General features: G+C 58.6%; 57 protein-coding genes and 3 pseudogenes (2 of these 60 only partly in view). 33 read left to right on the forward strand and 27 right to left on the reverse strand.

The window, feature by feature from the left end:
• The 6 genes and pseudogenes from GTU76_RS08360 to ppnP form a co-directional block, all read left to right on the forward strand.
• A protein-coding gene (locus GTU76_RS08360; protein ID WP_180698421.1) for an enoyl-CoA hydratase/isomerase family protein crosses the window boundary here: on the forward strand, positions 1–320 show its 3' end. Its footprint begins 478 nt before the window's first position; only the last 320 of its 798 coding nucleotides appear in the window; its start codon lies beyond the left edge, outside the window; its stop codon occupies positions 318–320.
• A 119-nt stretch (positions 321–439) separates the two neighbouring features.
• Positions 440–1,907, forward strand: a pseudogene (locus tag GTU76_RS08365) (acetyl-CoA carboxylase biotin carboxylase subunit); the annotation flags it as partial.
• Positions 1,880–2,089 (forward strand): annotated as a pseudogene (locus GTU76_RS30710) (3-methylcrotonyl-CoA carboxylase); the annotation flags it as partial. The pseudogenes GTU76_RS08365 and GTU76_RS30710, both read left to right, overlap by 28 nt.
• Positions 2,090–2,161: 72 nt before the next feature.
• Positions 2,162–2,401, forward strand: a complete 240-nt coding sequence (locus GTU76_RS30525; RefSeq protein ID WP_484573302.1) for a biotin/lipoyl-containing protein — start codon at positions 2,162–2,164, stop codon at positions 2,399–2,401.
• 70 nt (positions 2,402–2,471) lie between these two features.
• Entirely contained in the window at positions 2,472–3,014 is a 543-nt protein-coding gene (locus GTU76_RS08370; protein ID WP_175553635.1) for a 3'-5' exonuclease, read from the forward strand.
• Between the two features lie 105 nt (positions 3,015–3,119).
• Positions 3,120–3,404, forward strand: coding sequence for a pyrimidine/purine nucleoside phosphorylase (ppnP, locus tag GTU76_RS08375; protein WP_003226701.1), 285 nt, complete (start codon positions 3,120–3,122; stop codon positions 3,402–3,404).
• Between the two features lie 71 nt (positions 3,405–3,475).
• On the opposite strand, the gene GTU76_RS08380 is transcribed toward ppnP, so the two are convergent.
• Positions 3,476–4,282 (reverse strand): MOSC domain-containing protein, encoded by an 807-nt coding sequence (locus tag GTU76_RS08380; protein WP_016985459.1) that lies wholly within the window; start codon positions 4,280–4,282, stop codon positions 3,476–3,478.
• A 101-nt stretch (positions 4,283–4,383) separates the two neighbouring features.
• A complete protein-coding gene (locus GTU76_RS08385; protein WP_007908676.1) occupies positions 4,384–5,319 on the reverse strand; it encodes a chemotaxis protein CheV in 936 nt (311 codons plus the stop codon).
• Between the two features lie 454 nt (positions 5,320–5,773).
• Between GTU76_RS08385 and GTU76_RS08390 the strand changes: the two genes are divergently transcribed.
• From GTU76_RS08390 to GTU76_RS08400, 3 genes are all read left to right on the forward strand, one after another.
• Complete coding sequence (locus tag GTU76_RS08390) at positions 5,774–6,244, forward strand: hypothetical protein (protein ID WP_016985460.1); 471 nt, start codon at positions 5,774–5,776, stop codon at positions 6,242–6,244.
• Between the two features lie 475 nt (positions 6,245–6,719).
• A complete protein-coding gene (locus GTU76_RS08395; RefSeq protein ID WP_016985461.1) occupies positions 6,720–7,613 on the forward strand; it encodes a sensor histidine kinase in 894 nt (297 codons plus the stop codon).
• Positions 7,610–8,269: a response regulator gene (locus tag GTU76_RS08400; protein WP_016985462.1), complete on the forward strand. Its 660-nt coding sequence runs from the start codon at positions 7,610–7,612 to the stop codon at positions 8,267–8,269. The genes GTU76_RS08395 and GTU76_RS08400 overlap by 4 nt, the downstream gene beginning before the upstream one ends.
• On the opposite strand, the gene yegS is transcribed toward GTU76_RS08400, so the two are convergent.
• Complete coding sequence (yegS, locus tag GTU76_RS08405; RefSeq protein ID WP_180698423.1) at positions 8,253–9,170, reverse strand: lipid kinase YegS; 918 nt, start codon at positions 9,168–9,170, stop codon at positions 8,253–8,255. The two genes, GTU76_RS08400 and yegS, sit on opposite strands and share 17 nt — an antisense overlap.
• 315 nt (positions 9,171–9,485) lie before the next feature.
• On the opposite strand from yegS, the gene GTU76_RS08410 reads away from it, so the two are divergent.
• Positions 9,486–9,794, forward strand: a complete 309-nt coding sequence (locus GTU76_RS08410) for a hypothetical protein (protein ID WP_016985464.1) — start codon at positions 9,486–9,488, stop codon at positions 9,792–9,794.
• A 59-nt stretch (positions 9,795–9,853) separates the two neighbouring features.
• Here GTU76_RS08410 and GTU76_RS08415 read toward each other — a convergent pair whose 3' ends face one another.
• Positions 9,854–11,080 (reverse strand): molybdopterin molybdotransferase MoeA, encoded by a 1,227-nt coding sequence (locus GTU76_RS08415; RefSeq protein WP_016985465.1) that lies wholly within the window; start codon positions 11,078–11,080, stop codon positions 9,854–9,856.
• Positions 11,064–11,603 (reverse strand): molybdenum cofactor biosynthesis protein B, encoded by a 540-nt coding sequence (moaB, locus tag GTU76_RS08420; protein ID WP_016985466.1) that lies wholly within the window; start codon positions 11,601–11,603, stop codon positions 11,064–11,066. Before moaB ends, GTU76_RS08415 begins: the two co-directional genes overlap by 17 nt.
• Positions 11,604–11,684: 81 nt before the next feature.
• Between moaB and mobA the strand changes: the two genes are divergently transcribed.
• Both mobA and GTU76_RS08430 read left to right on the forward strand, forming a co-directional pair.
• Complete coding sequence (gene mobA, locus GTU76_RS08425; RefSeq protein ID WP_180698424.1) at positions 11,685–12,287, forward strand: molybdenum cofactor guanylyltransferase MobA; 603 nt, start codon at positions 11,685–11,687, stop codon at positions 12,285–12,287.
• A gap of 78 nt (positions 12,288–12,365) precedes the next feature.
• Positions 12,366–12,587, forward strand: coding sequence for a YgdI/YgdR family lipoprotein (locus tag GTU76_RS08430; protein ID WP_007908660.1), 222 nt, complete (start codon positions 12,366–12,368; stop codon positions 12,585–12,587).
• 80 nt (positions 12,588–12,667) lie between these two features.
• Here GTU76_RS08430 and GTU76_RS08435 read toward each other — a convergent pair whose 3' ends face one another.
• From GTU76_RS08435 to GTU76_RS08445, 3 genes are all read right to left on the reverse strand, one after another.
• Positions 12,668–13,558 carry a pseudouridine synthase gene (locus tag GTU76_RS08435; protein WP_180698425.1) on the reverse strand — a complete coding sequence of 297 codons (891 nt, stop codon included), beginning with the start codon at positions 13,556–13,558 and terminating at the stop codon, positions 12,668–12,670.
• 70 nt (positions 13,559–13,628) lie between these two features.
• Positions 13,629–13,946: a transcriptional regulator gene (locus GTU76_RS08440; protein ID WP_016985469.1), complete on the reverse strand. Its 318-nt coding sequence runs from the start codon at positions 13,944–13,946 to the stop codon at positions 13,629–13,631.
• 112 nt (positions 13,947–14,058) lie between these two features.
• On the reverse strand, positions 14,059–14,295 hold the full coding sequence (locus tag GTU76_RS08445) for a glutaredoxin family protein (RefSeq protein ID WP_016985470.1): 237 nt from the start codon (positions 14,293–14,295) through the stop codon (positions 14,059–14,061).
• 208 nt (positions 14,296–14,503) lie between these two features.
• On the opposite strand from GTU76_RS08445, the gene GTU76_RS08450 reads away from it, so the two are divergent.
• A complete protein-coding gene (locus tag GTU76_RS08450; protein ID WP_180698426.1) occupies positions 14,504–16,216 on the forward strand; it encodes a monovalent cation:proton antiporter-2 (CPA2) family protein in 1,713 nt (570 codons plus the stop codon).
• On the opposite strand, the gene GTU76_RS08455 is transcribed toward GTU76_RS08450, so the two are convergent.
• A complete protein-coding gene (locus GTU76_RS08455) occupies positions 16,213–17,421 on the reverse strand; it encodes an ammonium transporter (protein ID WP_180698427.1) in 1,209 nt (402 codons plus the stop codon). The genes GTU76_RS08450 and GTU76_RS08455 overlap by 4 nt on opposite strands.
• A gap of 341 nt (positions 17,422–17,762) precedes the next feature.
• Here GTU76_RS08455 and GTU76_RS08460 point away from each other — a divergent pair, with 341 nt between their 5' ends.
• The 8 genes from GTU76_RS08460 (at position 17,763) to GTU76_RS08495 (ending at position 29,200) form a co-directional block, all read left to right on the forward strand.
• On the forward strand, positions 17,763–18,077 hold the full coding sequence (locus tag GTU76_RS08460) for an ElaB/YgaM/YqjD family protein (protein WP_016985473.1): 315 nt from the start codon (positions 17,763–17,765) through the stop codon (positions 18,075–18,077).
• 2 nt (positions 18,078–18,079) lie between these two features.
• Positions 18,080–18,466: a phage holin family protein gene (locus GTU76_RS08465; protein ID WP_016985474.1), complete on the forward strand. Its 387-nt coding sequence runs from the start codon at positions 18,080–18,082 to the stop codon at positions 18,464–18,466.
• Entirely contained in the window at positions 18,463–18,801 is a 339-nt protein-coding gene (locus GTU76_RS08470; RefSeq protein ID WP_016985475.1) for a hypothetical protein, read from the forward strand. The genes GTU76_RS08465 and GTU76_RS08470 overlap by 4 nt, the downstream gene beginning before the upstream one ends.
• Before the next feature lie 124 nt (positions 18,802–18,925).
• The gene (locus GTU76_RS08475) at positions 18,926–20,089 is read left to right on the forward strand and encodes an EAL domain-containing protein (protein ID WP_016985476.1); all 1,164 of its coding nucleotides are present in this window, start codon (positions 18,926–18,928) and stop codon (positions 20,087–20,089) included.
• Between the two features lie 116 nt (positions 20,090–20,205).
• Entirely contained in the window at positions 20,206–21,534 is a 1,329-nt protein-coding gene (locus GTU76_RS08480) for a deoxyguanosinetriphosphate triphosphohydrolase (protein ID WP_016985477.1), read from the forward strand.
• Between the two features lie 393 nt (positions 21,535–21,927).
• Positions 21,928–22,554: a response regulator transcription factor gene (locus tag GTU76_RS08485; RefSeq protein ID WP_016985478.1), complete on the forward strand. Its 627-nt coding sequence runs from the start codon at positions 21,928–21,930 to the stop codon at positions 22,552–22,554.
• 8 nt (positions 22,555–22,562) lie between these two features.
• Positions 22,563–26,207, forward strand: a complete 3,645-nt coding sequence (locus GTU76_RS08490; RefSeq protein WP_180698428.1) for a transporter substrate-binding domain-containing protein — start codon at positions 22,563–22,565, stop codon at positions 26,205–26,207.
• A 47-nt stretch (positions 26,208–26,254) separates the two neighbouring features.
• Complete coding sequence (locus GTU76_RS08495) at positions 26,255–29,200, forward strand: HD domain-containing phosphohydrolase (protein WP_180698429.1); 2,946 nt, start codon at positions 26,255–26,257, stop codon at positions 29,198–29,200.
• On the opposite strand, the gene GTU76_RS08500 is transcribed toward GTU76_RS08495, so the two are convergent.
• Both GTU76_RS08500 and GTU76_RS08505 read right to left on the reverse strand, forming a co-directional pair.
• Positions 29,201–29,683, reverse strand: a complete 483-nt coding sequence (locus GTU76_RS08500; RefSeq protein WP_175553575.1) for a GAF domain-containing protein — start codon at positions 29,681–29,683, stop codon at positions 29,201–29,203. It lies immediately after the preceding gene.
• Entirely contained in the window at positions 29,680–30,570 is an 891-nt protein-coding gene (locus tag GTU76_RS08505) for a DUF815 domain-containing protein (RefSeq protein WP_016985482.1), read from the reverse strand. The genes GTU76_RS08500 and GTU76_RS08505 overlap by 4 nt, the downstream gene beginning before the upstream one ends.
• Positions 30,571–30,736: 166 nt before the next feature.
• On the opposite strand from GTU76_RS08505, the gene GTU76_RS08510 reads away from it, so the two are divergent.
• On the forward strand, positions 30,737–33,058 hold the full coding sequence (locus tag GTU76_RS08510) for a hybrid sensor histidine kinase/response regulator (RefSeq protein ID WP_020372665.1): 2,322 nt from the start codon (positions 30,737–30,739) through the stop codon (positions 33,056–33,058).
• Here the strand turns inward: GTU76_RS08510 and GTU76_RS08515 are convergent.
• The 3 genes from GTU76_RS08515 to msrB form a co-directional block, all read right to left on the reverse strand.
• Entirely contained in the window at positions 33,042–33,503 is a 462-nt protein-coding gene (locus tag GTU76_RS08515; RefSeq protein WP_180698430.1) for a MarR family winged helix-turn-helix transcriptional regulator, read from the reverse strand. The genes GTU76_RS08510 and GTU76_RS08515 overlap by 17 nt on opposite strands.
• Complete coding sequence (locus tag GTU76_RS08520; RefSeq protein ID WP_016985485.1) at positions 33,500–33,985, reverse strand: glutathione peroxidase; 486 nt, start codon at positions 33,983–33,985, stop codon at positions 33,500–33,502. Before GTU76_RS08520 ends, GTU76_RS08515 begins: the two co-directional genes overlap by 4 nt.
• 109 nt (positions 33,986–34,094) lie before the next feature.
• Complete coding sequence (gene msrB, locus GTU76_RS08525; RefSeq protein ID WP_016985486.1) at positions 34,095–34,490, reverse strand: peptide-methionine (R)-S-oxide reductase MsrB; 396 nt, start codon at positions 34,488–34,490, stop codon at positions 34,095–34,097.
• 224 nt (positions 34,491–34,714) lie between these two features.
• Between msrB and GTU76_RS08530 the strand changes: the two genes are divergently transcribed.
• Entirely contained in the window at positions 34,715–35,926 is a 1,212-nt protein-coding gene (locus GTU76_RS08530) for a pyridoxal phosphate-dependent aminotransferase (protein ID WP_007908620.1), read from the forward strand.
• Between the two features lie 303 nt (positions 35,927–36,229).
• Complete coding sequence (gene htpX / locus GTU76_RS08535; RefSeq protein WP_007908619.1) at positions 36,230–37,117, forward strand: protease HtpX; 888 nt, start codon at positions 36,230–36,232, stop codon at positions 37,115–37,117.
• Between the two features lie 198 nt (positions 37,118–37,315).
• Here htpX and GTU76_RS08540 read toward each other — a convergent pair whose 3' ends face one another.
• Complete coding sequence (locus GTU76_RS08540) at positions 37,316–37,963, reverse strand: thiopurine S-methyltransferase (RefSeq protein ID WP_180698431.1); 648 nt, start codon at positions 37,961–37,963, stop codon at positions 37,316–37,318.
• A gap of 102 nt (positions 37,964–38,065) precedes the next feature.
• On the opposite strand from GTU76_RS08540, the gene GTU76_RS08545 reads away from it, so the two are divergent.
• Complete coding sequence (locus GTU76_RS08545) at positions 38,066–38,833, forward strand: DODA-type extradiol aromatic ring-opening family dioxygenase (protein WP_180698432.1); 768 nt, start codon at positions 38,066–38,068, stop codon at positions 38,831–38,833.
• A 159-nt stretch (positions 38,834–38,992) separates the two neighbouring features.
• Here the strand turns inward: GTU76_RS08545 and GTU76_RS08550 are convergent, their stop codons facing one another.
• A complete protein-coding gene (locus GTU76_RS08550) occupies positions 38,993–40,666 on the reverse strand; it encodes a DEAD/DEAH box helicase (RefSeq protein ID WP_008088238.1) in 1,674 nt (557 codons plus the stop codon).
• A 423-nt stretch (positions 40,667–41,089) separates the two neighbouring features.
• Here GTU76_RS08550 and GTU76_RS08555 point away from each other — a divergent pair, with 423 nt between their 5' ends.
• Positions 41,090–41,881 carry a crotonase/enoyl-CoA hydratase family protein gene (locus GTU76_RS08555; protein ID WP_016985489.1) on the forward strand — a complete coding sequence of 264 codons (792 nt, stop codon included), beginning with the start codon at positions 41,090–41,092 and terminating at the stop codon, positions 41,879–41,881.
• Positions 41,882–41,992: 111 nt separating this feature from the next.
• Here the strand turns inward: GTU76_RS08555 and GTU76_RS08560 are convergent, their stop codons facing one another.
• A complete protein-coding gene (locus GTU76_RS08560) occupies positions 41,993–42,748 on the reverse strand; it encodes a spermidine synthase (RefSeq protein WP_180698433.1) in 756 nt (251 codons plus the stop codon).
• Positions 42,749–42,901: 153 nt separating this feature from the next.
• On the opposite strand from GTU76_RS08560, the gene GTU76_RS08565 reads away from it, so the two are divergent.
• Positions 42,902–44,248 (forward strand): class II 3-deoxy-7-phosphoheptulonate synthase, encoded by a 1,347-nt coding sequence (locus GTU76_RS08565; protein WP_180698434.1) that lies wholly within the window; start codon positions 42,902–42,904, stop codon positions 44,246–44,248.
• A 98-nt stretch (positions 44,249–44,346) separates the two neighbouring features.
• Here the strand turns inward: GTU76_RS08565 and GTU76_RS08570 are convergent, their stop codons facing one another.
• Positions 44,347–45,573: a winged helix-turn-helix domain-containing protein gene (locus GTU76_RS08570; RefSeq protein WP_180698435.1), complete on the reverse strand. Its 1,227-nt coding sequence runs from the start codon at positions 45,571–45,573 to the stop codon at positions 44,347–44,349.
• A gap of 80 nt (positions 45,574–45,653) precedes the next feature.
• Positions 45,654–45,875 (reverse strand): DUF1127 domain-containing protein, encoded by a 222-nt coding sequence (locus tag GTU76_RS08575; RefSeq protein ID WP_016985493.1) that lies wholly within the window; start codon positions 45,873–45,875, stop codon positions 45,654–45,656.
• Positions 45,876–45,971: 96 nt separating this feature from the next.
• Between GTU76_RS08575 and GTU76_RS08580 the strand changes: the two genes are divergently transcribed.
• A complete protein-coding gene (locus GTU76_RS08580) occupies positions 45,972–46,826 on the forward strand; it encodes a LysR substrate-binding domain-containing protein (RefSeq protein ID WP_026000633.1) in 855 nt (284 codons plus the stop codon).
• Here GTU76_RS08580 and GTU76_RS08585 read toward each other — a convergent pair.
• Positions 46,816–47,565 carry a sulfite exporter TauE/SafE family protein gene (locus GTU76_RS08585; RefSeq protein WP_175559623.1) on the reverse strand — a complete coding sequence of 250 codons (750 nt, stop codon included), beginning with the start codon at positions 47,563–47,565 and terminating at the stop codon, positions 46,816–46,818. The two genes, GTU76_RS08580 and GTU76_RS08585, sit on opposite strands and share 11 nt — an antisense overlap.
• A gap of 110 nt (positions 47,566–47,675) precedes the next feature.
• Here GTU76_RS08585 and GTU76_RS08590 point away from each other — a divergent pair, with 110 nt between their 5' ends.
• The 3 genes from GTU76_RS08590 (at position 47,676) to GTU76_RS08600 (ending at position 49,908) form a co-directional block, all read left to right on the forward strand.
• Positions 47,676–48,632, forward strand: a complete 957-nt coding sequence (locus tag GTU76_RS08590; RefSeq protein WP_026000634.1) for a LysR family transcriptional regulator — start codon at positions 47,676–47,678, stop codon at positions 48,630–48,632.
• Between the two features lie 73 nt (positions 48,633–48,705).
• Positions 48,706–49,161 (forward strand): MarR family winged helix-turn-helix transcriptional regulator, encoded by a 456-nt coding sequence (locus GTU76_RS08595; RefSeq protein ID WP_180698436.1) that lies wholly within the window; start codon positions 48,706–48,708, stop codon positions 49,159–49,161.
• Between the two features lie 327 nt (positions 49,162–49,488).
• Positions 49,489–49,908, forward strand: a complete 420-nt coding sequence (locus GTU76_RS08600; RefSeq protein WP_016985496.1) for an organic hydroperoxide resistance protein — start codon at positions 49,489–49,491, stop codon at positions 49,906–49,908.
• Positions 49,909–50,010: 102 nt separating this feature from the next.
• Here the strand turns inward: GTU76_RS08600 and GTU76_RS08605 are convergent, their stop codons facing one another.
• Both GTU76_RS08605 and earP read right to left on the reverse strand, forming a co-directional pair.
• Entirely contained in the window at positions 50,011–50,580 is a 570-nt protein-coding gene (locus GTU76_RS08605) for an elongation factor P (RefSeq protein WP_007908599.1), read from the reverse strand.
• Between the two features lie 48 nt (positions 50,581–50,628).
• Complete coding sequence (gene earP / locus GTU76_RS08610) at positions 50,629–51,771, reverse strand: elongation factor P maturation arginine rhamnosyltransferase EarP (RefSeq protein ID WP_180698437.1); 1,143 nt, start codon at positions 51,769–51,771, stop codon at positions 50,629–50,631.
• A 124-nt stretch (positions 51,772–51,895) separates the two neighbouring features.
• Between earP and GTU76_RS08615 the strand changes: the two genes are divergently transcribed.
• The gene (locus GTU76_RS08615) at positions 51,896–52,306 is read left to right on the forward strand and encodes a hypothetical protein (RefSeq protein ID WP_175553563.1); all 411 of its coding nucleotides are present in this window, start codon (positions 51,896–51,898) and stop codon (positions 52,304–52,306) included.
• A 2-nt stretch (positions 52,307–52,308) separates the two neighbouring features.
• Positions 52,309–52,791, forward strand: a complete 483-nt coding sequence (locus GTU76_RS08620; RefSeq protein ID WP_034155245.1) for a GreA/GreB family elongation factor — start codon at positions 52,309–52,311, stop codon at positions 52,789–52,791.
• Positions 52,792–52,800: 9 nt separating this feature from the next.
• Here the strand turns inward: GTU76_RS08620 and cysB are convergent, their stop codons facing one another.
• From cysB to GTU76_RS08645, 5 genes and pseudogenes are all read right to left on the reverse strand, one after another.
• Complete coding sequence (gene cysB, locus GTU76_RS08625; protein ID WP_007908591.1) at positions 52,801–53,775, reverse strand: HTH-type transcriptional regulator CysB; 975 nt, start codon at positions 53,773–53,775, stop codon at positions 52,801–52,803.
• Positions 53,776–53,888: 113 nt separating this feature from the next.
• Positions 53,889–54,392, reverse strand: a complete 504-nt coding sequence (locus GTU76_RS08630) for a universal stress protein (protein WP_016985500.1) — start codon at positions 54,390–54,392, stop codon at positions 53,889–53,891.
• Between the two features lie 98 nt (positions 54,393–54,490).
• Positions 54,491–54,712 (reverse strand): annotated as a pseudogene (locus tag GTU76_RS08635) (5'-nucleotidase); the annotation flags it as partial.
• 89 nt (positions 54,713–54,801) lie between these two features.
• Positions 54,802–55,572 (reverse strand): FAD-dependent thymidylate synthase, encoded by a 771-nt coding sequence (gene thyX / locus GTU76_RS08640; protein WP_180698438.1) that lies wholly within the window; start codon positions 55,570–55,572, stop codon positions 54,802–54,804.
• On the reverse strand, positions 55,569–55,747 hold the final stretch of the coding sequence (locus GTU76_RS08645; protein ID WP_180698439.1) for a dCTP deaminase. 700 nt of this gene lie beyond the right edge of the window; 179 of the gene's 879 nt are visible here — the last part of the coding sequence; its start codon lies off the right edge, out of view; it ends in the stop codon at positions 55,569–55,571. Before GTU76_RS08645 ends, thyX begins: the two co-directional genes overlap by 4 nt.

The following is a 55,747-nucleotide window of genomic DNA, read 5'->3' on the forward strand; positions in this document are numbered from 1 at the left end:
TCACCGAAACCCGTCGGTTGGCACTGACCGCCGCACGTTTCGATGGGCACCAGGCGCGCCGTCTGGGGCTGGTGCATTTTGTCGAGCAGGATGCGCAGGCGCTCGCCGAGCGGCTGGATGAGGTGCTGCAACATGTGCTGTGTTGCGCGCCGGAGGCGAATGCCATGACCAAGAAATTGCTGTTGGCCAGTGCCGGGCAGCCTTCGAGTGAATTGCTTGATGACGCGGCGCAGTGGTTTAGCGAAGCGGTGACAGGCGACGAAGGTGTGGAGGGAACCATGGCATTCATGCAGAAACGCAAACCTCGGTGGGCCTCTTAAAAGCTTCGCGAGCAAGCTCGCTCCCACATTGGATTTGTATCGTTCATAAATCCCCTGTGGGAGCGAGCTTGCTCGCGAAGAGGCCAGCACCTGCGACGCAACTTCTGAGGAAATAGCCCATGCCCGCCATCCACAAAATCCTGATCGCCAACCGCGGTGAAATCGCCTGCCGCATCCAGCGCACCGCCCAAGCCTTGGGCTATCGCACCGTCGCCGTCTTCAGCGATGCCGACGCCGATGCCCTGCACGTAAAAATGGCCGATCAAGCCGTTCACATCGGCCCGTCCCCTGTGCAGCAGTCGTACCTGAACATTCCGGCGATCCTCGACGCCGCCCATCGCAGCGGCGCCGACGCCATTCACCCCGGCTACGGCTTTCTCTCGGAAAACGCCGATTTCGCCCGCGCCTGCGAACAGGCTGGTTTGACGTTCATCGGTCCCAGCGCCGAAGCCATCGAATTGATGGGCAGCAAACGTCTGTCGAAAATCGCCATGCTCGAAGCCGGCGTGCCCTGCATCGCCGGTTATCAAGGTGCCGAACAGGATGACGCCACCCTGCTGCGTGAAGCCGAGCGCATCGGCTATCCACTGATGATCAAGGCCAGTGCCGGCGGAGGTGGACGCGGCATGCGTCTGCTGCACAACGCCGCTGATTTGCCCGCGCAACTGCGCACCGCGCGTTCCGAAGCATTGAACGGTTTCGGCAGCGACGAATTGATCCTCGAACAGGCATTGATCGAACCGCGGCATGTCGAAGTGCAATTGTTCGGCGATCAGCACGGCAACCTGATCTATCTCGGCGAACGCGACTGTTCGATCCAGCGTCGCCACCAGAAAGTCATCGAAGAGGCGCCTTGCCCGGTGATGACCGCCGAACTGCGCCAGGCCATGGGTGAAGCCGCGCTGAAAGCCGGGCGTGCGGTGAATTACGTCGGTGCCGGCACCGTGGAGTTTCTGCTCGACGCACGTGGGCAGTTCTACTTTCTGGAGATGAACACGCGCCTGCAGGTCGAACACCCGGTGACCGAACTGATCACTGGTCTGGATCTGGTGGCGTGGCAAATATTGGTTGCCGAAGGTCAGCCATTGCCGCTGACTCAGGATCAGGTCCAACTCAACGGGCATGCAATGGAGGTGCGCCTCTACGCCGAAGATCCAGCAGAGGATTTCCTCCCGCAAACAGGCCGGGTCGAGGCGTGGGCACCAGCGCAACAGCACGGCGCGCGAATCGATCATGGCTTGCTGGAAGGACAATCGATCAGCCCGTTCTACGACCCGATGCTCGGCAAACTGATCGCTTTCGGCGCCACTCGCGAAGAGGCTCGGCGCAAATTGTTGCGCGCGGTACAGGACACGGTGTTATTGGGCGTGCAAAGCAATCAGCGCTTGCTGGCCAGCCTGTTGCAACATCCGCAGTTCATCAGTGGCGAATTCAGTACCGCGTTCATTACGCAGCACTTCAGCGATCACCAATGCCTGCATCGCTACGTTCCCGGTGCCGAGGAACTGGCCATTGCAGCGCTGCTTTTCTATCAGGCCAGCGCCCTCTCCCACCGCGCGCCGCTCACCGGCTGGCGCAACAACGCCAGCGTGCCACTGCATTATCGCCTCGGCCTCGACGATCAGAACTGGACAGTGCAACTTCTCGCGCAAGCGCAAGGCCCGTTCAACGTACAGATAGGCGAACGCACGATTGAATTGAAACTCATCGACCGTGACGCGCATTCACTGACACTGGAAATCGACGGTCTACGCCAGCGCCACGCCTACCACCTGAATGGCGAGCATGTCTGGTTGTTCACCCATCCCGGAAGCTTGTGCCTGGAGGATCGAACTCACGCCGTGATCGACAGTCAGACCAGCGTCAGTTCCGGCACCTTGAAAGCACCGATGGACGGCGCCATCGTCGACGTATTGGTCAGTGAAGGCAGCCCGGTCAGCAAAGGTCAGTTGCTGGTGGTACTGGAGGCAATGAAAATGGAGCATCCGCTCAAGGCCGGCATCGACGGCGTGCTCAAGCGGGTGCAGGTCAAGGTCGGCGATCAGGTAAAAAATCGTCAGGTTCTGTTGCAGGTCGAGTAGTCACCCACACACCCATGCGGGTTTTGACTACGCTCTGAGTTATCAGAACGCGGAAATCAGGAACCCTGCGATGCCCCACTGGCTGGTCATAGATCTGGAAGCCACTACCGACGAGGGTGGCTGGCCGGTCACCGAAATGGAAATTATCGAGATCGGCGCCACGTTGGTCGATCGCGCCGGGCGCGAGCAGGATCACTTCCAGCGCTTCGTCAAACCGACACGGCGGCCGTTGCTGACGCCTTTTTGTCGTGAACTGACGCACATCACTCAGGCCAATATCGACTCGGCGCAAGTGCTGACCGAAGTCTGGCCGGCGTTCGAACGCTGGCTCGCCCAGCATCAATCACGTCTCGAGGGCTGGGCCAGTTGGGGTGATTACGACCGCAAGCAATTGTTGCAGGAGTGGCAGCGTCTGCAAATCGACAGTGGCTTGAGCAAAGTGCCGCACATGAACCTCAAACAACGCTTCGCCAAGGCTCGGCGCCTCGAACGGCCGCTGGGCCTTAACGGCGCACTGCAATTGGCCGGCATGCAGTTCAGCGGTCAACAGCATCGGGCGCTGGAGGACGCGCGCAACACCGCGCGACTGTTGCCACTGGTATTGCCACTCTAGGGTCAATTCGAGAACTCACTGGACAGACGCCGGGCAGGTGACGGCGTTGAACGCCTTGTGCATACTGGCCGCCTCCCTTTTTCAGCCCCTTTTGAGGAATCGCCCATGTTTAAAGTCAACGAGTACTTCGACGGCACCGTCAAGTCGATCGCCTTTGGCACCGCTGAAGGTCCGGCGACCATCGGCGTCATGGCCCCGGGCGAATACGAATTCGGCACCGCTCAGCGTGAAATCATGCACGTGGTGTCTGGCGCACTGACCGTCAAACTGCCTGACAGCAGCGACTGGGAAACCTTCGCCGCTGGCAGCCAGTTCAACGTTCCGGCCAACAGCAAGTTCCAGTTGAAGGTGGCGGTCGACACCGCTTACCTGTGCGAATACCGCGGCTAAAGCAGCGGTTTCACTCACCAAAAAAAATGCCCGTGTCCAAGGACGCGGGCATTTTTCGTTGCAGTGACGGCTTATTCGAGAATCTCCACTGGCATCCCGACTTCAAGCCGACCATTGCTGTCATTCACCAGATTCTGGCCGAACATCGCGCCGTCGGCTTGAGCGCGATATTTCTGCAAGGTTGCCAGCGGCTCACGATCAGCACTGCGCTCACCGGTTTGCGGGTCGATAGTGGTGAGAATGCAGCGCGAGCACGGCTTGACCACGCGGAACTCGACATCGCCGATGCGAATCCGCTTCCAGCCGTCCTCGGCGTATGCCTCGCCGCCCTCGATCACCAGGTTCGGCCGGAAGCGCAACATTTCCAGCGGGCGCCCGACTCTGTCCGAGAGATCCTGCAGGGACGCCTCGCCGATCAACAGCAGAGGAAATCCGTCGGCGAACGCGACCTGATCATCTTCGTAGCCATAGCCAGCTTGCGTGGTGCGAGCGCGATCCAGCGGCACCTGCACCAGACGGGTCGGCTTGCCGATGAAATCACTGACCCAGCGCGCTGCTTCTTCACCGGCATCCGGCACGCGCAAAGTGTCACGCCAGATCGTCACACCACGCAGTTCGGCGTCATTGCCCGGCAAGGCGATGTCGATGGGAGAGTGTTCAGGTGCGCTCAAGGTCAGACCACCCTGCGCATTCCACAGCGCCGACAACTGACTCATCTTCGCTTCGGCGCGCTGGGTCAGGAAGCGGCCGCTCGCTTCGTCCACGAGCATCCAGCGTCGGTCGCCATCAAGCCCCAGCTTGTCGAGGTCGACACTTTTTAGCACATCGACTTTGCCGGATTTCAACGGGTAACGATAAAGCGCGCTCAGACGCAGCATGGCCAGCTCCCTGGAGGATAAAAACGCCACCCTATACGAGCTTTATCCGCGAATCAAAGCCAGTGTTTTGTGCAAAGCAAATCCCCTGTGGGGGGTGATGGTCAGGCCGGGACTTCGTCGAGCATCAGGCGCTGGCGCACCACGTCGACCAGTTTGTCCGGCTGAAACTTGGAGAGGAAGTTGTCGCAACCGACCTTCTTCACCATCGAGTCGTTGAAACTGCCGGACAGCGAGGTGTGCAGCACCACGTACAGACCACGCAGACGCGGGTCGTTGCGGATTTCGGTGGTCAGGCGATAGCCGTCCATTTCCGGCATTTCCGCATCAGTAAAGATCATCAGCAGCTTGTCCGTCATGTTCACGCCTGTATCGGCCCAGGCCTTGAGCATGTTCAGCGCCTTCAGGCCATCGCTGGCAATGTGCATTTTCACGCCGAGCTGACCGAGGGTGTCACGCAGTTGCGAGAGTGCCACGTTGGAGTCGTCCACCAACAGCACTTCACGGCCACGGGCGCGTTCCAGTACCGGATCTTCAAGCTTTTCACGCGAGACCTTGGCGTTGTACGGGACGATTTCGGCGAGGACTTTCTCGACGTCGATGATTTCCACCAGTTGATCGTCGACCTTGCTGATCGCGGTCAGATAATGCTGACGCCCGGCGCTGGTCGGCGGCGGCAGAATGGCTTCCCAGTTCATGTTGACGATGCGATCCACGCCACCGACGAGGAAGGCCTGTACCGAGCGGTTGTACTCGGTGACGATGATCGTGCTGTTCGGACCCGGCACCAATGGACGCATGCCGATCGCCTGCGACAGATCGATCACTGGCAAGGTCTGACCGCGCAGATTGACCACGCCGCAGACGAACGGATGACGCTGCGGCATCAAGGTCAGCTTCGGCAGTTGCAGCACTTCCTGAACCTTGAACACGTTGATCGCGAACAACTGACGCCCGGCCAATCGAAACATGAGAATTTCCAGGCGATTCTCACCCACCAGTTGCGTGCGTTGGTCTACCGTGTCGAGAATGCCGGCCATCAATGACTCCTGGGCTTGTTCTGATGAATTCACTATGTGAGGTTATCGGCGGCAAATGGCGATTCTTGATTGCCAAACCAGACCCCGTCAAAAATGCCATGATCGGGCATTGATGTCACATTAACATCATGCTTTACTGGCGCAGTGATTTTCATCTGCTACATTCTCTGCGGCGCGACCTCGGTTTGCACGGTAGGTTCCCGCGCCTAAGGGATTCCCCTAGTAACAATCAGGCCCAACCTGATATTCGCAATATCCAATAGCCATTAATGTGACGCCATTCTCATTGCATGAACGGAGTCAGGCTATTGTGTGCGATCGCAATTCAGCGGAAACAAGCCCTCTGGAACCCCTCAGTCTGTGCACCTGCACGTCTGGGCGCGATCTCCCGACGATCCATGACCGTCGCCACAAATGGCATTCCCCCATCAGACATGACGTTGTGGAGATAAGCATGCCGATCGACCGTAAAGAGTGGGCGCAAAGGTTCCCCGAATTTCTTGTCGAGGCTGAAACGCTCCTGGCCAAGTCTGAAGAATGCCTCAGCCATCTGCAGTTGATCAGCAATGACAAGGACGCCATCGACTGCATGCTCAGCACCCTCCTCAAGCTCGCGAGCAGGGCTGAAGCACTGGCGCTTGAAGCCATTTGCGAATTCTCCCTGCACATCTACAGCTTGCTCAATCTGGCGCAGGACCACGTCGACCTGCACGAACAAGCCCTGGATGCCTTGAAGGATTGCTTTACGTTAATGGCCTGGCAACTTGAATTGGTCGATCAGAGCACCGGGCAGCTGAGCCTTGATGAAAGCGAGCAGATTTCGCTGATTGAAGCGTTCGCCTTCCAAGTCGGCCAGCCTCAATTTCAGCCAGCCCTTTCTCCCAAACGTTTGCCTCTGCCAAGCTACGCGGAACGACAAGCCTGACAGGACGCCTGCCTGTTCAAGGAACTCGTTGCCTTGCACAGCCCATGTCGTTATTGAATAGTTCATACCTGCCAGCGACAAATCGAATTAAATAATCACGCCTGACTCAAGCGGATATTTTTCGCCGGACTCAGGGTTTGCCTGTGTCTGAAGAGCACAACTTCAGGTAACGCCGATATCTTTTAATCGACTTCTCCACTATGGAACTCGCGTCCAACATGGCGTAATTCCTGACCCTTTGGACATATATAGCAAACGCGACCAACGGTATGTTAAGTGGTATTATGCCGCCCACTAGTTGCTTTCAAGTTAATGGCACAGTGACTTCAGAGACAGCCATCCAGCAAAGTTGGCGGCCTGATACATTTACTGAACCGCGTTGAAATCAATAACATAATTGACAGCATTTTCAGACAGAGATCCGCCAGCCACCGGCCGGTCTGCCCGCAGCGAACATCCATTGGCTCCATCCGTTATGTACGCCAGCCTCAAGTCAATCTCCACATGGCCACCCTCCCGGGAAAACGCACGCCGGTTCACGCTCATTCTGTGTGTGGCAGCCACACTCGGGAGCCTGTTGACCTACGGTTTTTCCGCGCAACTTTGCCTGGGGCTGCTATTGCTGAACATCGCAGCCACCGCCTGCGTCTGGGTGCAATATCGGCTGTCACGCAAATCGATAAAATTTCAGCCGCAGGAACTCGCTGATCGCCTCCTGGAAGTCCAGGAAAACGAACGTCACCGCCTCAGCCGAGAGTTGCACGACGATATAGGCCAACTGCTGACCGCCGCCAAACTGCAGAGCGAGTGGCTCAAGCGACGCATGCCGGATGACCTGCAGGAACAATGCACAGCGCTGTGCGACACGCTCGAAGAAACCCTCAACAAGGTGCGCGACGTTTCGGCCATTCTCAATCCACGCCAGTTGACCAGTCTGGGTCTTGAGGCGAGCCTGCGTGCGCATCTGCTCAAGACAATGGCCAATACCAGCGTGCACTGGAGCCTTGATTGCCAGCAACGCCTCAACGGCATTCCGGAAGAAATGGCCGTCGCCGCCTTTCGCATCACCCAGGAGGCAGTGACCAATATCCTGCGACATGCGCAAGCGAAGAATCTGGTGATACGCGTACAGCGCCTGCCGAAAGGCTTGACGCTGATGATCAGCGATGACGGTCTGGGGTTTGCCCCGGCGGCCAATCCTGGTCGTGAAGGACAGCGGGGCATGGCCGGGATGGCCGAACGGATCGAGCAATTGGGTGGCACCCTGAGCGTCGTCAGCGAGCCGGGCAAAGGCACTCGAATCGAAGCACTTTTCCCCTGGGCGCCCCGTGCACTCGAGCGGGCCAGTACGAATAAGGTTATGCGTTGACTTGCAACTTACTTCTGGTGGATGACCACTCGCTGATCAGGGCCGGCGTGCGTGCTCTGGTTATGGATATTCCCGGTTACGCGGTGATTGGCGAAGCCAATGACGGCTCGCAACTGCTCGAAATGGTCGAGCAACTGAGCCCCGATATCGTGCTCCTGGATATATCCATGAAAGAAACCGGCGGCCTTGAAGCCCTGCAACGGCTCAAGCGTGTGCGGCCGCAAAGCAAGGTGCTGATCCTGTCGATGCACACCGACCCGGCGTTGATCATGCAGGCGCTGGAGTCCGGCGCCTATGGCTACCTGCTGAAGGACACCACAGCCACTGAACTCGAACACGCACTGGAGGCCTTGCGCAATAACGAGCGCTATTTGAGCCCTGCCATCGCCCACACCGTGATCAACCAGGCATTGACCCGCAATCAGAAGCAGCAGCCGGAAACCGCCGACTCGCACAACCTGACCGCGCGACAACTGGAGATCCTGCGCCTGATCGTGCGTGGCAAATCCACTCGGGAAATCGCCAACGGACTGGGCCTGAGCATCAAAACCGTCGAGACCCACCGCTCGCAGATCATGAAGCGTCTGCAAATCTACGACGTAGCAGGCCTGGTGCTGTTCGCCGTACGCGAGCAGATCATCAGTCTTGATGACTGATTGACGATTTAATGGTTAATAGCGGCGAGTCCTTTGGCAGATGGATCTGCAGCGCCGCCGGACGCGCCTCGAAACGCATGCTGTCGCCTTCCAGCGGCTCACCGTCAAGATTGATGTAAAGCCCTTCGGACATTTTGATTTCGACCCACGGCAATCGGGTTCGCACGAACATGTTGTCGATGCCGAAACCGTCGCTCAGCAGGTTCTTCAAGGTCCCGACAAGCTCCTGGGGCGCCGGCAGAATGCTGATATCCAGCAGTCCATCGTCGGCCAGCGCTTGTGGGCACAACACATGCCCGCCTCCGGCCTGACGGCCATTGCCAATGCCCAACGCCAGCAGCTCGCCGCTCCAGTGAAAATCAGGGCCTTGCAACTCGCCGTAAGCGGCATGCAGTTCGCTGAATCGGGACAAACCAGTGAACAGATATGCCGCTCCCCCGAGTACTTTTTTCAGATCCTCTGAAGTATTGGCGGTGACCTGACTGCCGAAACCACCGGTGGCCATGTTGAGGAAAATTTGCCCGCCCACCTGACCCAGATCAATATCACGCGGCGCCACCTCCAGAAGCTCAAGGGCCTCCGCCGGATCCAGCGGAATGCCCGCGGCACGGGAAAAGTCGTTGGCGGTTCCCAAAGGCAAAAGTACCAGGCTGGCTTTGTGCGGATGCGCCGCGAGTGCTTCGGCAATGTCGCGCAACGTGCCGTCGCCACCTCCCGCAATAATCTGTGTGTAACCCTCCGCCAGTGCCTGCTCCACCCATCGCTGGGCATCCCCCGCCTCCCAGGTCAGGCGCACAGCCAGTTCCCAGCCTTGTTGGCGCTTGTTCTCGACCGCGCTGCGAACTTCATCGTTGAGTGCCTGCTTGCCATGCAGAATCAACAGTGCCCGGCGTTCACTCATAGCGTCACTCCCTGAATTGAATCGGTTAGGTCATCTTGACCGCTGAAGCACCCAAAAGAGCCGCCTGCGGCCTAATTAATTCAAGCCCGGGAGAGCGGCGTCCTACATAACCGGTATTTTTTCTTACAAAACATGAGGAATCGGCTCAATTGACCACGCATGGCCATTGGTTCACCGTGTGCTGGCGGTATCAATCATCAATCCAACAACACAAGGAAGTGCAGGCAATGAATGGATACGCCCCTAGGGCTCAGGACAATTCGATCCGTATAAACGTCGGCCAGCATGCATTTGAAGCAACCAGTGGATGTTTTTATGCCAAGCCATGAAGCCAGAATTCCAGTGAACCCGGTCGCCCCTCTCGGCGAAAGTCGCGCGAATCAAAAGCCCAATTTCAAAAACAGCGCCAAGACCACCGGAGAAGTTCATATGGAACCTCGTGTGACCGAACTCGAAACCCATTTGAAATACATTCGACGGGACATGGACGAAGTCCGCAGTGACGTCAGAACAATCAAACACCGCCTGGCCTACTCCGCAGGCGCGACCGCGGTAGTGCTGGGTCTGTTGGGTTGGGTGGCGAATAGCCGATTCGACCAGCTTGTCACACTGGTCAGCAGCTGACCGAATTGCACACGCAGGTGTCGGCTGAGTCGTCCGACACCTGCACACGCACAACGGGATCAGCCGAGAAGGTCACTCAGCGGAATAAATGCGACCTGGTCTCCTTCGCTCAGCGTGCGGCCCTCCAGGACCTCTACCAGACCGTCCGCCCAGGCTGCGCTGCGTAGCACACCGGAACTCTGATTGCGGTAGACAATCGCTCGCCCTTGCTCGAGACGTCCTCGCAGGTATTCACGGCGATTGCCCGCAACGGGCCAGGCAAAGCCCGCCGGCACCGGGAATTTCAGAGGCTCGACGCCCTGCACACCCTGACGACGCAACAGATAAGGCCGAGCCAGCAGCGCAAAGGTCACCAACGTAGATGCCGGGTTGCCCGGCAAGCCGATGACCGGCACATTGCGAAAATGTCCGAATGTCAGCGGTTTCCCGGGTTTGATGGCCAACTTCCAAAGGGCCAGCTCGCCCTCTTCCCGTAAGGCTATGCCGAGAAAATCAGCTTCACCCACCGATACACCACCCGTGGAAAGTATCAGGTCAACATCCTGCAGATCCGTCAAACGGGCACGAGTCAAGGACAGATCGTCCGGGAGAATTCCGGCATCGATCACTTCACAGCCCAAACGTTGTAACCAGCTGCACAGAACCACGCGATTGCTGTTGTATATCTGCCCAGGTCCCAGCGGCTGACCCGGCTCGACCAATTCGTCGCCGGTGGAAATCACCGCCACTCGAACCTTGCGTACCACCTTCACACCAGCGCAACCCAATGACGCGCAGAGGCCTTGCTCGATAGGACCGAGCCGGGTGCCAGCCGTCAGGATCAACTCGCCTGCGGTTGTTTCCTGGCCTTGCGGGCGAATGTTCTGCCCGACTGTCATCCGTTCAACGAAGCGCACGCAGCCATCGGCCTGAACCTCAGCGTTTTCCTGCATTTCTACACAATCGGCACCCGCTGGAACCGGTGCACCGGTGAAGATCCGCACACAAGTTCCAGGCTGCAAGGGTTCAGGAAATTGTCCGGCAAATACCTTTTGACTGACCGGCAGTGGGGTGCCCGTCCAGTCCGCCAGATTCAGGGCATAACCATCCATGGCACTATTGGGCCAGGGCGGTAGATCCAGGGTTGAAACCAGATCTTCGGCCAGCACTCGACCCTCGACCCGAGCCAGCGGCAAAAACTCATGCTCGACGATGGGCGAGGCCTCGGCCATTTCCAGCAGGCGCGCCAGCGCTACCTCGACCGGCATCAACGAGCCCGTTTTGCCCGTTTTACCCGCGCGATTCACAAGGTGCCGCCTGTTTCAAATGAGGTACGAAATTGCATGGTCGATGGCGGGCGTCCAGTTGCTCACCAAGAATGCCATCCCATCCTGTACGCACAGCATTGGTCGAACCTGGCAGGCAGCAAACCAGCGTGCCATTGGCCAGACCGGCCAGCGCTCGGGATTGCACGGTCGAGGTACCGATATCAGCCACAGATATCTGCCGGAACAACTCGCCGAAACCATCCACTTGCTTGTCGAGCAGGCACGCCACGGCTTCCGGCGTGCTGTCGCGACCAGTAAAACCGGTGCCACCGGTGATCAGCACAACTTGCACAACATCGTCGGCGATCCAGCTGGCAACTTGCGCGCGAATTTTATAGAGGTCATCTTTAAGCAGAACCCGCTCCGCCAGATAGTGACCGGCGGCTGCCAAGCGGTCGACGAAGACTTGGCCTGAGGTGTCGGTTTCCAGGGTTCGGGTATCACTGACAGTCAGCACCGCAATATTAAGCGGCACGAAAGGTACATCAGCCTTGGCTTTCATAGGCTCGTCCAGTTGTAGGAGAAACAGCCCGGTGTTATATCACAGCGCCCCATTTCTTTGCCGCCCCTCTGGAGAGCTGCCATGACTGTGAATTCGCAACTGCCGCCCTGCTCCATTCTGCTTCTGGCGGGCGGGCGCGGCCAACGTATGGGCGGTCAGGACAAGGGGCTGGTGCAGTGGCAGGGTGAACCGTTGATCGCGCACTTGCAGCGCCAGACTCGTCCGCTGACCGATGACTTGATCATCTCCTGCAATCGGAATCGCGAGCGTTATGCACCGTTTGCAGATCAACTGGTGGGGGATGACGAAGAAGATTTTCCGGGCCCCTTGGCTGGTATCCGCGCAGGCCTGAAAGCCGCGCGTCACTCCCACTTGCTGGTACTGCCCTGCGATGTCCCGAGGATCGATGCCACGTTGCTGCAGGACATGCGCGAAACCGCCAATCTGAATCCTGAAAAACCTTTAATGTTGCGCCATGACGGGCATTGGGAACCTCTGCTCTGCGTGATTCCGGTAGCCCTGTTGCCGGCCTTTGAGGCAGCGTGGATTGCTGGGGAGCGCAGCCCCGGGCGGGTAATGCGCAGTCTCGGCGCCACCGCGTTGCAATGTCCCGATAATGACCCGCGACTGGCCAACCTCAACACCCCCGAACTGTTAAATGCGCACAACACTGTGTCAGACTGACACCATTCAAGGAACTCTCACGCCTTGTATACGTCTCAAGCTCAGTAACCAAAAGAATTCCCATTCGGAGACACACCCATGACTCAACGGACCCTCGCCACTTTCATGCTCGCACTGGGCCTTGCCACCCTCGCCGGTTGCTCGTCGCCTACAGTGATCACCTTGAATGACGGTCGCGAAATCCAGGCCGTCGACACCCCGAAATACGATGACGATTCGGGCTTCTACGAGTTCAAACAGCTGGACGGCAAAGAAACTCGCATCAACAAGGATCAGGTTCGTACCGTTAAAGAGCTGTAAGCTCTGGGTCGATACCGGATACAGAAAAGCCCGCATTGATTGCGGGCTTTTTCATGGGCGCTCGAAAAACGGCTTCGACGTCACCATTGCAACGTGATCCGGCTCTCGAACTCGCGCTCTGCGCCGGTAACCGGATCAATGAACCGCAACCCCTGCGCCAGCAGTTTCAGCGGATTGGCGTAGTCGTCCTCGACATCCTTCAACACATCCGGATAAAACGGATCGTTGCAGATGCTCGCGCCCAACGCCGTCATGTGGACACGTAGTTGATGTTTTTTTCCCGTCACCGGAAACAAGCCGTAGCGCCACAGATCGCCATGTTTTTCCCGAACCTCCACCGCCGTTTCGGTATTGCTGGCACCGGCACCTTCCTGCATGCGGAAAAACGGTTCGCCATCCACCAGGCGGCTCTTGTGCACCAAAGGGAACTTCAGATCTGGCAGCGCCGGGGCGATGGCTTCATAGCGCTTGTCGATCTGCCGCGTGGGAAACAACGACTGATAGGCTGATCGGGTTTGCGGATTGGCTGAGAAAATCACCAGTCCCGCCGTATGCCGGTCGATGCGGTGCAGAGGCACCAGGTGCGGATTGTCCAGGCGACGAATCAGCCTGCGCAACAAGGTTTGCTCAACGTATTCGCCGGCAGGCGTGACCGGCAGAAAATGCGGTTTGTCAGCCACTACCAGATGTTCGTCGGCATACAGGATCGACTCGACCACCGGGATCGGCTTCTCGTCCGGCACTTCACGAAAATAGTGAATCCGCAGACCTTCCTTGTAAGGCAAGTCCACCGGGATCGGCTGGCCATGGCCGTCCAGTACGCGTCCCCGAGCGATCCGGTCCAGCCATTGTTCGCGGTCAATGGCGCTGAAATGCTCGCACAGGCAATCGAGTACGGTCCGCCATTTACCGGGCGGCAGATAAAGTGTGCTCGCCTGATTCTGAGCAGCAGAGAATGTAGATGTGGACATACGGAAATCGAACCCTCAATGCAGGCCGGCATTATCCAGCAGTGAGGGAAACGAACCTAGCGCAGAATGTTCAGGCCGGGATTGTTTTCAGCGCTGCGGCATCGGTGAATTCCTTGAGCCAGCGCAACACATCAACTGCATCCCAGCGTCCCGGATCGTACAAGGCGTAAAGCAAACCCTGATAACCGACCACATCCAGCTGCTTGTGGTAACCGGCACGCTGAAACAAGGCCTCGATCTCGGCAAAGCAGGTGTTGAAGTGCAGTTTGTTGAAGGGCGTCTTGCCTTCCGTGACCAGCCCGTCCAGGCGCAATTCGAGAACGGCCTCGCGCACCACGTCAACCGACATCCGGTTCACGCTGTTCTTCAACTGTTCGACATTGACCACGGTTCATCCCTCTGACGCATTTACTGTATGAACATACAGTAACCGAACAAGGCGCAAAATGCCAAGAAATGGATGGCAGCGGCGACCGGCGGAATGAACGAGAAAATGCGGATCAACGCAGAAATGCAACGACTTCATCAGCGCTGAATGGCCAGCCCAGCTCAGCCCCGGTGTCGACACGACGCAGCACCGGAATTCTCAGGCTGTAAGCCGCATACCAAGCCTCATCCTCAGCAATATCGACCAATTCAACCAGCAGGCCATGCTCGACAAGAGGCATCAGTTCGGCCTCGGCGACTTCACACAAATGGCATCCAAGGGTGCCGAACAGCTGACATTCAGGAGGCATGATTGCTCAACCAAAAAATGAGTGGGCCTATTCTAGGCCGCACCTGAAAACCCGTCGAGCCACCGCCGCCCAAAGGCTCCAGCGTCCCGACAAAGGTTCACAGGCAAAACCCTGACGCAAATCAGTCCGCAGAAAAACCAATTACGCGATCCTCCCGGACTTTTTGCCTCTACGCTTGAAAAGCCTGAATCTGACATCGGAGTGTCCAGTGTTCGCCAATCTGTTGATCATCCTCGCCTCGTCCCTTGTGGTGATTGCCCTGTTCCGTCGCCTGCGGTTGCCACCGGTTCTGGGTTATCTGTGCGTAGGATTGCTGGTCGGACCGAGTGCGTTCGACTGGGTCAACGAGAGCGAACACTTGCCCGACGTCGCGGAGTTGGGGGTGGTGTTTCTGTTGTTTTCACTGGGTCTGGAGTTCTCCCTGTCGAAGATGATCGCGCTGCGCCAGGTCGTGTTCCGTCTAGGCAGTCAGCAAGTGCTGGTCAGCACCGCGCTGCTCGGGCTGCTATTGATGCTGTTGGGCATGCCGATCACACCGGCGCTGTTGCTCGGCGCCGGGCTTTCGCTGTCATCAACGGCGATTGTGACCAAAGAGTTGGGCAGTCTTGGCGAGGTGTTCAGCAGCCACGGCCAGAATGCCGTTGGTGTTTTACTGTTTCAGGACGTTGTCGCGGTATTGCTGCTGACATTGGTGCCCGTGTTCGCCGGCAGCAGCGAGCAAGCCTGGTACTGGGCGCTACCGCTGACGCTGGTGAAAACCGTTGTGCTGTTTGTCGGGCTGCTACTGGCCAGTCGCTGGATACTGCCGAGGTTGTTCCATGAAGTGGCGGCGTCACGCTCGGCAGAATTGTTCGTGCTGCTGGCACTGGTGATTGTGTTGTTGACCGCCTGGCTGACTCACCTGCTGGGCCTGTCCCCCGCCCTCGGTGCATTTCTGGCGGGGATGTTGCTCGGTGAAAGCCACTATCGTCACCAGATCGAGGCTGACATCCGGCCATTTCGCGACATCCTTCTAGGTGTGTTTTTCGTCAGCATCGGCATGCTGATCGACCTGCAACTGTTCGTCAGTCACAGCCTGCTGATTATCGGGCTTACCGTCGGTTTGATGGTGATCAAGGGCATCGTCGTCGCCTTGTTGGTGAAGTGGCGCGGCAGTGACAGCGAAACAGCGTGGCGCAGTGGTCTGGCGTTGGCCCAGGGAGGCGAGTTCTGCTTTGCACTGATGGCACAGATGCAACAAAACAGCATCATGCCCGAAGGGCTTGGCAACCTTCTGCTCGCGGCGACGTTCTGCTCGATGCTGCTGACGCCATTGTTGTTGCGCGCAGCACCACGCATCGCTGCAGTGCTGCACCGCAAACCCAATCAAGAGGCACAGATCGAAGAAATCAGCGCGCTCAACGCCGACCTCAACCAGCACGTGGTGATTTGCGGCTACGGCCGGGTCGGCCAATCCATCGGTCGTTTCATGCGCAATGCCAAACAGCCTTATATCGCGCTGGACAATGACCCGGTCCGGGTACAGGAAGCCGCCAGTGGGGAAAGTGACGTGCATTACGGCGACTCGTCGCGCGGCGATCTGCTGACCGCCGTTGGCCTGCTGCGCGCACGACTCTGTGTGATTGCCGTGGATCAAACCGACGTCGCCCTGCGCATCCTCAGGGAAGCACGCCGTCTCAATGATCAGGTACCGATTCTGGTGCGCACCCGCGACGACAGCCAACTGGCGGAGCTCAAAGCCGCAGGCGCCACCGAAGTGGTGCCAGAGCTATTGGAATCCAGCCTGATGCTTGGCTCTCACGCCTTGATCATGCTCGGGTTGCCGGCGCGTCAGGTTCAGGAAAAAGTCGATCAGGTGCGAAGTGACCGTTATCGCCTGCTCCACGGTTTCTACCGCGGAGCCGACGATGAGGAGACCTAATCCTGGCTCACTGCGCCGATCTTGTGCAGCGACAGGTCCGCGCCGTAATACTCTTGTTCCTGACTCAGGCGCAGCCCATGCAGCGCCTTGATCACACCATATACGACGAAGCCACCGATCAGCGCCACAGCGACGCCGAGCGCGGTGCCGATCAACTGGCTGATCAAGCTGACGCCGCCAATACCGCCAAGCGCAGTCTGGCCGAAGATCCCGCAGGCAATCCCGCCCCAAACACCGCACAGGCCGTGCAGCGGCCAAACACCCAATACGTCATCAATGCGCCATTTAACCTGCGCGGCGGTAAAGCACCAGACAAACAGCGCGCCAGCGATCGCGCCGGTCACCAGCGCACCGACCGGATGCATCAGATCGGATCCGGCACAGACCGCCACCAGACCGGCCAACGGGCCGTTGTGCAGAAAGCCCGGGTCATTGCGCCCGACGAGCAGCGCCGCCATGGTGCCTCCGACCATCGCCATCAACGAATTGACCGCTACCAGACCACTGACACCTTGCAGCGTCTGCGCGCTCATCACGTTGAAGCCGAACCAGCCGACAATCAAAATCCACGAGCCGAGCGCCAGAAAGGGAATGCTCGACGGTGCGAACGCCACCAGGCGGCCGTCGCGATAACGACCATTGCGCGGCCCCAGCAGCAACACCGCTGCCAGCGCCAGCCAACCGCCCATGGCGTGCACCACCACGGAACCGGCGAAATCATGGAAAGCTGCACCGAACTGCGCCGTCAGCCACGCTTGCAGACCGTAGTTGCCGTTCCAGATCATGCCTTCGAAGAACGGATAGATGAATGCGACGATCAACGCCGTGGCGCACAACTGCGGCACAAAACGCGCGCGCTCGGCGATACCGCCGGAAATGATCGCCGGGATCGCGGCGGCAAAGGTCAGCAGGAAGAAAAACTTCACCAGTCCATAACCGTGATCGGCACTCAGCACCGCCGCTGGCTGCATGAAGGTCACACCATAGGAGATCCAATAGCCTATAAAGAAATAGGCCAGGGTCGAGACGGCGAAATCACTGAGAATCTTCGACAGCGCATTGACCTGGTTTTTCTGGCGGACGGTACCGACCTCCAGAAAGGCGAAACCGGCGTGCATCGCCAGTACCATCACTGCACCGATCAGAATGAACAGGGTATTGGAGCTGTGAACCAGCGTGTCCACAGCGCTTTGCAGATTTTCCATAAGCAGGCAGACCTAAAGGCGAAAAAGGCACCAAAGCGGTTCATGCGCACATTTCATGCACCAAGTTGCGCCCGCGCAGTCAGGGAACCGGATGTCCGGCGAACTGCTTTGGCGCACAAGGTCGATGTCCTGACACGAACCGGCATTGTTTGGGATAAGGTTTCTCAAGGCGCACGCCCGGCAACAGCGCACAACCGCAGGACGACGCACCACGACACAGCAAAAGTTGTACCAGTCATTTGTACTGAACCTTCGCGCAAGGCTCATACTCGAACGAGTACTGAACCTTCGCGCAAGGCTCATACTCGAACGCTTCAGACGTCACTTACGGAGATCCACCCATGGCCAGCATCAAGGCAAAGACTGCTCAAGAAATCCTGATGAACGACTTCCAGACTTTGGTCGCCGACACCGAACGGTTGCTCGAGCACACCGCCACCCTGGCCGGCGATCAGGCTGATGAGCTGCGCGAGCAGATTCACGACAGTCTGCTGCGCGCCCGCGAAACCCTGAAACTGACCGAAGACACCCTGCGTGAACGTGGTCAGGCAGCGGTGACCGCCACTGAAGATTACGTCTCGGCCAACCCTTGGCAGGCCGTCGGCATTGCTGCTGGTGTCGGCTTCCTGATCGGCCTGCTGGCTACTCGGCGCTGATTATGTCGATCGGTGAATCCGGCCCGACTGCGGGCACCGCCTCTTCCACGCGACGCCTGGGCGCCGCCGTTCTGGGTCTGCTGCACAGCCATGTCGAGTTGTTCGGCATCGAATTGCAGGAGCAGAAATCCCGGACCGTCAGCCTGTTGCTGTTTGCAGGTCTGGCCTTGGTCTTTGCCCTGTTGCTGCTGGTGGGTTTATCGACCTTGGTCATGATCGTGTTCTGGGACACTTATCGCCTGGCCGCAATCATCGGCCTGTGCGTTTTCTATACCTTGGCCTCGATCTTCTGCGGACTGCGCCTCAAGGCTGCAATCTTCGATGAGTCCTCGCCTTTCCACGGCACGCTCGAAGAGCTGGCCAACGACCGGGAGCGCCTGCTGCCATGAGCCTGCCTGAACTGCCACACAACAGCTCTCGCCGGGAAATGCGCAAGGCGCTGATCCGCCTGCGCATGGAAATGCATCGACAGGAAATTCGCCATGAAGCCGGGCAAGTCCTGCAACCACTGCAACGCATGCGCGGCATGACGCAAAACTTGCAGGGCGGTCTGGGGATCAAGCACGCGCCGTTATGGGGTGTGGCGGCTGTGACGCTGCTGGGTTTCATCACCGGCAAAGGCGCCAAAAGCGGCGGCGTTGGTGGTTTGACCCGATTGGTTCGTCTTGGCACCAGTCTCGGGCCGCTGATCAAAATGGTCATGCAAAACTCCGGCAAACGCTGAATTACGGCATCTGGCTACATTCTTGCAACCTTCTCGGGATGGACCTCTTTGACCAAGAGGTTCAATCCTGAACGCCTATCCGGTCGACAGGTTCAACCAGAACAAGAACGACTAAGGAGGCTCCGTGATCGACGGGCAACCGCTCGCCTGCTTTCAACCCTTCATCGATACCGCCACCGGCCGGATTGCCGGCGTCGAAGCACTGGGCCGGCTGCGCCAGGCCGATGGACAACTGGTGTCGGTCGGGCCGCTGTTCGCCGACCCGCGCACTCCGGCCATCGCCTTGCGCCGTCTCGACCGACAGATCCGCGACAATGCTTTGAGCCGCCTGCATGAAGCGCCCTCGGACTGGTTTCTCAGCCTCAACATGTCGCCGCGCTGGATCAGCCGCTTGCGCCCCGAACAAGCGCTGCCAAGTCTCAAGCAAATCGCGCGACACCTTGTCGATCCGCAGCGCATCGTATTCGAGATCACTGAACTGGGCGGCAACGGCCAACGTCTGGCCGAAGTGGTCGCGCGTTATCGCGAGGCAGGGGCACGAATCGCCATTGATGATTTTGGTGCGGGCTATTCACAACTGGATCGGGTGCTGGCGCTGCAACCGGACATTCTCAAACTCGACATGCGCCTGTTTCAGGCCGCCGCACTCGGTGGGCCGAGCAGTGATGTGGTCAAGGCGTTGGCGCAGATGGCCGAAAAGACCGGTTGCTGGATTATCGCTGAAGGCGTCGAGACCGAGGCACAGTTGAATTTCGCTCTGGAGTGCGGATCGCGTTACGTGCAGGGTTTTCTCTTCGCTCGGGCGCAGGAAGCTTTTTACCCCACAGACGCTTTTGTGCAACGCTTCGCCGAACTGCGTCAACGCTATGTCCGGCAAAAACTGGCAGAACGGGCCCGCTTGATGCAAATGCGTCAGCAACTGGGCGAATTGATGACCATTCTGCAGAACTGGGCGCAAGCCCACGCACCGCTGAGCGCATTGCCCCAGCTGGACGCCTTTCCATGGCTGCTGCGGTTCTATCAATGCGACCGTCACGGCACGCAACTGACACCTAATCTGGAATGGCGGCACAGTGGCTGGATCGCCGACAATCGCTATCTGGGGCACAACTGGTCATGGCGTCCGTACTTCTATCATTTACTCGCTGAAGGCTGGGAGGAGCGGCGCCTGACGCTGTCCAACACCTACCGCGATGCAACCAGCAACCAGTATTGCCTGACGGCCGGGCAGTTCTTCGACAATGGCGAACGTCTGCTGCTGATCGACATTGATGCTGCAGGGCTGTAGTTGCGCTTGCAGGCTCAGAGCCGAACCGGGAAGCTAGGGCTAGCGTTGCCATTAAGTTTCCACACCACAGCGGGGAAACTTTTTGGCCCCCAGTCACCTGTCGGAGAGAATCAGCCTTGGATTGGCAAACCCTGCTCAACCGCGAACGTCTCGGAAAGCCCCTGCACAGCCCGCAAGAACTTGGCCGCAGTCCTTTTCACAAAGACCATGACCGCATCATCTTCTCCGGCGCCTTTCGGCGTCTGGGTCGAAAAACCCAAGTGCACCCGGTCACCAGTAACGACCACATTCACACACGCCTGACCCACTCGCTGGAGGTCAGTTGTGTCGGCCGTTCGCTGGGTATGCGCGTCGGCGAAACACTGCGCAGTGCCCTGCCACAATGGTGCGACCCCAGCGATCTGGGCATGGTGGTGCAATCGGCATGTCTGGCCCACGACATCGGCAACCCGCCGTTCGGTCACTCCGGCGAAGATGCCATTCGCCACTGGTTCCAACAGGCGGCCGGACGAGGCTGGCTGGACGGCATGAGCGAAGCCGAGCGCGGCGACTTCCTCAATTTCGAAGGCAACGCACAAGGCTTTCGCGTGCTCACTCAGCTTGAGTACCATCAGTTCGACGGCGGCACCCGCCTGACCTACGCCACCCTCGGCACCTATCTGAAATACCCGTGGACAGCCCGTCACGCCGACTCCCTGGGTTACAAGAAACACAAGTTCGGCTGTTATCAGAGCGAACTGCCGCTGCTGGAGCAAATCGCTCAAAAGCTGGGCCTGCCACAACTGGAAGAGCAACGCTGGGCGCGCCATCCGCTGGTCTACCTGATGGAGGCGGCGGATGACATCTGCTACGCCTTGATCGACCTGGAAGACGGTCTTGAGATGGAGCTGCTGGAGTACGCTGAGGTCGAATCGCTGTTACTCGGATTGGTGGGCGATGATCTGCCGGAAACCTATCGTCAGCTCGGCCCGCAGGATTCACGACGACGCAAGCTCGCAATCCTGCGTGGCAAGGCCATCGAACATTTGACCAACGCGGCGGCGCGGGCGTTTGTCGAGCAACAGGACGCACTGCTCGCCGGCACGCTGCACGGCGATCTGGTCGAGCACATGCATGGCCCGGCCAAGCGCTGTGTGCTGAACGCCAAGGACATTGCCCGCAAGAAAATCTTTCAGGACAAACGCAAGACCCTGCACGAAATCGGTGCCTACACGACGCTGGAGATTCTCCTCAACTCGTTCTGCGGCGCCGCGCTGGAGCAACACAACGGTCGCACGCCATCGTTCAAGAGTCGGCGCATCCTCGACTTGCTCGGCAATAACGCACCGGATCCGCAGGGTTCTTTGCATACGTCGTTTTTGCGCATGATCGATTTCATCGCCGGCATGACCGACAGCTACGCAAGCGACATGGCGCTGGAGATGACCGGTCGTTCCAGTCACTGATCCGAACGCATTCAACCCGTCGATAGCGTCGGCCGGTTGAATGCACAGTGATCACTTCCTTGACCGGGGAAGCCGCATTGACACTCGTCTATTTCGAATAATTTTGTAGCGGGATGCAGCGGCGAAAAGTACAAACAACAAGCAACTGTCCTTAGCATTTAAACATTGAACAAAAATCCATTTACAGCCAGTACTTGCAAAACATTCACGACGAACTATAAGCCGATGCAAACCCTGCCCTTCCTTACGTCACACCTAGTTTGATCGTAGTCCCTTTCCTCATTAACTGTAGGAACAATCCGATAACACGACTGGAGCCAGGTCAGCTCATACGTGCGCTCATTCAACTGAGCTAAGGTGCGCGCTTTATTCGTGCTTGTATGGGATTTGATTATGAACTCCGTTTTTATTGTCGACGATCACCCGGTCATCCGTCTCGCCGTTCGAATGCTGCTGGAACATGAAGGCTACAAGGTCGTCGGCGAAACCGACAACGGGGTCGATGCCATGCAAATGGTGCGCGAGTGCATGCCGGACCTGATCATTCTCGACATCAGCATTCCCAAACTCGATGGCCTGGAGGTTCTTGCCCGTTTCAACGCCATGAGTTCGCCGCTCAAAACCCTCGTGCTGACTGCCCAATGTCCGACGTTATTCGGTATTCGTTGCATGCAGTCCGGTGCTTCCGGGTATGTCTGTAAACAGGAAGACTTGAGCGAACTGGTCAGTGCGATAAAAGCGGTGCTGTCCGGTTACAACTATTTCCCCAGCCAGGCGTTGAATCCGGTTCGCAGCGACGATATCCGTTATGCGGAACTGGAACTTTTCAAATCCGTCAATGATCGCGAATTAATGGTTTTGCAGTTATTTGCCCAAGGCCGTACCAACAAGGAAATAGCCAAGGGCATGTTTCTCAGCAATAAAACGGTCAGTACCTATAAAAAACGCCTGATGCAAAAACTCAAAGCCAAATCCCTTGTAGAACTTATCGAGATGGCCAAACGCAACGCACTCGTGTGAGACCCCGCATGCCCAGTCGTTTAAAAGACTATTTAATTGCATTGAGCACAGGCCTGTACCTGAGTGCCAATGTGTTTGCCATGCCCGTTGATTCACCGGACTATGCCTTGCTCAGCCGATCGGCAGGCGAGCCGGTGCCGGTTGTATTGGAACAGTCTCAACGACAGTGGCTGCAAACACGCGACGAATTGATACTCGGAACCTCCGCTCCTGACTATCCACCCTTCGACATGACCGTCAGCGGTCGTGATTATGAAGGCCTTACCGCCGACTATGTCGGGCTTGTCGCTCAAGCCACCGGTTTGCCGATCAGGGTCAAACGTTTTGCCTCCCGGGAGGCTGCCATTCGCGCTTTGGTCGATGGTCAGATTGACCTGCTCGGGACAGCCAACGGCTATGAAGCCGCCAATGCCAACCTTGCGCTGTCCGAACCGTATGCCAACGATCAACCTGTGCTCGTTACCCGCGAAGGTGAAACCCGCAGCCTGAGTAAAGGCCTGGCGGGATTGCGCCTGAGCATGGTCTATCACTATCTGCCTCTGCACGAGGTCAAGGCGCTGTATCCCAAAGCGCTCATCACCTGCTATCCCTCCTACCAGAATGCCATTAACGCCGTGGCGTTCGACCAGGCCGATGTGTTTCTCGGCGACACGATTTCCACCCACTACATGATCAACAAGGGCTACCTCAATAACGTGCGCATGGCCAATTTCGGCAAACAGGAAGCCCAGGGATTCAGCTTCGCCGTGCGTCAAAACAATCCGCAGTTATTGAATATCGTCGACGCCGTGCTTAAAGCGGTGCCGCGGAGCGAACGCGAGAACATCGCCAAACGCTGGAGCGCCGGCAGCGACCTGCTGCTCACCGACCAGAAACTGCAACTGACCGAACGCGAAGAAACATGGCTGCAGCAGCATCCGGTAGTGAGCGTGGTGGTGAATGAGGCTTATGCGCCGCTGACGTTCTTCGATGACGCTGGCAATTTTCGCGGGATCAGCGCCGATCTTCTCGAACTGATTCGCCTGCGCACCGGCCTGCGCTTCGAGGTCCATCGCAGCCGCAACGACGCCGAGATGATCAAACAGATCAATGACCACCAAGCCGATCTCATCGCGGCCTTGTTGCCGACCGCCGAGCGAGAAAAAACCCTGAGTTTCAGTCGGCCCTATCTGGAAAACTCCTATGTGCTACTGACGCGCAAGAGTGCCGACAGCCCGACTAACCTGGGTCAGCTCAAAGGCAAGCAGCTGGCGATCGCCCAGGGCAATCCCCTGGTCGAGTACCTGCGACGCGAATTTCCACGGATCCAGTTGATCGAAACCGCAGATACCTTCAGCGCCGTCTCGCTGCTCGCCAAAGGCCATGTCGACGGGGCGGTGAATTCACTGGTGATCGCCAACTACTTCATTTCGTCGCAAATCTTCGAGCGGGCGCTGCAGATCACCACCACCATCGGCACCGGTCAGGCCGAGTTTTCTCTGGCAACCGCACGTGACAACACGGAACTGGGCTCGATCATCAACAAAGCGCTTCTGAGCATTTCACCGGAAGAACTCGGCGTCATCAACGGGCGCTGGCGTGGGTACTCCAGCGCCTCGCAAAACATCTGGCGCAATTACCAGCGCCTGTTCTATCAGGTGATCATTGGCGCCTGCCTGCTGCTGTTGCTCTTGCTTGCCTGGAACGCCTACATGCGACACCAGATCAAACAACGCCAGGCGGCTGAGCGGGCCTTGAACGATCAGTTCGAATTCATGCGCTCGCTGGTCAACGGTACGCCGCATCCGATCTACGTACGCGATCGCCAGGGTCTGCTGCAGAGTTGCAATGACAGTTATCTCGAAGTGTTCAATGCCAAGCGTGAAGACGTCATAGGCAAAAGCGTCATGCAGGGCACCCTGAGCAACGCTTTCGAGGCTCAGGCCTTTCATGCCGACTATCAGCGAGTGGTCACCGAAGGCACTGCGCTGGTGCTCGACCGGCCTTTACACATCGGCAAACGACGCCTGACGATCTATCACTGGATACTGCCGTATCGAGACTCCAGTGGCGACGTGAAAGGCATCATCGGTGGCTGGATCGACATCAGCGAACGCCGACAGCTGTTTGAGGAACTGCGTGCGGCCAAGGAACAGGCAGATGACGCCAACCGGGCGAAAAGTACATTCCTGGCCACCATGAGCCATGAAATCCGTACGCCCATGAATGCGGTGATCGGCATGCTTGAACTGACGCTCAAACGCATCGATCAACACCATCCGGATCGCTCTTCGATCGACACTGCCTACCATTCGGCCAAGGATCTGCTGGGTTTGATCGGCGACATCCTCGACATCGCACGGATCGAATCCGGACGCCTGAGCCTGTGCCCGGAACGGGTCAACCTGGTGGACACAGTAGCGTCTGTCGCAAGAATCTTCGACGGCCTGGCCCGGCAGAAGAATCTCGCTTTGCAAGTCATCTTCAATCCGCCGGATCTAGCGGTCGATGTATACCTGGACCCACTGCGTTTCAAGCAAGTGCTATCCAATCTGATCAGCAACGCCATCAAATTCACTGAGCAAGGACACATCAGAATCAGCGTCGACCTCATGACCACGGATGTGCCAGGGCGGGTTCTGATGCAATTGACCGTACAAGACAGCGGTGTGGGTATCTGTGCAGAGGATCAGCAACAATTGTTCGAGCCCTTTGCCCAGGCGGAAAATAGCCCTCAGCAAGCCCGAAGTGGCGCAGGTCTGGGGTTGGTGATCAGTCGCAACCTGTGTGAAATGATGGGCGGCCAGTTGCAATTGAGCAGCCAGCCCGGCATCGGAACGCAGGTCTGCGTTTCCCTGCCCCTGGACAGCTTGCCGGCACAGGCGAGCGCAGCCAGGGATGAGCCAGCGATCAAGACCTCGCAGACACCGCTACACGTTCTGGTGGTGGATGATCACCCGGCCAATCGTTTGTTGATGTGTCAGCAACTGGAGTTTCTCGGCCATCACTTCAGCATCGCCGAGAATGGCTGTAGCGGACTCGAGCGGTGGAAAGAAGGCGCCTTCGATCTGGTGATTGTCGATTGCAACATGCCTTTGATGAACGGTTATGAACTGACGCGCGCCATTCGCCAGCATGAGCTGCAGAACCGCCTCCCACCTTGCTCGGTGTTGGGTTTCACGGCGAATGCGCAACCTGAGGAAATCCAGCGTTGCAAACAGGCAGGCATGAACGACTGCCTGTTCAAGCCCCTGAGCCTGAGTCTGCTCAGCCAATGGATCGACGGCATCGCAGCGACGTCGTCCACACCGCCATTCAACCTGCGAAGTCTGAACATGTTGACGGGCGGCAACCCCGCCCAGGCCCGGCGTTTGCTGGTTGAACTGCTCAAGAGCAGCCGCCTCGACCGACAGGAACTGCTCGCGCTGTCGCCGCAGGATGATCGCGGAGCCTTGGCGGTAGTCGCTCACAAGATCAAGGGGGCTGCACGCATCGCTCAGGCATCACGGGTGATTGAATGCTGCGATGCCCTGGAGCTCGCCTGCACGCAAGACTTGGCGACAAATGAGATCGCTCGTCGTTGCGAGGCGATCAACCGGGCGATACTCGAACTGGAGCAAGCCTTGCAGCAGCAATTGGCATTGTCCGATCAAGGCACGATGAGCGTGCCTTAACTATGCTTGGCGCTGAGCAGTGAGTTAAACATCATGGAGAACCTGAAATGCCCAGCCCACTGCGCCCGGAACAGCGCCGGTTCCCGCTGCACGTGCACATCAGTGTCATGTTCACGTTTCTGCTGCTGCTCACCGGCGTGGTGCTGGGGTTGTTCAATTATCGCCAGACCACGCAGATCATCCTGTCGAGCAGCGACAAGTTGTTCAGCCGGATCGAACAGGACGTCCGTCTCGACCTGTCCGCCACCTATCAGCCGATCCGCCATTTGTTGAGCCTGTTGGCGGTCAATCCCGCTACACAGGCTTTGGCCCTGGAACAACGATTGCCGCTGCTCAGGCCGTTCAGCCAGTCGCTCAGTGATAACCCGAACCTGGCCTCGCTGTATCTGGGTTATGCCAACGGTGATTTCTTCATGGTGCGCCCGCTTCGCACCTCGGCGATGAAAGCCCTGCTCAAGGCTCCGGAAGCAGCGCTGTATCAGGTCTGGAGCATCGAGCATGACCCGCAAGGGAAAGTGCGCTCGCAATCGCTGTTCTTCGATCAGGCCCTGACCCCGATCGGCCATCAGGAAAATACCGGCGACCCTTATGATCCGCGCAACCGCGCCTGGTTCATCAATGCCCGCCAGCAAACCGAACAGATCACCACCGAACCCTACGTGTTTTTTTCAACCCACAATGTCGGCACCACACTGGCCCGGCGCAGTGGTGAAAACGCAGTGATCGGTGCCGACCTGACGCTGGCTGCACTTTCTGCGACCCTGAGCAAACATGTCGTCACGCCCTCCACCGACATTGCCCTGTTCGATGCCGACGGTAACGCCGTGGCATACCCCGACAGCAGCCGTCTGATCGTCGACGACAGCTCCACGCATCTGGCCAAAGCGACGGACCTGAGCCCGAGCCTGCACGCGTTGCTGTCCGCAGAGCACACAGGCAAGCGACTGGAAGTCGACGGCCGACAATGGATAGTCGCTCGCAGCAGCATTGAGGAAGGTGGCCCCAAAGGCTTGCAGCTGGCACTCCTGGTGCCGGAAGACGAATTGCTGGTCGATGCCTATCGCATGCGCTGGCAAGGCGCGTTGATTACCTTGGCCACCTTGCTGTTGTGCCTGCCACTGGGTTGGGTAATCTCGCGGATTCTGGTCAAACCGCTGCATGCGCTGGTCAAGGAAGCCGACGCGATCCGCAGCTTCGATTTCAACTTTCCGCTGGCTCGACGCTCGCCGGTACTGGAAGTCGACCAGTTGAGCGTGTCGATGGCGCGCATGAAAGACACGCTGGCGAGTTTCTTCCGCATCACCGACACTTTGGGCGCCGAAACCCGATTCGCCCCATTGCTGCAACGGGTACTGTTCGAAACGGTACAGATCGCCCAGGCGCAGGCAGGGTTGATCTATCTGCGTGAAAGCGACAGCAGCCGTATGGAGCCATACGGATTAGTGATCAATGGCACGCCTCAGGCACTGGAAGCGTTCGACATTCAGGGCCACGACCTGCAACAAAGCAGAGGCCCGGTGTGGTTCGAACAATTGGTCAGCGCCAACAATGTCGTGAGCAATTTCGGCGTCGATCAGGCCGCCGATCTGCAAAAAGTCCTGTTGGTGATGCAATCGCCACGGGTTCATCTGATCGGCATCCGCCTGCACAATCGCCACGACGAAACCATCGGTCTGTTGATCCTGCTGGTGAACGACAGCGGCACGGCAGCCGACCTGGAAAAACTGCGCCCTGACCGTATCGCTTTCTTGCAGGCGGTGTCAGGCGCTGCCGCAGTGAGCATCGAAAGCCAGCGCCTGCAAGCCCGCCAGAAGCAGTTGCTCGACGCCTTTATTCAATTACTTGCCGGCGCCATCGACGCCAAGAGTCCTTATACCGGCGGCCATTGTCAGCGCGTGCCAGAGCTGACGCTGATGCTCGCCCAGGCAGCGGCCGCCAGTCAGGCACCAGCATTCAGTGCCTATCAGCCGAGCGAGGATGAATGGGAAGCCTTGCACATTGCCGCTTGGCTGCACGATTGCGGCAAGGTAACGACGCCGGAATACGTGGTCGACAAGGCGACCAAACTGGAAACCATCAGCGACCGCATTCATGAGATCCGCACCCGTTTCGAAGTGCTCAAGCGCGACGCCTGGATCGGCTATTGGCAGGCTCGGACCTTGGGCGGTGATGAAACCGCATTGGCTGCGCTGCGCGACGCCACACTGACGGCGCTGGACGACGACTTTGCGTTTGTCGCGCGTTGTAATCTGGGCAGTGAAGCCATGGCCGAAGCGGATCTGCAACGCCTTGACCGTTTGGCCGGGCGCACCTGGATGCGCACCCTCGATGACCGTCTGGGCGTGTCCTGGGAAGAGAACCGGCGTCAGGCGCGCACGCCCCCACCGATCTTGCCGATCAGTGAAAAGCTTCTGGCGGACAAGCCCGAGCACTTGCTCGAACGGGACCCGAACGAGTTGATTCCCGAAGACAATCCGTGGGGCTTCAAGCTGGATGTGCCGCGCTACAAATACAATCGTGGCGAGCTATACAACCTGAGCATCAGCCGCGGTACCCTGACCCGCGAGGAGCGTTACGTGATCAATCATCACATGGTGCAGACGATCATGATGCTCAGCCACCTGCCCTTCCCCGGCCACCTCGACAGCATTGCCGAAATCGCCGGTGGTCATCATGAAAAAATGGACGGCAGCGGTTACCCGAAACGCCTGAAGCGTGAAGACATGAGCCTGCCGGCGCGGATGATGGCGATTGCCGATATCTTCGAGGCGCTGACCGCAGCCGATCGCCCATACAAGAAAGCGAAAACCTTGAGTGAGGCGTTGGCGATCATGGCCACCATGTGCCGTGAGGCGCACATCGATGCCGAGCTGTTTGGATTGTTCATCAACGAAGGCGTTTACATGCAATACGCCGTGCGTTTTCTCGATGCCGCGCAGATCGACAAGGTCGATCCAGCCAGCCTGTTGCACAAGGCTGGCCTCACCGCGTGATCAGCAATCGGTCAGACGCAGGAAAATCGCTGCCAGTTGCTCGATGCCGGCCTGATCCTGCTCAGCAAAACGCGCCAGCTTCGGGCTGTCGAGATCCAGTACACCGATCAGGCGCCCTTCCTTGACCAACGGCACGACCAGTTCACTGTTCGAAGCGCTGTCACAGGCGATATGGCCGGGGAATGCATGCACGTCTTCGACGCGCTGGGTTTGCCGACTGGCCGCCGCCGCACCGCACACACCACGACCGAACGGAATGCGCACGCAGGCGATCTGGCCCTGGAACGGGCCGAGCACCAGCTCCTCGTTGCGATTGAGATAAAAACCCGCCCAGTTCAGGTCATCGAGCTGGTTGAACAGGAACGCCGAAAACTGCGCGGCGTTGGCGATGAAATCGCGCTCGTCCGCCAGCAGCGATTCCAGTTGTGCGGCCAACATGCCATAGCCTTCGAGGCCTTGGCCGCTTTGTTGCAAATCAATCATGCCTTGTGCTCCAACAATTTCAGTCCCACCCAGTAACGGGCGAATTGGTACGCGCAACGTCCGTTGCGATTACCGCGGCCAGTGGCCCAACGCACGGCGAGGATGTCCAGTTCGTCATCGCGCTGCCAGCTCAGGCCGGCCTTGGCCGCCAATTGGCCGATCCAGTGTTCGACGACGTTAAGGAAATGTTCTTGGGTAAACGGGTAGAACGACAGCCACAGACCGAAACGGTCCGACAGCGCAATCTTGTCTTCAACGGCCTCGCTGGGGTGCAGTTCGCCGTCGACGCGTTTCCAGTTTTCGTTGTCGCTTTCCTTCTCCGGCACCAGGTGGCGACGGTTGGAAGTGGCGTACAGCAAAACGTTGTCCGGCGCCTGTTCAAGCGAGCCGTCGAGCACGCTTTTGAGCACGCGATAATCACCCTCACCGGATTCGAACGACAAGTCATCGCAGAACAATACGAAACGTTGTGGCAATTTGCCGATCTGCTCGACCACACGCGGCAGATCCGCCAGATGATCGCGCTCGATCTCGATCAGGCGCAGGCCGGCGGCGGCGTGTTCTGCCAACAACGCCCGCACCAGCGAGGACTTGCCAGTACCGCGCGAACCCCACAGCAGCGCATGGTTGGCCGGCATGCCATCGAGAAATTGCTGGGTGTTGCGCCCCAATTGTTCAAGCTGACGGTCAACACCGATCAGGTCGGACAGGCGCATGTCGAGGCTGACTTCCAGCGGCAGCAGGTAGCCGCTGCGCCCGTCGCGCTGCCAGCGCGCCGCCAGACAAGTGCCCCAGTCAATCACCGGCCGTGGTGCCGGCAACAACGGTTCGATCCGCGCCAGTACCGACTCGGCGCGTTCAAGAAAAGCATTCAATCGGGAATCCACGTCTTCTCCTCGGGCACGTTCACAGTGATGATGACGATCCAGCGACGACACACAGATAAAAATCACCCTACCAAGCCTTGTTACAAGGCGATTCGGGAACCTCGGTATCCATACATGATCGACTATGCTTGAGCAGCGAAGGGAAACGGAAGTGGTTCAACACCCCATGGATATCAAATTCACCCACCGGCTGTCTTACAAGCAAGCCAGGCTTACCGTGCTGGTCGGGTTCATTCTGGGCACGCTGCTCAGCCTGCTGCAAATCGGCATCGATTATGCCAGTGAAGACGCTTCCATCAACCGGGAAATCCTGTCTTTGCTGGAAATCAGCCATAACCCGGCATCACGTATCGCCTACAACATCGATGCCGAACTCGCTCAGGAACTCGCCTTGGGCCTGTTGCGCTCACCAGCGATCATTTCTGCACGACTGACCGATAACAACAATACGGTGCTGGCCAGCGTCAAACGCCCGGAACTGCAAAGCGGCTACCGGGTGATCAGCGACTTTCTGTTCGGTGCCAAACGCCAGTTCGAGGATCGCCTCTATCTCGACCATCTGCCCAGCGAGTCCCTCGGTGTGCTGAGCCTGGAAGTCGACACCTACGCATTCGGCAGCCGCTTCCTGCGCCGGGCCGAAGTCACCCTGCTCAACGGTTTCGCCCGCAGCCTGATCCTCACCGGCCTTTTGCTGGCACTGTTTTACGTGATGCTGACCAAACCGCTGGTGCGGGTCATCCGTGAGCTCAGCGGACGCGATCCGCGCAGTGCCGAACCGACCACACTGGAGTGTCCGGCCGGGCACGCCAATGATGAAATCGGCGTATTGGTCAAAGTCGCCAATCAACAATTCGAGAACATCGCCACCGAGATCCAGCAGCGGCGCAACGCCGAAAACCGTCTGACCGACTACCTCGGACAACTGGAAAACATCGTCTCGGCGCGCACCGCTGAACTCAAGGCGATCAACGCACGGCTGAGCCAGTCCAATCAGGAACTCGAAGTAGCTCGCAGCACCGCGCTGGAAATGGCCGAAGCCCGTTCGGCGTTTCTCGCCAATATGAGCCACGAGATCCGTACACCGCTCAACGGTCTGCTGGGGATGATCGCGCTGTCGCTCGACGGGCCGCTGAACGCCGAGCAGCAGCAACAACTGTCGATCGCCCACGACTCGGGCAAGGTCCTGGTTGAGCTGCTCAACGATATCCTCGACCTGTCCAAGTTCGATGCCGGCCAACTGGAACTCGAACACATTCCGTTCGATCTCGGCTCATTGATCGAAGACACCGCCAACCTCCTGTCGCAGAATGCCGCGCCGAGCGTCGAACTGACCTGCCTGATCGACCCGCACTTCCCGGCACTGGTGCTGGGCGATCCGACCCGCGTGCGGCAGATCGTCAGTAATCTGCTGTCCAACGCGCTGAAATTTACCCGCTTCGGCCGGGTGGATGTGCGCTTGTCGTCCTACAAGGATGGCGTGCGCGTCGAGGTCTGCGACACCGGCATCGGGATCGCCCAGGACGCGCAGCTGAAAATCTTCCAGCCGTTCACTCAAGCGGGCGCCGGCATTACTCGACAATACGGCGGCACCGGGCTGGGTCTGGCGCTGACCTACAACCTCTGCGAAGCCATGCAGGGGCGTCTGACCATCAGTTCCGAAACCGGGTTCGGCAGTCAGTTCTGTGCCGAGCTGCCATTGCCGTGTCATACCCGCGCACTGGTTCCGGCGCCGCTGCACGGAAAAATCCTCGCCATCACCGCTGCCAGCAGTGGACTGGCGGAACTGTTGCAGAGCCTGCTGCCGGTGTGGGGACTTACATATGAGCAGCGCACCATCGATGACTCACTGCTGGGCCTGACACCGGACGTGGTGATCACCGATTGTCCGGAGTGTCTGTTCGGTTTGCGCCCGACGCTTGGGGCGCCGATTTTGCTGGTAACCGCCTACGGCAGTTTCCTGCCCAGCGAAGAAGCCGCCGCACTCGCACCTCTGCAGCAACAGGCCCGACCATTGGCGCGTAATGCGCTGTACCAGAACCTGCGACGTACCCTGCAACCGGATGTGGTCGCCGTTAACGATGCGCAGCTGGAAACGTCTCCCTCGGTGCGGCGCGGGCGGGTGTTGCTGGTCGAGGACAACCCGGTCAATCAACTGGTGGCCAAAGGCATGCTCGGCAAACTGGGCTGCGAGGTCATCGTCGCCGCCCACGGTGCCGAAGCGCTGGATCAGTTGGAGTATCACGAATTCGATCTGGTGCTGATGGACTGCAACATGCCCGTGATGGATGGCTACGAAGCCAGCCGACAGATCCGTCAAAGCGGGCGCTGGCCGAGCCTGCCCATCGTCGCTCTGACCGCCAACGCCATGTCCGAAGAACGCGAACGCTGCCGCGCAGCCGGCATGAGCGACTATCTGGCCAAGCCGTTTCGCCGTGAAGAACTCGCGGCACTGCTCGATCAATGGATCCCGACTACGACAGCGCTTTGATCTGCCCCAGCAAGTGATCGAGGCCGTCACGCAACGCATTGAGACGGTCCAGATCCACCCCGCTGTCGCACAGCAATCGGGCCTTGAGCGGCCCGACCTGCTCGCGCAAGGCTTGGCCTGCCGGCGTCAGACTCAGGTGCACTTCGCGCTCGTCACGCGTTGAACGCTGGCGCTGTACCCATTGCAACTGTTCCAGACGCTTGAGCAATGGCGTCAGCGTGCCCGAGTCCAGCGCCAGACGCTCGCCCAACGCCTTGACCGTCGGTTGCTCCGGCGCAGCCTCCTGCCATTCCCACAACACCAGCATCGCCAGGTATTGCGGGTACGTCAGGCCGAGCTGATCGAGCATCGGTTTGTAGGCACGAATCACCGCCCGAGAGGCGGCGTACAGCTTGAAGCACAACTGGTTGTCGAGCTTCAGCGAATCGACCGGCAAGCTGTTCATTTGAGCAGGGCTTCGATCTCGCCGCTCAGCTCCTGCGGCTTGGTGGTCGGGGCAAAACGCTTGACCAGTTTTCCGTCCTTGCCAATCAGGAACTTGGTGAAGTTCCACTTGATGCCCTGGGAGCCAAGCAGGCCCGGCGCGCGTTTTTTCAGTTGCACGAACAGCGGATGCGCGTCTCCACCGTTAACGTCGATCTTCTTGAACAGCGGGAAGCTGACGCCGAAGTTCAGCTCGCAGAACTCACTGATCGCCCCTTCGTTACCTGGCTCCTGCTTGCCGAACTGATTGCACGGGAAGCCCAAAACCACGAGCCCCTGATCCTTGTAGGTCTGCCACAGTTCTTCGAGGCCTTTGTACTGTGGAGTGAAACCGCATTTGCTTGCGGTGTTGACCACTAAAACCGCTTTACCGGCGAAATCGGCGAGGGTCTTTTGCTCCCCCTTGATGGTGGTGCACGGAATGTTCAACAGGTTGTCGCTCATGGCGTCGGGCTCCGCAGACAGTCAAGAAAGATCAAACATAGCGAGCAATTAAATTGTGTGCAATTCAATTATCGAATAATAAGGCGACCCGAAGGTCGCCTTCATTCGTTTATGCGCGTGGAACCAGATCCAGGCAAACCGAATTGATGCAATAACGCAAACCAGTCGGCGGCGGGCCGTCCGGGAACACATGGCCCAGATGCGCATCGCAGCGCGCGCACTTCACTTCCGTACGGATCATGCCGTGACTGATGTCACGGATTTCAGTCATGGCGCTTTCGCCGATCGGCGCGTAGAAGCTCGGCCAGCCGCAGCCGGAGTCGAATTTGGTCTTGGAGTCGAACAGCGGCTCATTGCAGCAAACGCAGTGGTAGACACCGTCGGTCTTGGTGTCGTTGTATTTGCCGGAGAACGGGCGCTCGGTGGCACTCAGACGGCAAACGTTGTACTGCTCGGGGTCGAGCATTTCACGCCATTCTTCCAGGGTTTTTTCCAACTTTTCCATCATCACACCTCAGCGGCTGAAAAAGCCCGATCTGTACCTTTTCCACGGATCGGGCGGCACGTATGATTGCGCCTCGTCACGCACCAGTCTGGCAGCCAGACCGGGCGCATTCAAACGGATTATGGGAGCCACGGCTCAAGACGTCCGCCTGTGTGAAAACACAGGAATCCCAGCACGGTTGTCCATTCGCCGCCTGGATCGTTCATTTTCGGGATCACATCGCCATGCAGTTCAGCAAATCGAACAAGCTCGCCAACGTCTGCTACGACATTCGCGGCCCGGTGCTCAAGCACGCCAAACGACTGGAAGAGGAAGGCCAGCGCATCCTCAAGCTGAACATCGGCAACCCGGCGCCGTTTGGTTTCGAAGCGCCGGACGAAATTCTTCAGGACGTGATCCGCAACCTGCCGACCGCGCAAGGCTACAGCGACTCCAAAGGCCTGTTCAGCGCGCGCAAAGCGGTGATGCAGTACTACCAGCAAAAGAATGTCGAAGGTGTCGGTATCGAAGACATCTATCTGGGCAACGGCGTGTCCGAACTGATCGTGATGTCGCTGCAGGCGCTGCTCAACAACGGTGACGAAGTGCTGGTGCCGGCCCCGGATTATCCGCTGTGGACCGCCGCCGTCAGCCTCGCCGGTGGCAACGCCGTACATTACCTGTGCGACGAGGGTGCCGACTGGTTCCCGGATCTGGCCGACATCAAGGCCAAGATCACCCCGAACACCAAAGCCATGGTGATCATCAACCCGAACAACCCGACCGGCGCGGTGTATTCGAAGGAAGTATTGCTGGGCATGCTGGAAATCGCCCGTGCGCACAACCTGGTGGTGTTCTCCGACGAAATCTACGACAAGATTCTGTACGACGATGCCGTGCACATCTGCACCGCGTCGCTGGCGCCGGACCTGCTCTGCCTGACCTTCAACGGTCTGTCGAAGTCCTATCGCGTGGCCGGCTTCCGCTCTGGCTGGATCGCCATCTCCGGGCCGAAACACAACGCGCAGAGCTACATCGAAGGCATCGACATGCTGGCCAACATGCGCCTGTGTGCCAACGTGCCGAGCCAGCATGCGATCCAGACCGCATTGGGTGGCTATCAGAGCATCAATGATCTGGTGCTGCCGCAGGGTCGTTTGCTCGAACAGCGCAACCGCACCTGGGAGCTGCTCAATGACATTCCGGGTGTGAGCTGCGTCAAGCCGATGGGCGCGCTGTATGCGTTCCCGAAAATCGATCCGAAAGTCTGCCCGATCCACAACGACGAGAAATTCGTCCTCGACCTGCTGCTCTCCGAGAAGCTGCTGGTGGTGCAAGGCACAGCGTTCAACTGGCCGTGGCCGGATCACTTCCGCGTGGTCACCCTGCCCCGCGTCGACGACCTGGAAATGGCCATCGGCCGCATCGGCAACTTCCTCAAGTCGTACCGCCAGTAACTGGCCAGCAGTGCGCAACGGCCAAACGTTGCGCACTGTCTGATTCAGCAACACTTCTGCGTTCCACCTCCGCGCACGCCTTCTACACTTGCGATTCATACTGGTTACCTGCGTCCGGCGTAATGGCGACGGGTCGCGGCTGGTCGTCATCCCTATCGTTATCCGTTGTGGGAAATGTGCCGAGCACTGAAGAATCCGCTGTAGGACACAGTTTGAAATAGTCACTCAGTTGAATAGCCCGGTTCGGCACCTTATATACCCCGCAGTACGCTACATCTTTAGCTTGAGGAGATTTCTACAACCATGATGCGCATCCTGCTGTTTTTGGCCACTAACCTGGCGGTCGTGCTGATAGCCAGCATCACCCTGAGCCTGTTCGGCTTCAACGGGTTCATGGCGGCCAACGGGGTTGATCTCGACCTTAGTCAGCTGCTGGTTTTCTGTGCAGTCTTTGGTTTCGCCGGCTCGCTGTTCTCGCTGTTCATCTCCAAGTGGATGGCGAAGATGAGCACCGGCACCCAGATCATCAGCCAGCCACGTACCCGGCATGAGCAATGGCTGCTGCAAACCGTCGAGCAACTGTCCCGCGAAGCCGGGATCAAGATGCCCGAAGTCGGTATTTTCCCAGCCTATGAAGCGAACGCGTTCGCCACCGGCTGGAACAAGAACGACGCGCTGGTCGCGGTCAGCCAGGGCTTGCTCGAGCGTTTTTCGCCCGATGAAGTGAAAGCCGTACTGGCCCACGAAATCGGTCACGTGGCCAACGGCGACATGGTCACCCTGGCGCTGATCCAGGGCGTGGTGAACACCTTCGTGATGTTCTTTGCGCGGATCATCGGCAACTTCGTCGACAAAGTGATCTTCAAGAACGAAGAAGGCCAGGGCATCGCCTACTACGTGGCAACCATCTTCGCCGAACTGGTGCTGGGTATTCTGGCCAGTGCGATCGTCATGTGGTTCTCGCGCAAGCGCGAATTCCGTGCCGACGAAGCCGGCGCACGTCTGGCCGGCACCAGCGCAATGATTGGCGCACTGCAACGCCTGCGCGCCGAACAGGGCCTGCCGGTGCACATGCCGGACACCCTGAACGCCTTCGGCATCAATGGTGGCATCAAACAGGGCTTTGCCCGCATGTTCATGAGCCACCCGCCGCTGGAAGAGCGTATTGACGCGCTGCGTCGTCGCGGTTGATCAGCATGGCGTAAAAACAAGAGGCCCGCAGTGATGCGGGCCTTTTTCATATCTTTGGATTATGGGTCGACAGTGCCGGCCTCTTCGCGATCAAGCTCGCTCCCACAGGGTTATGCGGTACTTAGACAATCTGTGACACAGCACAAATCACTGTGGGAGCGAGCTTGCTCGCGAAGGGGCCGGTAAAGGCGACAAAAACTATCGGGGAGAAACCCGGTAGACCCGCTCCTCCAACCGCGTCACGCCCGCCTGCAGGAACTTTCCACTCTCCCCCAGCACATCCTGCTCCTCAAGTACCTGCACCTGCCAGACATCCCCCAGCAAGCGCTGTACCTCATCATCCCCCACCGCAAACGGCGGCCCGGGGATCTGCGCCTGGTCGTAATCCAGCGTGATCAACAACCCGTGCACATCCTGCGGCAGAATCCGCTGAAGATGCGCCGCATACCGCTCACGCATCGGTGCCGGCAAGGCAATCAGCGCGGCACGGTCGTATATCGCCGTGCAATCGGCCACATCACTCGGTGTCAGCGCAAAGAAATCCCCACACCACAATTCGATGGCATCACTGCGATAGACTTTGAATGCGCCGTTCTCGCTGATCTGTGGCTGTATCTGATGCTCACTGAAAAAGTCCTCGATAGCCTTCTCCGACAACTCGATCCCGAGCACCTGATGACCGCGTCCGGCCAGCCACGCCAGATCCAGACTTTTCCCACACAAAGGCACGAGCACTCGCGCCGTTTCCGGTACCGCCCAGTGCCGCTGCAAATACGGATTCACCTCGGGCAGGTGAAAACCGATCTGCCCCGAATCCCACTTCTTGTGCCAAAACTCAGGCTGCATGTCTCACTCCCAATAATTCGATCAAAAAGCGTTAAAACTTATATTAGATTTAGATCAATGAACTGACTGAAGATGAATCATCTTAACGCTCAGGAACCCCCCATGTTTCCCAGCCTGTTTATCTCCCACGGCTCACCCATGCTCGCGCTGGAACCCGGTGCCAGTGGCCCGGCGCTGGCGCGTCTGGCCGCCGAACTGCCGAAACCCAAAGCCATCGTCATCGTCTCCGCGCATTGGGAAAGCCACGAGCTGCTGGTCAGCAGCCATCCGCAACCAGAAACCTGGCACGACTTCGGCGGCTTCCCTCGCGCACTGTTTGAAGTGCAGTACCCGGCGCCGGGGGATCCGCAACTGGCGGCTGAGGTAGCCGATCTGTTGAATGCCAACAACTTGCCTGCCCGTCTCGATCCGCAACGTCCGTTTGATCACGGCGTCTGGGTGCCACTGTCGCTGATGTACCCGCAGGCGGATATTCCAGTGGTGCAGGTTTCGCTACCGAGCCGCGCGGGCCCGGCGCTGCAAACCCGGGTCGGCCGAGCGCTGGCGGGTCTGCGGGATCAGGGGGTTTTGCTGATCGGCTCCGGCAGCATCACCCACAACCTGCGCGAACTGGACTGGCACGCCGGCCCCGAGAGCGTTGAGCCGTGGGCGCGGGATTTCCGTGACTGGGTGATCGAGAAGTTGGCGGCCGACGATGAGGCGGCGCTGCATGATTATCGCCACCAGGCGCCGAATGCAGTGCGTAGCCATCCGAGTGATGAGCATTTGTTGCCGCTGTATTTTGCCCGGGGTGCGGGTGGTGAGTTCAGCGTGGAGCATAAAGGCTTCACGATGGGTGCGTTAGGGATGGACATCTATCGCTTTGGTTAAAAGCAAAAGATCGCAGCCTTCGGCAGCTCCTACATTTGGAATGCGTTCCCTCTGTAGGAGCTGCCGAAGGCTGCGATCTTTTGATCTTTCAGGCAGACAAAAAAAATCCCCGAACCAGTCGGGGATTTTTTATGTTCGATCAATCAGCCCAAGGGCGGATCAATCTTCGCGATAGCGACGCAGTTTCAGCTGCTTACCGGCAACGCGAGTGTCCTTCAGTTTGGTCAGGAGTTTGTCCAGACCATCTTCCGGCAGCTCGACGAGGCTGAAGCTGTCACGCACCTGGATGCGACCGATCGCTTCACGGGCCAGACCGCCTTCGTTGAGGATGGCGCCCAGCAGGTTTTTCGCAGCGATACCGTCACGCGCACCCAGCGCGGTACGGCAACGAGCACGGCCTTCGCCCAAAGGCATTGGCGCGCGACGCTCGCGGTCACCACGATCAGGACGATCACCGGTGCGCTCAGGACGGTCGCCACGCGGTGCGTTGTTCGGCACCAGTGGACGTTCCTTCTCGATGGCAGCCAGGTTCAGCGCTTGACCGTTGGTGGCTTTGCGCAGCAGCGCAGCAGCCAGAGCACGCGGGGTGCAGCCGATGTCTGCAGTCAGACGATCGAGCAGCTCACCATGAGTCGACTCGGCATCAGCAACCAGCGGCGACAGGCTGTTGGTCAGTTTCTTGATGCGCGCATCGAGAACGGCTTGAGCGTCCGGCAGGCGTACTTCAGCAACTTTCTGACCGGTTACACGCTCGATCACTTGCAGCATGCGGCGCTCACGTGGAGTCACCAGCAGCAGTGCACGACCTTCGCGACCGGCACGGCCGGTACGGCCGATACGGTGAACGTAGGATTCCGGATCGTACGGCATGTCGACGTTGAACACGTGAGTGATGCGCGGAACGTCCAGACCACGAGCAGCAACGTCGGTCGCGACAACGATGTCCAGACGGCCATCTTTCAGCGAGTCGATCACGCGCTCACGCTGGTTCTGGGCGATGTCACCGTTCAGCGCCGCGGCTTTGTAGCCTTTGGCGTCGAGGGCGCTGGCCAGATCCAGGGTCGCTTGCTTGGTGCGCACGAACATGATCAGAGCGTCGAAATCTTCCACTTCCAGCAAGCTGAGAACGGCCGAAGTCTTCTGGTCAGCGTGAACCAACAGGTGAGCCTGTTCGATTGCGGTAACGGTCTGGGTCTTGGTCTGGATCTTCACGTGTTGCGGATCGCGCAGGTGGCGTTCGGCAATGGCGCGGATCGACTGCGGCAGGGTAGCCGAGAACAAAACGGTCTGACGGGTCGCTGGCAGAGCCTTGAAGATGACTTCCAGGTCATCCATGAAGCCCAGTTTCAACATTTCGTCAGCTTCGTCGAGAACCAGGTGGTTCACGGTCGACAGCACTTTTTCGTCACGACGCAGGTGGTCGCACAGACGGCCCGGAGTGGCGACAACGATCTGTGCGCCATTACGGATTGCCTTCAGTTGCGGGCCCATCGGCGCGCCGCCGTAAACGGCCACAACAGTAACGCCCGGCATTTGCTTGGCGTAGGTTTCGAAAGCGGTTGCTACTTGCAGCGCCAACTCACGAGTTGGCGCCAGGATCAGGGCTTGCGGTTCGCGCTTGGCAGGATCGATGCGGTGCAGGATAGGCAGTGCGAACGCGGCGGTTTTACCGGTACCGGTTTGCGCCTGGCCAATCATGTCCTGGCCGGCCATGATGATCGGGATCGATTGCTGCTGAATCGCCGAAGGCTCTTCGTAGCCGGTCGCTGCGACGGCTGCAAGAATATTCGGGTTAAGATTAAAAGCGGCGAATCCGCCGGTTTCCTGGGTCATGGGTCTGCCTCTAAGTGCATCCGCAAAGACCCATGCTCCAAAGCTGCGCATGCCGTGTTGAGACTCAAGAGTCGCCCTGGCAGCTTTGTCGGCGGGGATTTGCGAAAACGAATGAATGAAAAAAAGAATCGTCCGGGAAGAGCCCGCAATGCGGACGTGCAGCCGAAGCTGACTTCGGGGAATTGCGCTACCTAAACGCGGCCCGGTTAAAGGCCGGCGCGCACTATACCGGATTTTGCCCAAAAAGGGAGCTTTTTTTATCGTCTGAATGCTGGTGTCACCGCTGTGTAACGGGGTTTTGCGGATAATCGCGCCAAGGTCTATTTTTCAAAGGCCCGGCCCTGCGGGCGATGACGCTTAAACGATTCACCGACCTGCGGCATTCCGTCGCCGCACCCGCCCTTCCCGCCCGAGGATCCAGCCATGAATCAGCCCTGCCCCGGCCGCGTCAGCCGTGAACGCCGTGGCCACGTCCACCTGATCGGTCTTGATCGAGCGGCCAAACGCAACGCTTTCGACGTCGACCTGCTCAATGAGCTGAGCCTGGCCTACGGCGAGTTCGAGGCCGACAGCGAGGCGCGGGTAGCAGTGGTGTTCGGCCATGGCGAACACTTTACCGCTGGTCTGGATCTGGTGAATGCCAGCGGCGCACTCGCTCAAGGCTGGCAGGTTCCGACCGGTGGTTGCGACCCATGGGGCGTTTTCGTCGGGCCACGGGTGAGCAAACCGGTGATTGTCGCCGCGCAGGGCTATTGCCTGACCATTGGCATCGAGCTGATGCTGGCAGCCGATATCAACCTCTGTGCGAGCAATACCCGCTTCGCACAGATGGAAGTGCAACGTGGGATCTTTCCTTTTGGCGGCGCGACTTTACGTTTTCAGCAGATTGCCGGTTGGGGTAATGCCATGCGCTGGTTGCTGACCGGCGATGAGTTTGATGCCCACGATGCGTTGCATCTGGGGTTGGTGCAGGAAGTCATGGCCAGTGAAGATCTGTTGCCACGGGCGATTGAACTGGCCGAGCGGATTGCCCGGCAGGCGCCGTTGGGCGTGCAGGCGACATTGATGTCGGCGCGGCAGGCTCGGTATGAAGGCGAGACAGCGGCGGCGCAGGGTTTGCCGGCGCTGGTGAAGAAGTTGCTGGCCAGTGAAGATGCCAAGGAAGGAGTGCGCTCGTTGGTGGAGCGGCGACCTGGAGTCTTCAAGGGGATCTGAAAAATTTGGCGCCTGCCATGACGCCATCGCGAGCAGGCTCACTCCTACAAGGGAACGCATTTCAATGTAGGAGTGAGCCTGCTCGCGATAGGGCCAGCAAGGCCAGATGCCTCAGGTCGCCGGGCGAATACTGTTGATCAACGACTGCAACGAATACCCCAACCGCGGCGCCAGCGCTTCGGCCCGGGCCGTCAGCGCCTGCATGTCCAGCACCTGATCGAGATCCGCCGGGACAATCAGAATCACATTGCCCTCCTTCACCGGCAACTCCCAATAATGCCGGTGATACAGCCCGCGCAACAACGCCGCACCCAACGGCTTGCCGTCATCGGTGGCCCACTGATTGATCACCAGCCAGCCGCCGGGATTCAGTCGCTTCTGGCAGTCGCCGAGAAAACTCCAGGCCAGATGCCCGACGCCCGGCCCGACATCGGTGTACAGGTCGACGAAAATCAGGTCCGCCGGCTCAGCAGTCGGCAGCAGTTCCAGCGCATCGCCGACGCGAATGTACAGCCGTGGATCATCATCCAGCCCAAGGTATTCGATCGCCAGACGCGGCACATCCGGGCGCAATTCAATCGCCTCGACATCTTCCAGCGGCAAAAACTTGAGGCAGGCCTGAGTCAGCGTCCCGGCACCGAGCCCGAGAAACAGCGCACTCTCCGGCCGTTCATGGCACAACGCACCGATCAGCATCGCCCGGGTGTAGTCGTACTCCAGCCAGCTCGGATCAGCGGTGAACACGCAGCTCTGCTCGATCGCATCGCCGAACTCGAGAAAGCGGTAATCGGCCACTTCCAGCACGCGAATCACGCCGAACTCATCCTGTACTTCGGCGAGCAGATGCTCGACGCGCTCCTCAGTCATTTCGTCTCCTGATGGTCACCGGGCGCGGTGACGCGATGGCACCGCTGTGGCGCCGTGGCAAAGCGGCGATTGTCGGTGATGGGGTGGGAGCAGGTCACGCACTAATTGCTGCTACCATGGGCTTCCCGTGCGTAGAACCAATTAGAGACCGTGATGAGCCAACCGTGGAGCCCTGACAGCTGGCGCGCCCTGCCGATCCAGCAACAACCCCAATATCCTGACGCTGCGCATCTGCACCAGGTCGAGCAGACGCTGGCCAGCTATCCGCCACTGGTGTTTGCCGGCGAAGCGCGCGAGCTGCGTCGTCAGTTTGCCGAGGTCACGCATGGCCGGGCATTCCTGCTGCAGGGCGGCGATTGCGCGGAAAGCTTCGCCGAGTTCTCCGCGGCGAAGATTCGCGACACCTTTAAAGTGTTGCTGCAAATGGCGATCGTCATGACCTTCGCCGCCGGTTGCCCGGTGGTCAAGGTCGGGCGCATGGCCGGTCAGTTCGCCAAACCGCGTTCGGCCAACGACGAGACCATCGACGGCGTGACCCTGCCGGCCTACCGTGGCGACATCGTCAACGGCATCGGCTTCGACGAAAAAAGCCGCGTGCCGGATCCGGAACGTCTGCTGCAGTCCTACCACCAGTCCACCGCGACCCTGAACCTGCTGCGTGCCTTTGCTCAGGGCGGTTTTGCCGACCTGCATCAGGTGCACAAGTGGAACCTCGACTTCATCGCCAACTCGGCGCTGGCCGAGAAGTACAGCCACCTCGCCGACCGCATTGATGAAACCCTGGCGTTCATGCGCGCCTGTGGCATGGACAGCTCGCCGCAACTGCGCGAAACCAGTTTCTTCACCGCCCACGAAGCGCTGCTGCTGAACTACGAAGAAGCCTTCGTGCGCCGCGACAGCCTGACCAACGATTACTACGATTGCTCGGCACACATGCTGTGGATCGGCGACCGCACCCGTCAGCTCGACGGCGCGCATGTCGAATTCCTGCGTGGTGTAAACAATCCGATCGGCGTGAAAGTCGGCCCGAGCATGAACCCGGAGGATCTGATCCGCCTGATCGACGTGCTCAACCCGGACAACGATCCGGGGCGCCTCAATCTGATCGCGCGGATGGGTGCGAACAAGGTCGGCGATCACTTGCCGGCGCTGATTCGCGCGGTGCAGCGTGAAGGCAAACAGGTGCTGTGGAGTTCCGACCCGATGCACGGCAACACCATCAAGGCCAGCAGCGGTTACAAGACCCGCGACTTTGCGCAGATCCTCGGTGAGGTTAAACAGTTCTTCCAGGTGCACGAAGCCGAAGGCAGTTACGCGGGCGGCATTCACATCGAGATGACCGGGCAGAATGTCACCGAGTGCATTGGTGGCGCGCGGCCGATTACTGAAGATGGCTTGTCGGATCGCTATCACACCCATTGTGATCCACGGATGAATGCTGATCAGTCGCTGGAATTGGCGTTCTTGATTGCCGAAACCCTCAAGCAGGTTCGCCGCTAGACTGCGTCGCCTCTTTCGCGAGCAAGCTCGCTCCCACACTGGACCAGTGTCGTACACACGACCCATGTGGGAGCGAGCTTGCTCGCGAAAAGGCCGGCTCAGACACCGCCAATCTCTGCCAATGCCACCCGCAACCGCGCCGCACTCTCTCGCGGACAATTCAACTGCACCCGCGCCAGCCCCAACCAATCCGCCATCTGCCGCAAGTTCAGCGCCAGCGCCAACATCCCCTCCTCATCCAGCCCCGGCTCTTCCTCGTGCACCGCATGCACCGCCAACTGTCCCGCCGCCCGCTCGGAGCGAAGATCAACCCGCGCGGCAATCCGCTCGTTGTGCAGAAACGGCAACACGTAATAGCCGTAGACCCGCTTGTCCTGCGGCGTATAAATCTCCAGCCGATAGCGAAAATCGAACAAGCGCTCAGTCCGGCTGCGCTCCCAGATCAACGAATCAAACGGCGACAACAACGCACTGGCCACGACCTTGCGCGGGACTTTCGGCTCCGGCAGGCAATAGGCGATTTGCCGCCAACCGGCGACCTCGCACCTCTGCAACTGCCCCGCCTCGACCAGTTCCGCCAGACGTGGGCGCGCATCCGCCGGGTTCAGGCGAAAGTAATCACGCAGGTCTTTTTCAGTGCCAACGCCCAGCGCCTGTACCGCATGCAACAACAGCCCGCGCTGCGCTTCGTCTTCATCAGGCAACGCCTGTTGCAGGATCGAAGATGGAATCACCCGCTCCGGCAAATCATACAAACGCTCAAAACCACGACGCCCCGCCACCGTGACTTCACCGGCGGCGAACAACCACTCCAGCGCATGCTTTTCCGCGCTCCAGTCCCACCATGGCCCGGCCTTGTCTTCGCGGGTCGACAGACTGCCGGCGCCCAACGCGCCCTGCTGTTCAACCGAACTCAACACCCGGCGAACCACGTCCTGCTGCTCGCGACCGAATTTCGCCAGTTGCTGATAGATATCCTCGCCACGCCTGGCGCGCTGCATGCGCCACGCCATCAGCGGATACATCGACAGCGGCAGCAACGACGCTTCATGCCCCCAGTATTCGAACAGCGTGCGACGTCGCCCCGAACTCCAGGCAGCCTGGTCGAGCAAATCAGCAGAGTAGGCACCGAGACGGGAAAACAGCGGCAGGTAGTGCGAGCGCACCACGGCATTGACGGAGTCGATTTGCAGCAGACCCAGCCGTTCGATCAGCCGGTTGACGTGCGCGGCTCTGACAGTCGGCGGCTGGCGCCCGTTGAAGCCTTGGGCAGCCAGCGCCAGTCGTCGCGCCTGTTTGAGGGAAAAGGCCAGAGTCGCGGGCATGAGCATCTCCTTGTCTGCTCGCAACCTACCTCACTGGAAGTTGGTTTGTGTAGGGCTCTGCTCATCATTTATGCGGCGGGTCATTTATGCATCGGGTCATCCCAGAACGGCCGCACGGCTTCGTGTTCAACGTCGGCACGACTGACCCCGATGTCCTTCAACGCTTCGTCGCTCAGACTGGCGAGCAACTCACGTTCACGGTGCAGTTCGTACCAGCGGCTAAACTTGTGCAGCAGGTCGGAAACGATATGGCCGTGGCCGGAAAATTTTGCTTCGTCTACATACTCTCTTTGACCTTTCATCGTGTTGCCTCCTTTGTGGATGGCTCAAGTCTCGCGCCAGCGCTAAGATCAATCCAACGAATGTTTCTGATGGCATGCATCACGGAGATTCATCAATTGTCGGCCTACCCCAGTATCGATACCGATGTACTGCGCACCTTTGTCGCCATCGCTGATCAGGGCGGGTTTACCCGTGCCGGCGAAATGGTCAACCGCACGCAATCGGCGGTGAGCATGCAGATGAAGCGTCTGGAAGAAGACGTGTTGCAGCGGCAATTGTTCGAGCGCGACGGACGCCAGGTGCGCCTGACCGCCGAGGGCCAGGTGTTGCTCGGTTACGCGCGGCGCATCCTCAAGTTGCACAGCGAAGTGTTCAACACCTTGCGCGAGCCGCACATGGTCGGCACGGTACGCATCGGTACGCCGGACGATTACGTGATGAGGTTTCTACCGGGGATCCTCTCGCGGTTCGCGCAGTTCTATCCGTTGATCCAGATCGAAGTGCATTGCGAGTCGACCAAACAACTGCTGCAGCGCACCGACCTGGATTTGTCGATTGTCACCCGCGAACCGGGCAACGAGATCGGCCAACTACTGCGCAAGGAGCGTTTCGTCTGGGCCGAAGCGCAGAATTTCAGTGCCCACGAGCAAACGCCGCTGCCGCTGGCGATGTTCAACAGTGATTGTTTCTGCCGCTTGTGGGCGTGCAATGCGCTGGACGCGATGGGCCGCGATTACCGCATTGCCTACAACAGCACCAGTTTGTCGGCGCTGATGGCCGTGGTCAGCGCGGGTCTGGCGATCACCGCGCAACTGGAAAGCCTGATCACCCCGGACATGCGCATCCTCGGCGCCGCCGAAGATCTGCCGCTGTTGCCCGAGGCCAGCATCATGCTGATCCGCAACCTGAACAATCCGTCGCCGATCACCGAGTGCCTGGCCGAGCATATCGTCGAAGGTTTTAAACTTTAAACGCGAGCATCACCGCACACAGCACCAGGAAACCGCAGAACAGCCCGCGCAGAAGTTTTTCCGGCATGGCGTGGGCAACTTTCACCCCCCAACTGATGCTCGCCAGACCGCCGATGGCCAGCGGCAGGCCGATCATCCAGTCCACTTCGTGATGTACCGCGTAGGTCACCAGGGTCACGCCGGTGCTTGGCAACGCCAGCGCCAGCGACAAGCCCTGAGCGACCACTTGCGTGGTGCCGAAGAGGCTGGTCAGCACCGGCGTTGCCACCACAGCACCGCCGACACCGAACAAGCCGCCCATGGTTCCGGACGCCGCACCGAGAACGCCGAGCCAAGGCCAGGAATAGCGCATCTCGGAGGTCGCAGCGGGTTGCTTGCCGAACATCTTCAGCAGGTTGTACGCCGAGAGCACCACCAGGAAAGCGACAAAACCGATGCGCATGGTTTGCGCATCGATACCCACCGCCCAGATCGAACCGATCCACGCAAAGCAAAAACCCATCAGCGCCAAGGGCAGCGCATGCCGCAGTTCGATGCGATTGCGCTGGTGATAGCGCCACAGCGCCAGCATCACGTTCGGCACCACCATGACCAGCGCCGTGCCTTGGGCAATCTGCTGATCGAGGCCGAACCACACACCGAGCAACGGGATAGCAATCAAGCCGCCGCCGATGCCGAAAATGCCGCCAAGTGTGCCAAGGGCGGCGCCGAACAGCAGGTACAACAAAAACTCCATCACAGCTCAATTCCTCTTACGTCAGGCGATTCATCCTACGCAGTCGTGGCTGGCGGGGAAACGCACAGCAACGCACAATGGCTATGCCGATTTCGCACAGGCGTTTGCTGACCATGAATCCCAATCAATTGACCGACCAACTCGGGTTGTTTCTCGATGTACTGGAGAGTGGCAGTTTTTCCGCCGCTTCGCGTCGTCATCCACTGACTCCTTCGGCCGTCGCCCGACGGATCGACAGCCTGGAAAGCGCCGTTGGCAGCCAGTTGTTTGTCCGTAGCACCCATGCCGTGCGCGCAACGCCGGCAGGCCTGGCGTTTGCCGAACGCGCGCGACGGATTGTTGCCGAGTTGCAACTGGCCCGCGCAGAAGCGGTGTCCCTGAGCAGTACGCCCGAAGGCTTGATCCGCATCGATGCCCCCGCCGCTTTCGGGCGAAGGCATCTGGCGCCGGTGATCGCTGACTTTCTCGTTCTGTATCCGGGACTGGATGTGCAACTGCACCTGATCGACAGCTTCGTCGACATGGGCGGTTCGAACCTGGGCAAAGTCGATCTGGTGCTGCGCGCCGGACAAATGGCTGATACCCGATTGGTGGCCACACCCTTGGCGAGCATGGTGCGTATTGCCTGCGCCAGTCCTGACTACCTCAAGCGCCGTGGTGTGCCTGGCAGTCCGGCGCAACTGAGCGAGCATGACGGCCTCGACTGGGACGGCCTCGCACCGCCCTTCGCCTGGCGCTTCGAGCAGGACGGGCAGATGCAATTGCACCGCCCGGCGCGCATCCGCATGAGCGCCAACAATGCCGAGGCGCTGGTCTGCGGAGCCTTGGCTGGCTTGGGCATCGCGCATCTGCCGACATGGCTGGCCAGTGAGTACCTGCTGCGCGGCGAACTGCTGCCGTTGTTCTGCGAAAACGGCCTGCCAAGCCCGGAGTCCACTGGCATTTACGCGCTGCGCATGGAACAGCAAACCCATTCGCGCAGCCGTTTGCTCCTCGAATACCTGAAGACCCGATTCAGTCCCGTGCCGCCATGGGATCTGGCGCTACAGCGAGATCTGGGCCGGCACTAGCGCTGGAAAATTATCTGGCGCATTAAAGATTCGAGCGCTAGATTCATGACCATTACCGAACAAGGCTTTTGACATGACTTCAGTACGCGACACCTGCGACGACCTGCTGCTGGATAACCAGGCGTGCTTCGCCCTGCATTCCACCTCACTGATGATGACCAAGGTCTACAAGCCTTTGCTGCAAGCCTTGAACCTGACCTATCCGCAGTACCTGGCGATGATGGTGTTGTGGGAGAAGGATGGTTTGACCGTCGGAGAAATCAGCTCGCGGTTGCTGACGGATCCCGGATCGCTGACTCCGCTGCTCAAACGCCTGGAAGGCGAAGGGTTGCTCAGCCGCACGCGCAGCCGTGACGATGAGCGCGTGGTGATTGTCGAGCTGACCGAGCAAGGCCGAGCGCTGAAAGAAAAAGCCCAGACCGTTCCGCAATGCATCCTCGGCGCCAGCGGCTTCACTCTGGAACGGCTGCAAAAGCTGCAAGCGGAGTTGCAGGCGCTGCGCAGCCATCTACAAGAAAGCCTGATCTAAAACCAATACTGTCCCCTGTGGGAGCGAGCCTGCTCGCGAATGCGATCTGTCAGCCAACCTGTTTGTTGAATGGGACATCCCATTCGCGAGCAGGCTCGCTCCCACAGGGATTTCATCGTCAGCGAAATATTTTCAACACCTGACGTACCGCGCAATCCGCTCTAAATCAAGCCTTACAGCCCGCCCTCAATAACCATCTTTTTGTCGAAACGCAGATTTCTCAAAAATTTATATTGCGCGCAAAATATTTGCGCGATACATTCATCTGGCACTTACTTAGCGCGCAAACAATTAGCGCACACAATCACACCCAATGAGGCTCACACCATGCAAACTCTCTACACCGCAATCGCAACCTCCACTGGCGGCCGTGATGGTCGTGCGATCTCCAGCGACAACATCCTCGACGTCAAACTCGCCACCCCGAAAGAACTCGGCGGTGCCGGCGGCGCGGCGACCAACCCTGAGCAACTGTTCGCTGCCGGCTACTCGGCCTGCTTCATCGGCGCACTGAAATTCGTCGCCAGCCAGACCAAACGCAAAATCCCTGACGATGCCTCGATCACCGCCCACGTCGGCATCGGCCAGATTCCTGGCGGCTTCGGTCTGGACATCGATCTGCATATCAGCCTTCCGGGTCTGGAACAAGCCGATGCGCAAGCGCTGGTCGATGCGGCTCACCAGGTTTGCCCGTACTCCAACGCCACCCGTGGCAACGTCGATGTGCGTCTGCACACCACCGTCTGAAACCAGGCTCGCTCCCACAGGGGATAGGTGTGGAGCGCAAAATGCAGGCACAAAAAAGCCCGACTCAATGGTCGGGCTTTTTCTTTCCGCAAAAACCGATGCTTATTTGGCACGGCCTTTGTAGGAACCGCCTTCGCGGGTGTCGATTTCGATCTTGTCACCGATTTCGATGAAGTCAGCAACTTGCAGCTCAGTACCGTTGGCCAGCTTGGCTGGCTTCATGACTTTGCCGGAAGTGTCGCCACGAGCCGAACCTTCGGTGTAGTCAACTACGCGCACGATGGTGGTCGGCAGTTCTACGGAAACCAGACGCTCTTCGAAGAAGATCGCTTCGCAAACATCGGTCATGCCTTCTTCAACGAAAGGCAGAACGGCTTCGATGTCTTCAGCGTTCAGCTCGTACATGGTGTAGTCAGTGGTGTCCATGAACGTGTAGGTGTCGCCGCTGATGAAGGACAGGGTCGCTTCTTTGCGGTCGAGGATTACGTCGTCCAGTTTGTCGTCAGCGCTGTAAACGATCTCGGTCTTGTAACCGGTCAGCAGGTTTTTCAGCTTGGTCTTCATGATCGCGCTGTTACGGCCCGACTTGGTGAATTCAGCTTTCTGAACCAGCCAAGGATCGTTCTCGAGACGGATCACGGTACCGGGTTTCAGTTCTTTACCAGTTTTCATTGCGAATATCCGAATTTGGATGGGATTTACAAAAATCTAGGCCGCATATCATATCCAATTTAGGTAAAACTGTACCAGCGCTGCGGCAAGATCGGCCTGCAAGCCTTGTTCCAGACACCATTTTTCGGCATTTTCCTGCAGTTCTGGCCAATGATTACGAGCCGCGAGCCAGTGTTCGCCGATGGGTTGACCGGCACTCCAGGCCCGCCAGAGACCGTTCATCGCCTCGGCAGCGTCCGGCGACAGGCTTTTCGTGTAGAGCGCAAGGAAGGCGTCGAGCTTGTCCAGATGGATGTCTTCGTCCTGCTGATAGATGTGCCAGAGCATCGGCCGCCCCGCCCATTGCGCGCGGACGAATGAGTCCTCACCGCGCACCGCGTTGAAATCGCAGCACCAGAGCAAGTGGTCATATTGATCCTGACGGACGAACGGCAATACCTGCACAGTCAGCGACTGGCGTTCATGTATCGCGCCGACCGCCAGTGTTTCCACGCCGAGCCAGCGTGCGACATCGCCAAGAATCCGCCCTTCCGGCACCAGCAGATGGGTCGGCACAGCGTCCGCCGCCAAAACGTCCAGCCAACTGGCCAACCCGGCATTCTCGTAGGCAAACAGCGAAATCAGCTGGGCGTCAGGCGCAGGATCGATCCCGAGACTTTGCAGGAACTGGCGCTGAGCCTTGGCATCCCGCTGAAATTGCCGACGCTGCTCGAGCAATCCGCGCTCACGCAACAGCCCGCCAGTACCCGGCTGAAAGCCTGGAAAGAAGAAGATTTTCTGCACGTTTTTGTATTTGACCGACGGCAACCCGTGGCAACCGATCACCCAGTCTTCGGCGCTGAGATAGTCGAGGTTCATCCACAGCGGTGGCTGTTCGCGCGCGGCCATCGCGTCCATGTAATCACCGGGTAACTGACAGGCAAACGCGGCGATCACCACATCGGCGGCGTCAGTGTGCGACCACTCGGCCGGCCAGTGGCGCACTTCGACTTCCTGCTGGCATTGCTGTGCCGCGTTGCTATCGATCTCGGGGCAAATACGCTCGAATGCGCGCAGATCATCGACCCACAGGCGCACCGCCAGACCATGTTCGGCCGCCAGTTGCCGGGCCAGGCGCCAGGTCACACCGATGTCACCAAAGTTGTCGACGACGGTACAGAAAATATCCCAGCGGGTTTTCAATTGCGGCATTCAAGACTCCCGTTGGCAAAAGCATCGATTGTCCGCATAAATGACCTCGCGCAGAAGAGCCGACGGCGATTAATCTTCGTGCGACAATCGCCACTTGCCCGCAATCATCCGCCAGGAGGCAGCCATGCCCTATCGTCCCAACCCGCGTCGCCCGTTGCCCGTTCAGCTTAGCGCGCTGCATCTGACCGGCAGCATTGCCTTGGGTATGTGGCTGGGCTTCCTTGCCATTGCACTGACCTGCTGGCTGTTTTCTCATTTCCTGTTCAAAGAACAACTGGCACCGGCTGCCCAAGCGGTGCAGCAACTGGCCAATCCGCCGGCGGCTGTTCAGGTGCAGCCGGATATTCCACCGCAGAGCCCGTTGTTCCAGCAATACGAGGAAAATCTGCGCAAGAACGAGCAGCAGGCACGGCTGGATCAGGCGCGCGGCAGCACGCGTAATCTGTCGAATCCAAAGTGTCAGTTCTGGCTGCAACAGGATCAAACCGCGCCGAGCGAAAAGAGCCGCGCCAACGTTCTGCAATTCTGCGATTGATCATGAACAAGCACATCGTCCACCAACTGATTCTCGACAAACTGCGCATCGACCTCGACATCGCCGAACGCGCCGCGCAAACCGCTTACGAAACCGCGACGCACGAAGAAAACATCGCTGAAAACAAGTACGACACGCTGGGTCTGGAAGCGTCGTATCTGGCAGCGGGTCAGGCAAAAAGGGTCGAGGAAATCCGTCAGTCACTGGCGCTGTGCCAAAACCTGACGCTGCGGGCCTATGACGAGAATCGCGGTATCGAAGTCGGCGCCCTGCTCGGCCTGGAAGACGAAAAGGGACGTGAGCAATGGCTGTTTCTGGCGCCGGATGCGGCAGGCCTGAAAGTCGATGTGGTCGGTCAGCCGATTACCGTCATCACCCCGCGCTCACCGCTGGGCAAAGGTCTGCTGGGCAAGTGCGAAGGCGATGAGGTGGAGATTCTGGTGGCGGGCACCCGGCAACAGTTCGCTGTCACCGAGGTGCTCTGAAACAACTGATCAGTGAACCGGCAGTTCGACGCCGTCAAACAGTTCTTCCAGTTCCTGCTTGTTGTGGCACTGGATGGCTTTGGCCATCACTTCGCGAGTCAGGTGCGGGGCGAACTTCTCGATGAAGTCGCACATGAAACCACGCAGGAAGGTGCCACGACGGAAGCCGATTTTGGTGATGCTCGATTCAAACAACTCGCTGGCATCCAGCACCACCAGGTCGTTGTCGAGTTTGGTGTCGACCGCCATTTTAGCGACGATGCCCACACCCAGGCCCAGGCGCACGTAAGTCTTGATCACGTCGGCGTCGGCCGCAGTGAACACCACTTTCGGCGTCAGACCGCGATGACTGAAGGCCTCGTCGAGTTTCGAGCGACCGGTGAAACCGAACACGTAAGTCACGATCGGGTATTCGGCCAGGGCTTCGAGGGTCAGCTTCGGCAGCTTGGTCAGCGGGTGGCCCTGCGGCACGACCACGCAACGGTTCCAGCGGTAGCACGGCATCATCACCAGATCGCCGAACAGTTCCAGCGCTTCGGTGGCAATGGCGAAATCGACGGTGCCGTCAGCAGCCATTTCGGCGATCTGCATCGGCGAGCCCTGATGCATGTGCAGCGCCACGTCCGGGTATTGCTTGATGAAATTGCTGATCACCGGTGGCAGCGCATAACGTGCCTGGGTATGGGTGGTGGCGATCGACAGGGTGCCTTTTTTCTCGTTGGAGAATTCCTGGGCGATCTGCTTGATGCTTTCGACCTTGCGCAGAATCTCACCGGCGGTGGTGATGATGCGCTCGCCGGCCGGGGTCACGCGGGTCAGGTGCTTGCCACTGCGGGCAAACACTTCGACGCCGAGTTCATCTTCCAGCAGGCGGATTTGTTTACTGATGCCCGGTTGCGAGGTGTAAAGGCTTTGGGCTGTAGCGGAAACGTTGAGGTCGTGGTGCGCCACTTCCCAGATGTAGCGCAATTGTTGAAGCTTCATATGTATCCCTCAAAGCAGGTAGACGCCACGGGCATCAGCGACGGTATATAACTATATTAATGGTTTGACGAATAAATCTAGAACTTTTTTGTCAAGGCGCCATTATTCCTGCTTCAGCGATCCTCCCGCCGCCGACGCTCCACTAGCGGCACCAGATAAACCGGCACCTTGGCCAATTGCAGGACCCGCGCCGCCGTGCGCCCCAACGGCGTTTCCGCGCCTACCCCGTGGCTGTGACTGCCGACGATCAGCAGATCGACAGAGAGTTTCTGCACCTGGTCGAGGATCACCTGTGACGGATCGCCCTGCAGCACGCGCACCGCGCGAATCCGCTGCAGATCCTGCTCACCTTCATCCCCGAGTTCTTCGCGAAAACTGTCCAGCACCCGCTGCTCGATATTGGCAATGACAGTTTTCAGACCCTGGCTGTGAAATTCGTTCAATGCCTGCTCGTCCAGATAACTTTGCAACACCGATTCGGCAAACAGCCCCATCGGCTCCACCGCGTGCACCACATACAAATCGGCATTGAACGTTCGCGCCAACGCCAAGGCATGCTGCATCACTAACGGTGCGTACAGACCGAGGTCAGTGGCATACAGCATCGAACGAATCATATGACCTCCTCGCAAGCCAACAATGGCGGAGATTTGATTCAGCTTAGCAGTGCCTTGGCGAGTACGACGTGCAGCGCAACGTCTTGAAGCACAGGGCTTTAGATGGACGGCTCATTGCTGATGCCGTGAGGCACGTGACCGGTGGCGACCACTTCGCGGGCGAGTTCGCAGTGGCCGGCCTGATCGTCGAAAAACACGTCGGCAGCAAACGCTTCGAGAAACGCCGACTTGGTCAGTCCACCGAGAAACAGTGACTCGTCGAGACGAATGTCCCACTCGCGCAAGGTGCGAATGACCCGCTCGTGCGCCGGTGCCGAACGCGGAAAGAAACAGGTCACAACCAAAAACTTTCAGATGGGGATACGAACTGCGCACCTCAATCTCGATGCTAAAGAGGTGCCTAGAATTACTATTTCACTTTGTTAACCAAACTACTTCCGTCAGCTAAGGTCACCTTCTCGAAATCTTGAAAGAGCGAAGGCGCGTCCTTTTTTACGATTTTTAGAATTTGACTTGATACATCTCGCATTTCCCAATCACCTTCGATTGCGCCCCTTGCAATTAGAAAGTTTCTTATAGCCCTGGCATTCGCCGTGAAAACTATCTTAGTCTCAATGGCATTTGGAAGTATCGATCGCGCAGTCGTTCTTAGTTCGCGTAGCTTTTCCTTATTGGACAAAGCGCTACTTATAGACATTTTTTGGGCGCTCTGTATGAGTTCCCTGTACAGTTCGAGAGAGGAAGTCATCGCCTTAAGCCACTTCTTGTATAGAGCCGTGTCTTTCTTTAGCGATGGAGGCGCAACAAAATCCGCGTCAGACTCATCATAATACTGTTGTGAAAGCTGACTATATGAAAAACCGGCTCGATGCCTTACTAATTGGTGAGTGAAACCTCGCGAGACACCTGAAGCTATAAACGTCCAATTCACGTGCTCAAGCACACTGCCGTGACCGCTATCAATTAGATTAAGTATGTATTCTTGATTGCTTCTAGGAGACTGACGCTCGCCAAACGACATATAGCAAACGCGCCCGGAAAACTCGACTAAATCATCGCTACCTTTAGACTCATGGCTTTTTTTCCAAACCACACTTTCAGAATCTAAAAACTCTTGAATCACATCAAAGTCAGGAAGTGTTTTCGCAATGCATCTCACGTGAGGGCTTGAGATTTTCATTTTGCCACCTTATCTTCAATTGCTGGTGCTGGTGCTGGTGCTGGTGCTGGTGCTGGTGCTGGTGCTGGTGCTGGTGCTGCAGATGCTGCAGATGCTGCAGATGCTGCAGATGCGCCTGAGTTTAATGGTCTCTTTTCCAGTTGGCCTTGTAAAAACTTTACTTGCTCTTCCAATT

The sequence above is a fragment of the Pseudomonas crudilactis genome, from assembly GCF_013433315.1.
GTDB classification, from domain to species: Bacteria; Pseudomonadota; Gammaproteobacteria; order Pseudomonadales; family Pseudomonadaceae; genus Aquipseudomonas; species Aquipseudomonas crudilactis.

Bases quoted from the DNA above. Each gene is read 5' to 3' on its own strand.
- ppnP (WP_003226701.1), top strand. From the start codon at position 3,120: ATGTTTAAAGTCAACGAGTACTTCGACGGCACCGTCAAGTCGATCGCC.
- GTU76_RS08445 (WP_016985470.1), bottom strand. From the start codon at position 14,295: ATGCCTCCTGAATGTCAGCTGTTCGGCACCCTTGGATGCCATTTGTGT.
- GTU76_RS08560 (WP_180698433.1), bottom strand. From the start codon at position 42,748: ATGACTGAGGAGCGCGTCGAGCATCTGCTCGCCGAAGTACAGGATGAG.
- GTU76_RS08490 (WP_180698428.1), top strand. From the start codon at position 22,563: ATGCCCAGTCGTTTAAAAGACTATTTAATTGCATTGAGCACAGGCCTG.
- GTU76_RS08510 (WP_020372665.1), top strand. From the start codon at position 30,737: ATGGATATCAAATTCACCCACCGGCTGTCTTACAAGCAAGCCAGGCTT.
- GTU76_RS08390 (WP_016985460.1), top strand. From the start codon at position 5,774: ATGCCGATCGACCGTAAAGAGTGGGCGCAAAGGTTCCCCGAATTTCTT.
- GTU76_RS08565 (WP_180698434.1), top strand. From the start codon at position 42,902: ATGAGCCAACCGTGGAGCCCTGACAGCTGGCGCGCCCTGCCGATCCAG.
- GTU76_RS08435 (WP_180698425.1), bottom strand. From the start codon at position 13,558: ATGTCCACATCTACATTCTCTGCTGCTCAGAATCAGGCGAGCACACTT.
- GTU76_RS08515 (WP_180698430.1), bottom strand. From the start codon at position 33,503: ATGAACAGCTTGCCGGTCGATTCGCTGAAGCTCGACAACCAGTTGTGC.
- GTU76_RS08530 (WP_007908620.1), top strand. From the start codon at position 34,715: ATGCAGTTCAGCAAATCGAACAAGCTCGCCAACGTCTGCTACGACATT.
- thyX (WP_180698438.1), bottom strand. From the start codon at position 55,572: ATGAAAATCTCAAGCCCTCACGTGAGATGCATTGCGAAAACACTTCCT.
- GTU76_RS08630 (WP_016985500.1), bottom strand. From the start codon at position 54,392: ATGATTCGTTCGATGCTGTATGCCACTGACCTCGGTCTGTACGCACCG.
- GTU76_RS08460 (WP_016985473.1), top strand. From the start codon at position 17,763: ATGGCCAGCATCAAGGCAAAGACTGCTCAAGAAATCCTGATGAACGAC.
- GTU76_RS08430 (WP_007908660.1), top strand. From the start codon at position 12,366: ATGACTCAACGGACCCTCGCCACTTTCATGCTCGCACTGGGCCTTGCC.
- yegS (WP_180698423.1), bottom strand. From the start codon at position 9,170: ATGAGTGAACGCCGGGCACTGTTGATTCTGCATGGCAAGCAGGCACTC.
- GTU76_RS08570 (WP_180698435.1), bottom strand. From the start codon at position 45,573: ATGCCCGCGACTCTGGCCTTTTCCCTCAAACAGGCGCGACGACTGGCG.
- GTU76_RS08555 (WP_016985489.1), top strand. From the start codon at position 41,090: ATGAATCAGCCCTGCCCCGGCCGCGTCAGCCGTGAACGCCGTGGCCAC.
- GTU76_RS08605 (WP_007908599.1), bottom strand. From the start codon at position 50,580: ATGAAAACTGGTAAAGAACTGAAACCCGGTACCGTGATCCGTCTCGAG.
- cysB (WP_007908591.1), bottom strand. From the start codon at position 53,775: ATGAAGCTTCAACAATTGCGCTACATCTGGGAAGTGGCGCACCACGAC.
- GTU76_RS08455 (WP_180698427.1), bottom strand. From the start codon at position 17,421: ATGGAAAATCTGCAAAGCGCTGTGGACACGCTGGTTCACAGCTCCAAT.
- GTU76_RS08500 (WP_175553575.1), bottom strand. From the start codon at position 29,683: ATGATTGATTTGCAACAAAGCGGCCAAGGCCTCGAAGGCTATGGCATG.
- earP (WP_180698437.1), bottom strand. From the start codon at position 51,771: ATGCCGCAATTGAAAACCCGCTGGGATATTTTCTGTACCGTCGTCGAC.
- GTU76_RS08545 (WP_180698432.1), top strand. From the start codon at position 38,066: ATGTTTCCCAGCCTGTTTATCTCCCACGGCTCACCCATGCTCGCGCTG.
- GTU76_RS08465 (WP_016985474.1), top strand. From the start codon at position 18,080: ATGTCGATCGGTGAATCCGGCCCGACTGCGGGCACCGCCTCTTCCACG.
- GTU76_RS08615 (WP_175553563.1), top strand. From the start codon at position 51,896: ATGCCCTATCGTCCCAACCCGCGTCGCCCGTTGCCCGTTCAGCTTAGC.
- GTU76_RS08575 (WP_016985493.1), bottom strand. From the start codon at position 45,875: ATGAAAGGTCAAAGAGAGTATGTAGACGAAGCAAAATTTTCCGGCCAC.
- moaB (WP_016985466.1), bottom strand. From the start codon at position 11,603: ATGAAAGCCAAGGCTGATGTACCTTTCGTGCCGCTTAATATTGCGGTG.
- GTU76_RS08470 (WP_016985475.1), top strand. From the start codon at position 18,463: ATGAGCCTGCCTGAACTGCCACACAACAGCTCTCGCCGGGAAATGCGC.
- GTU76_RS08380 (WP_016985459.1), bottom strand. From the start codon at position 4,282: ATGCTGCGTCTGAGCGCGCTTTATCGTTACCCGTTGAAATCCGGCAAA.
- GTU76_RS08385 (WP_007908676.1), bottom strand. From the start codon at position 5,319: ATGGCCGGCATTCTCGACACGGTAGACCAACGCACGCAACTGGTGGGT.
- GTU76_RS08550 (WP_008088238.1), bottom strand. From the start codon at position 40,666: ATGACCCAGGAAACCGGCGGATTCGCCGCTTTTAATCTTAACCCGAAT.
- GTU76_RS08495 (WP_180698429.1), top strand. From the start codon at position 26,255: ATGCCCAGCCCACTGCGCCCGGAACAGCGCCGGTTCCCGCTGCACGTG.
- htpX (WP_007908619.1), top strand. From the start codon at position 36,230: ATGATGCGCATCCTGCTGTTTTTGGCCACTAACCTGGCGGTCGTGCTG.
- GTU76_RS08600 (WP_016985496.1), top strand. From the start codon at position 49,489: ATGCAAACTCTCTACACCGCAATCGCAACCTCCACTGGCGGCCGTGAT.
- GTU76_RS08370 (WP_175553635.1), top strand. From the start codon at position 2,472: ATGCCCCACTGGCTGGTCATAGATCTGGAAGCCACTACCGACGAGGGT.
- msrB (WP_016985486.1), bottom strand. From the start codon at position 34,490: ATGGAAAAGTTGGAAAAAACCCTGGAAGAATGGCGTGAAATGCTCGAC.
- GTU76_RS08595 (WP_180698436.1), top strand. From the start codon at position 48,706: ATGACTTCAGTACGCGACACCTGCGACGACCTGCTGCTGGATAACCAG.
- GTU76_RS08540 (WP_180698431.1), bottom strand. From the start codon at position 37,963: ATGCAGCCTGAGTTTTGGCACAAGAAGTGGGATTCGGGGCAGATCGGT.
- GTU76_RS08485 (WP_016985478.1), top strand. From the start codon at position 21,928: ATGAACTCCGTTTTTATTGTCGACGATCACCCGGTCATCCGTCTCGCC.
- GTU76_RS08520 (WP_016985485.1), bottom strand. From the start codon at position 33,985: ATGAGCGACAACCTGTTGAACATTCCGTGCACCACCATCAAGGGGGAG.
- GTU76_RS08620 (WP_034155245.1), top strand. From the start codon at position 52,309: ATGAACAAGCACATCGTCCACCAACTGATTCTCGACAAACTGCGCATC.
- GTU76_RS08590 (WP_026000634.1), top strand. From the start codon at position 47,676: ATGAATCCCAATCAATTGACCGACCAACTCGGGTTGTTTCTCGATGTA.
- GTU76_RS08395 (WP_016985461.1), top strand. From the start codon at position 6,720: ATGTACGCCAGCCTCAAGTCAATCTCCACATGGCCACCCTCCCGGGAA.
- GTU76_RS08410 (WP_016985464.1), top strand. From the start codon at position 9,486: ATGCCAAGCCATGAAGCCAGAATTCCAGTGAACCCGGTCGCCCCTCTC.
- mobA (WP_180698424.1), top strand. From the start codon at position 11,685: ATGACTGTGAATTCGCAACTGCCGCCCTGCTCCATTCTGCTTCTGGCG.